At 34.5% G+C, this 57671-nt stretch carries 45 protein-coding genes, 4 pseudogenes, 1 riboswitch and 2 other annotated features (1 of these 52 running past the window's edge); of the genes and pseudogenes, 7 read left to right on the forward strand and 42 right to left on the reverse strand.

All coding sequences use genetic code 11. The features are described from left to right. The 10 genes from EVI01_RS02940 to EVI01_RS02985 form a co-directional block, all read right to left on the reverse strand. Positions 1 to 1142 (reverse strand): collagen-binding domain-containing protein (locus EVI01_RS02940; RefSeq protein WP_146811530.1); only part of this gene is annotated, 1142 nt, incomplete at its 3' end. 433 nt (positions 1143 to 1575) lie between these two features. Next, positions 1576 to 2139: a GNAT family N-acetyltransferase gene (locus EVI01_RS02945; RefSeq protein WP_010751586.1), complete on the reverse strand. Its 564-nt coding sequence runs from the start codon at positions 2137 to 2139 to the stop codon at positions 1576 to 1578. Positions 2140 to 2178: 39 nt separating this feature from the next. After that, a complete protein-coding gene (locus tag EVI01_RS02950) occupies positions 2179 to 2358 on the reverse strand; it encodes a hypothetical protein (protein ID WP_010751587.1) in 180 nt (59 codons plus the stop codon). Positions 2359 to 2437: 79 nt separating this feature from the next. Then, positions 2438 to 2956: a hypothetical protein gene (locus tag EVI01_RS02955; protein WP_010751588.1), complete on the reverse strand. Its 519-nt coding sequence runs from the start codon at positions 2954 to 2956 to the stop codon at positions 2438 to 2440. 96 nt (positions 2957 to 3052) lie between these two features. Further along, a complete protein-coding gene (gene gloA2, locus EVI01_RS02960) occupies positions 3053 to 3433 on the reverse strand; it encodes an SMU1112c/YaeR family gloxylase I-like metalloprotein (protein WP_010751589.1) in 381 nt (126 codons plus the stop codon). 274 nt (positions 3434 to 3707) lie between these two features. Then, positions 3708 to 4988: a hypothetical protein gene (locus EVI01_RS02965; protein ID WP_010751590.1), complete on the reverse strand. Its 1281-nt coding sequence runs from the start codon at positions 4986 to 4988 to the stop codon at positions 3708 to 3710. An 83-nt stretch (positions 4989 to 5071) separates the two neighbouring features. Further along, positions 5072 to 5716, reverse strand: coding sequence for a pyroglutamyl-peptidase I (gene pcp / locus EVI01_RS02970; protein ID WP_010751591.1), 645 nt, complete (start codon positions 5714 to 5716; stop codon positions 5072 to 5074). Between the two features lie 56 nt (positions 5717 to 5772). Beyond that, the gene (locus EVI01_RS02975) at positions 5773 to 6717 is read right to left on the reverse strand and encodes a DUF979 domain-containing protein (protein ID WP_010751592.1); all 945 of its coding nucleotides are present in this window, start codon (positions 6715 to 6717) and stop codon (positions 5773 to 5775) included. A gap of 1 nt (position 6718) precedes the next feature. Continuing rightward, positions 6719 to 7405 carry a DUF969 domain-containing protein gene (locus EVI01_RS02980; protein ID WP_010751593.1) on the reverse strand — a complete coding sequence of 229 codons (687 nt, stop codon included), beginning with the start codon at positions 7403 to 7405 and terminating at the stop codon, positions 6719 to 6721. Between the two features lie 806 nt (positions 7406 to 8211). Further along, entirely contained in the window at positions 8212 to 9636 is a 1425-nt protein-coding gene (locus EVI01_RS02985) for a basic amino acid/polyamine antiporter (protein WP_010751594.1), read from the reverse strand. Between the two features lie 208 nt (positions 9637 to 9844). On the opposite strand from EVI01_RS02985, the gene nrdI reads away from it, so the two are divergent. Then, on the forward strand, positions 9845 to 10294 hold the full coding sequence (nrdI, locus tag EVI01_RS02990) for a class Ib ribonucleoside-diphosphate reductase assembly flavoprotein NrdI (RefSeq protein ID WP_010751595.1): 450 nt from the start codon (positions 9845 to 9847) through the stop codon (positions 10292 to 10294). A gap of 325 nt (positions 10295 to 10619) precedes the next feature. On the opposite strand, the gene EVI01_RS02995 is transcribed toward nrdI, so the two are convergent. Beyond that, positions 10620 to 11267: a hypothetical protein gene (locus EVI01_RS02995; RefSeq protein ID WP_010751596.1), complete on the reverse strand. Its 648-nt coding sequence runs from the start codon at positions 11265 to 11267 to the stop codon at positions 10620 to 10622. A 193-nt stretch (positions 11268 to 11460) separates the two neighbouring features. On the opposite strand from EVI01_RS02995, the gene EVI01_RS03000 reads away from it, so the two are divergent. Beyond that, positions 11461 to 11874 (forward strand): hypothetical protein, encoded by a 414-nt coding sequence (locus EVI01_RS03000; RefSeq protein ID WP_010751597.1) that lies wholly within the window; start codon positions 11461 to 11463, stop codon positions 11872 to 11874. A gap of 306 nt (positions 11875 to 12180) precedes the next feature. On the opposite strand, the pseudogene EVI01_RS03005 reads toward EVI01_RS03000, so the two are convergent. The 12 genes and pseudogenes from EVI01_RS03005 to EVI01_RS03060 all read right to left on the reverse strand — a co-directional run bounded on the left by EVI01_RS03005 (position 12181) and on the right by EVI01_RS03060 (position 27933). Then, positions 12181 to 14169 (reverse strand): annotated as a pseudogene (locus tag EVI01_RS03005) (glucose PTS transporter subunit IIA). Positions 14170 to 14181: 12 nt separating this feature from the next. Beyond that, entirely contained in the window at positions 14182 to 15078 is an 897-nt protein-coding gene (murQ, locus tag EVI01_RS03010) for an N-acetylmuramic acid 6-phosphate etherase (protein WP_010751600.1), read from the reverse strand. After that, positions 15065 to 16141, reverse strand: a complete 1077-nt coding sequence (locus EVI01_RS03015) for a DUF871 domain-containing protein (RefSeq protein WP_010751601.1) — start codon at positions 16139 to 16141, stop codon at positions 15065 to 15067. The genes murQ and EVI01_RS03015 overlap by 14 nt, the downstream gene beginning before the upstream one ends. 515 nt (positions 16142 to 16656) lie before the next feature. Beyond that, the gene (locus tag EVI01_RS03020; RefSeq protein WP_146811521.1) at positions 16657 to 17214 is read right to left on the reverse strand and encodes a histidine phosphatase family protein; all 558 of its coding nucleotides are present in this window, start codon (positions 17212 to 17214) and stop codon (positions 16657 to 16659) included. Between the two features lie 86 nt (positions 17215 to 17300). Next, the gene (locus EVI01_RS03025) at positions 17301 to 18797 is read right to left on the reverse strand and encodes an Lsa family ABC-F type ribosomal protection protein (protein ID WP_010751603.1); all 1497 of its coding nucleotides are present in this window, start codon (positions 18795 to 18797) and stop codon (positions 17301 to 17303) included. A gap of 237 nt (positions 18798 to 19034) precedes the next feature. Beyond that, a complete protein-coding gene (locus tag EVI01_RS03030) occupies positions 19035 to 20156 on the reverse strand; it encodes a glycerate kinase family protein (protein ID WP_010751604.1) in 1122 nt (373 codons plus the stop codon). 246 nt (positions 20157 to 20402) lie between these two features. Further along, positions 20403 to 21827, reverse strand: coding sequence for a hypothetical protein (locus EVI01_RS03035; RefSeq protein ID WP_010751605.1), 1425 nt, complete (start codon positions 21825 to 21827; stop codon positions 20403 to 20405). A gap of 290 nt (positions 21828 to 22117) precedes the next feature. Continuing rightward, positions 22118 to 23044, reverse strand: a complete 927-nt coding sequence (gene glsA, locus EVI01_RS03040) for a glutaminase A (RefSeq protein ID WP_010751606.1) — start codon at positions 23042 to 23044, stop codon at positions 22118 to 22120. A 15-nt stretch (positions 23045 to 23059) separates the two neighbouring features. Beyond that, positions 23060 to 24493, reverse strand: a pseudogene (locus EVI01_RS03045) (amino acid permease). Positions 24494 to 24518: 25 nt separating this feature from the next. Continuing rightward, positions 24519 to 25725 (reverse strand): annotated as a pseudogene (locus EVI01_RS03050) (ammonium transporter). 476 nt (positions 25726 to 26201) lie between these two features. Beyond that, positions 26202 to 26795: a YczE/YyaS/YitT family protein gene (locus EVI01_RS03055; RefSeq protein ID WP_010751612.1), complete on the reverse strand. Its 594-nt coding sequence runs from the start codon at positions 26793 to 26795 to the stop codon at positions 26202 to 26204. A 254-nt stretch (positions 26796 to 27049) separates the two neighbouring features. Further along, a pseudogene (locus EVI01_RS03060) lies at positions 27050 to 27933 on the reverse strand (WaaS/CpsH family glycosyltransferase). 334 nt (positions 27934 to 28267) lie between these two features. Here EVI01_RS03060 and EVI01_RS03065 point away from each other — a divergent pair. Beyond that, complete coding sequence (locus tag EVI01_RS03065) at positions 28268 to 29605, forward strand: amino acid permease (protein WP_010751615.1); 1338 nt, start codon at positions 28268 to 28270, stop codon at positions 29603 to 29605. A gap of 145 nt (positions 29606 to 29750) precedes the next feature. Next, positions 29751 to 30194 carry a DUF305 domain-containing protein gene (locus EVI01_RS03070; RefSeq protein WP_010751616.1) on the forward strand — a complete coding sequence of 148 codons (444 nt, stop codon included), beginning with the start codon at positions 29751 to 29753 and terminating at the stop codon, positions 30192 to 30194. A 64-nt stretch (positions 30195 to 30258) separates the two neighbouring features. Here EVI01_RS03070 and nhaC read toward each other — a convergent pair whose 3' ends face one another. From nhaC to EVI01_RS03100, 6 genes are all read right to left on the reverse strand, one after another. Next, positions 30259 to 31674 (reverse strand): Na+/H+ antiporter NhaC, encoded by a 1416-nt coding sequence (gene nhaC / locus EVI01_RS03075; RefSeq protein WP_010751617.1) that lies wholly within the window; start codon positions 31672 to 31674, stop codon positions 30259 to 30261. A 379-nt stretch (positions 31675 to 32053) separates the two neighbouring features. Then, positions 32054 to 33289, reverse strand: a complete 1236-nt coding sequence (locus tag EVI01_RS03080; protein ID WP_010751618.1) for a M20 family metallopeptidase — start codon at positions 33287 to 33289, stop codon at positions 32054 to 32056. Between the two features lie 21 nt (positions 33290 to 33310). Continuing rightward, positions 33311 to 34153 (reverse strand): MetQ/NlpA family ABC transporter substrate-binding protein, encoded by an 843-nt coding sequence (locus tag EVI01_RS03085; RefSeq protein ID WP_010751619.1) that lies wholly within the window; start codon positions 34151 to 34153, stop codon positions 33311 to 33313. A gap of 14 nt (positions 34154 to 34167) precedes the next feature. Next, entirely contained in the window at positions 34168 to 34848 is a 681-nt protein-coding gene (locus tag EVI01_RS03090; RefSeq protein WP_010751620.1) for a methionine ABC transporter permease, read from the reverse strand. A gap of 1 nt (position 34849) precedes the next feature. Further along, positions 34850 to 35923 (reverse strand): methionine ABC transporter ATP-binding protein, encoded by a 1074-nt coding sequence (locus EVI01_RS03095; RefSeq protein WP_010751621.1) that lies wholly within the window; start codon positions 35921 to 35923, stop codon positions 34850 to 34852. 61 nt (positions 35924 to 35984) lie between these two features. After that, positions 35985 to 36222: a binding site (T-box leader), on the reverse strand. Positions 36223 to 36261: 39 nt separating this feature from the next. Next, positions 36262 to 36496, reverse strand: a binding site (T-box leader). A gap of 71 nt (positions 36497 to 36567) precedes the next feature. Beyond that, positions 36568 to 37245, reverse strand: a complete 678-nt coding sequence (locus EVI01_RS03100) for an HAD family hydrolase (RefSeq protein WP_010751622.1) — start codon at positions 37243 to 37245, stop codon at positions 36568 to 36570. Positions 37246 to 37659: 414 nt separating this feature from the next. On the opposite strand from EVI01_RS03100, the gene EVI01_RS03105 reads away from it, so the two are divergent. Continuing rightward, positions 37660 to 38280, forward strand: coding sequence for a peptidoglycan recognition protein family protein (locus EVI01_RS03105; RefSeq protein ID WP_010751623.1), 621 nt, complete (start codon positions 37660 to 37662; stop codon positions 38278 to 38280). 388 nt (positions 38281 to 38668) lie between these two features. On the opposite strand, the gene mgtA is transcribed toward EVI01_RS03105, so the two are convergent. Next, complete coding sequence (gene mgtA, locus EVI01_RS03110) at positions 38669 to 41317, reverse strand: magnesium-translocating P-type ATPase (RefSeq protein WP_010751624.1); 2649 nt, start codon at positions 41315 to 41317, stop codon at positions 38669 to 38671. Between the two features lie 345 nt (positions 41318 to 41662). Beyond that, positions 41663 to 41837, reverse strand: a riboswitch (M-box (ykoK) riboswitch). Positions 41838 to 42059: 222 nt separating this feature from the next. Here mgtA and ndk point away from each other — a divergent pair. Further along, a complete protein-coding gene (ndk, locus tag EVI01_RS03115) occupies positions 42060 to 42506 on the forward strand; it encodes a nucleoside-diphosphate kinase (RefSeq protein ID WP_010751626.1) in 447 nt (148 codons plus the stop codon). A 376-nt stretch (positions 42507 to 42882) separates the two neighbouring features. Here the strand turns inward: ndk and EVI01_RS03120 are convergent, their stop codons facing one another. Further along, positions 42883 to 43749, reverse strand: coding sequence for a helix-turn-helix domain-containing protein (locus EVI01_RS03120; protein ID WP_025480674.1), 867 nt, complete (start codon positions 43747 to 43749; stop codon positions 42883 to 42885). Between the two features lie 493 nt (positions 43750 to 44242). Further along, positions 44243 to 46330, reverse strand: coding sequence for an LTA synthase family protein (locus EVI01_RS03125; RefSeq protein WP_010751628.1), 2088 nt, complete (start codon positions 46328 to 46330; stop codon positions 44243 to 44245). Positions 46331 to 46827: 497 nt separating this feature from the next. Here EVI01_RS03125 and EVI01_RS03130 point away from each other — a divergent pair, with 497 nt between their 5' ends. After that, the gene (locus tag EVI01_RS03130; protein ID WP_244150171.1) at positions 46828 to 47082 is read left to right on the forward strand and encodes a hypothetical protein; all 255 of its coding nucleotides are present in this window, start codon (positions 46828 to 46830) and stop codon (positions 47080 to 47082) included. A gap of 442 nt (positions 47083 to 47524) precedes the next feature. Here the strand turns inward: EVI01_RS03130 and EVI01_RS03135 are convergent, their stop codons facing one another. From EVI01_RS03135 to EVI01_RS03185, 10 genes are all read right to left on the reverse strand, one after another. Next, the gene (locus EVI01_RS03135) at positions 47525 to 47869 is read right to left on the reverse strand and encodes a hypothetical protein (protein ID WP_010751630.1); all 345 of its coding nucleotides are present in this window, start codon (positions 47867 to 47869) and stop codon (positions 47525 to 47527) included. Next, positions 47859 to 49190: a Y-family DNA polymerase gene (locus EVI01_RS03140; RefSeq protein WP_010751631.1), complete on the reverse strand. Its 1332-nt coding sequence runs from the start codon at positions 49188 to 49190 to the stop codon at positions 47859 to 47861. Before EVI01_RS03140 ends, EVI01_RS03135 begins: the two co-directional genes overlap by 11 nt. Positions 49191 to 49516: 326 nt before the next feature. After that, positions 49517 to 50281, reverse strand: coding sequence for a Fic family protein (locus tag EVI01_RS03145; protein ID WP_010751632.1), 765 nt, complete (start codon positions 50279 to 50281; stop codon positions 49517 to 49519). Between the two features lie 216 nt (positions 50282 to 50497). Then, the gene (locus EVI01_RS03155) at positions 50498 to 51067 is read right to left on the reverse strand and encodes a hypothetical protein (protein WP_010751633.1); all 570 of its coding nucleotides are present in this window, start codon (positions 51065 to 51067) and stop codon (positions 50498 to 50500) included. A gap of 322 nt (positions 51068 to 51389) precedes the next feature. Further along, on the reverse strand, positions 51390 to 52940 hold the full coding sequence (locus tag EVI01_RS03160) for a bifunctional metallophosphatase/5'-nucleotidase (RefSeq protein WP_010751634.1): 1551 nt from the start codon (positions 52938 to 52940) through the stop codon (positions 51390 to 51392). A 75-nt stretch (positions 52941 to 53015) separates the two neighbouring features. Next, positions 53016 to 54296 carry an ABC transporter substrate-binding protein gene (locus EVI01_RS03165; RefSeq protein WP_010751635.1) on the reverse strand — a complete coding sequence of 427 codons (1281 nt, stop codon included), beginning with the start codon at positions 54294 to 54296 and terminating at the stop codon, positions 53016 to 53018. Positions 54297 to 54322: 26 nt separating this feature from the next. Next, the gene (locus tag EVI01_RS03170) at positions 54323 to 55624 is read right to left on the reverse strand and encodes an MBL fold metallo-hydrolase (RefSeq protein WP_010751636.1); all 1302 of its coding nucleotides are present in this window, start codon (positions 55622 to 55624) and stop codon (positions 54323 to 54325) included. Then, positions 55608 to 56426, reverse strand: coding sequence for a carbohydrate ABC transporter permease (locus EVI01_RS03175; RefSeq protein WP_010751637.1), 819 nt, complete (start codon positions 56424 to 56426; stop codon positions 55608 to 55610). The genes EVI01_RS03170 and EVI01_RS03175 overlap by 17 nt, the downstream gene beginning before the upstream one ends. Further along, the gene (locus tag EVI01_RS03180; protein WP_010751638.1) at positions 56423 to 57310 is read right to left on the reverse strand and encodes a carbohydrate ABC transporter permease; all 888 of its coding nucleotides are present in this window, start codon (positions 57308 to 57310) and stop codon (positions 56423 to 56425) included. Before EVI01_RS03180 ends, EVI01_RS03175 begins: the two co-directional genes overlap by 4 nt. Beyond that, positions 57310 to 57671, reverse strand: the end of a protein-coding gene (locus EVI01_RS03185) for an ABC transporter ATP-binding protein (protein WP_010751639.1). The gene runs 709 nt beyond the window's last position; the window shows 362 of its 1071 coding nt (coding positions 710-1071); the start codon falls outside the window, past its right edge — the gene reads right to left on this strand; the stop codon is at positions 57310 to 57312. Before EVI01_RS03185 ends, EVI01_RS03180 begins: the two co-directional genes overlap by 1 nt.

Raw genomic sequence — 57671 nt, forward strand, 5'->3', positions numbered from 1 at the left:
GTGCTACTTTCACTTGTACTTGTGTCCGTACTACTTTCACTTGTTGTAGTATCCGTATTATTTCTGTCACTCGTGTCTGTATCTGTACTGCTTTCACTTGTTGTGGTGTCCGTACTGCTTTCACTTGTGTTGGTATCAGTACTGCTTTCACTTGTACTTGTGTCCGTGCTACTTTCACTTGTACTTGTGTCTGTACTACTTTCACTTGTACTTGTGTCCGTACTACTTTCACTTATTGTGGTGTCTGTGCTACTTTCACTTGTACTTGTGTCCGAATGATCAGGATCATCTATTGGAAAAATTTCATTGGGATCCCAACGATTAGTCGCTGCATTTAACGTAACATTTTTCCCGATAATTGTACCATCCATATTTTGATTAGCTGTCACATCTGCTTTTGGAGCAATGATCGTTCCTTGAAATGGTGCATTAACCGCTAAGTTAGTTAACGAATTTTCAAAATTCCAAGAAATATTCGCATCGGAAAAATCTTCTGTTTCATGGTTTGTTCGATCATTGTAGTGAATTTGTGATTGAATCGCAAAATCAGCGGGCGCATTCACTACATTTATCACGAGTACTTTATTTTCTGGATTTAAAATATTAAGCGGTGTATTCATTTCTAATACTGAAGCATCGACATTTATCGAAACAAAGTTTGATTCTCCCATTCCAGTCACATCGATCGTTCGATTGTTCATATCAGGAAAATCATTCGATGTATAAGTTTTTGCTGGATTAAGAGCCATCAAAGTGCCTGAAGCCGCCTCTAATTTAGCAAATTCTGCTTCAAAATCAATATAGACATTACCTGGGCGATCTTGATAAAGTTCTGAGGCAGATAAATGATCCACTCTTGAACCATTTACGACAGCACGATCATTTTCAATTCCTGTAGAAATAGAGGAACCGACAACAAATTTATTGATCCGATTATTATCTCCTGAAACAAAAGATGAACCAATCAATGAATCGGTCATTTGAACATAATTGATTTCTAATTGAAGATCTCCACTAATAACATCTGTCCCAAAATTATTTTTTGCATCTAACTCTTTTGTTGCAATATTTCCATCTGTATGTGCATTTACTGTCGTCTTTCCTTTTGAAAAGACATGAAATTGAGAAGCAATCCCTAGTATCCCATAATCTCCAGTTAAATCATCTTAAATACTACCAGGATCCTGAGGTGTGTAAGTTTCTGCTATTACAGGTGTAGAAGCAAATAGATTCAAAAACAATATACCAGTAGCAACTATTTTTCCCATTCTACTTTTTAACATTTTACATGTCCTTTCTTTACTCAAAACAAAATACAGTGGCGAGCGATAGGGCTCATTTTAATACGAATAAAAATCGGTGTCATTATAAAATAATAGAAAATGAGTGAAAATATTTTTCATAAAAAAATAAATTATAACAAATACCATTTAATAAAATAAGAATTTTACCGACATAAAGAGGATAAAAAAAGAGTGAAAATCCATGTTTTTCACTCAAATGGCTAACTAGATAACAATCATAATCATTTAAATATATTTATTAAAAAATAATAAGTTTATTCAAAAAAATAAATTAAATGTTTTTTTGCATATGGTCATAAGTATGATTGCTAATCTTTCTTTTCCCTACAACTTTAAACCCATGACGTTCGTATAGCTTCTTAGCTTTAGGATTTTTTTCATCCACACTCAGACCAATGATATTTCGGCCTTTTTTTTCTGCTAATTTTGGTAAAGCTGAAAGTAACTGAGAACCAATCCCTTGTCCTCTAAATTCTTTTGAGACTGAGATAGAATCTAAATACCATTCCTCTGGAAATGTTTCTTGATCAATAAACAACTGTTCTGTTTCCACAATTCCATGCTTTTTTAAAATCGCTTTTAAGGGTTGATCAATCATTGCTTCTTCTTCATCTGTATAGCCAAATGCTACCCCAGCTATTTTCCCATCAATTTCTTCCACTAATCCTCTCTTATAGCTGTAACGATAATCAGGATCGGTAATGGCCTCTTCTAAAATTTCAATTGTTTTTTCTTTTCCATATTTTTGTAAAAATGGTAATTCCATGTCATTTAAAATAACCACAATAAGAGGCGCAATTTCACCAGCATCCTCTTTTTTTGCAAAACGTATCATTTCTGTCTCTCCCTTTTAGCATTAAAAAATAAAGAAGTGTTATTTTAAATAATCTTCGATTTTTTGTGTAACAAAATAACCATGCGTAACAATCCGAGCTGCCTCTGATCTACAATAAGGACAAACAATTGGCATTTCTTTATCTGCATGTTCAACTACATTATTTACTTCTTCATAAGAAAATTTTTTCCCACAATTAGGACATATCATCTTTTCCATCTCAAACGCCTTCCTTTCTTTTTTACACATCTAGCTTACTCTTCTATTGAAAAAAAGAAAAACAATAACTATTGATCATCTAGGCATCAATCAGCAGGGTATGAGTTTCCTTGTCCTCTGATAGCTTAATTTCATAGTACAGTTTACCTTTTTTTGTTAACAGACTCCAACTTTTTGCCTTTACATTCTTTTGACCACACTGCTTTATTGCTTCTTTCATCGCTATTTGAGGAAGTTTTATCAGGCTTATTTGCCCAACGTTAAATGTTGGCTTGTTTTTATATTCTCTTTGTTTAAGTGAATGAATCGTTGTTTTACCTGTCGTCGGATTAATAGCAACTTCCTTATCAGCTCCTATAAACAAATATTCAAAAGTATTATTTGTGGGCGATTCTATGTGCTCTTGTGGGCTAAATTGGATCGTCTGGACTTCTGTTTGATTTGTTGCGTCTTTAAAGATTGTTCCAGCTTTTTTCAATGAAATTTGATATTCCTGTTCACTGATATCATCGTAACAAAATGTAGCATCCAGTAATCCCAAAATGGCAGTTAATCCCAATAATACAAGAATAGCTATTCCCAAAAAAATTTTTTTCATTTTTATCCATTCCCCCCTCTACTTTTTTTCAAGCATAACAAGATTTTTTTCGTTTAAAAATCGAATGAAAGAAAGAAAAGGTGACAATTTTGTTACTTATTCATGCAATTCTAAAGGTAACCCATCCGGATCAAAGAAAAACGTCATTTTTTTACCAGTGAAAGTGTCCACTCTGACAGGTTCCGTTTCAATCCCTTTTGAATGAAGTTCATCAATGACCGTTTCAATTTTTTCCACTTTAAACGCAAGATGTCTGAGTCCACATGCTTCAGGATAACTTGGACGCTTTGGTGAGTTTGCTATTCCAAAGATTTCTAGTTCTGCCTGCCCTAGCTTTAGATCTAATTTATAATCTCCTCGTTCTTTTCGATAATTTTCACGAATTACTTCAAATCCTAATTTATCAACATAAAATTCCCGAGATTTTTGATAATCTGAGACAATAATTGCTACATGGTGGACGATAGATAGATTCATGGGTGCGCTCCTTTTTTATATACTTATTTTTATAATAATAGTTTAACCTTTTATATAATAGCGCTATTTTTTATTTTTATATATAAAAAAATGGACAACATTCCATAACTATTGGATTGGTTCCCCATTTTTTTATTATTGCAATGTAAAGGTTTCTTATTTCAAGAAAACAAGTAAAAATATAGTAACATATACTATTTTAAATAGAAAGACTAAGAACATTTTGAAAATTAGTTCATCTGCAAATATTTTTTCATTTGCAGGTAGCACTCTTTCACAACAATCTTTTTAATAATTCCTTTGTTTCTGGTTTTTCGTTTTGTAAAAAATGTTCTAATTGTTGAAAATACAATAAAGCATATTGTTGCTCTTTCGTTAATGAATAATGATTGGCGGATAACTCTTCTATAATATTTGATACTTTCTGATTTTTTAAATCAATAGCAATTTGCTCCCATAAATCATCCGTTACCACTTTTTGATGTTTTTCTATCTTTTTATTTGCTTGTCTTTCTTTTCTCAAACTTTTTAAAAATCCATTTCTAATGACTCTAGGAATACTATCAAAAAAGCCTTCTGTAAAACCATAACGGCAATACTGTTGCCAAATAAAAAGACAAACTTTTACTTGGATAAACCGTTGACTCTGTGCATATTGTTCCATTTTTAATCGTTGTTCTTCATTTTGTTGTCGTTTTGTTGCTCGTAAAATTTGAATAAAAGTTTCAAAAAAAGCAAAAGATGGCTGTTCGCCACCTTCAATACCAATTGCTGACCAATCTTTACGTAAGTAAATATGGTAGTTGTTTAAAAACGTCTCGACATCTTTGATCAGTTCTTCTGAAAAATCTTCAAATAGTTCTTTTTTCCCACGAATCGTTTTTGTCTGTCCTTTTAATTTTTGTTCGATGCAATGAATCTCACTTATCAGAGCTTGATAGTCCGCCACATAGATAGGCATACTAGCTTCTCGAAATTCCACTACCCTTTTCGTTAGTTTTTCATCAGGAAAATAAGGGTCTTTTAACTTTCGATTTTGGTATAGCATGAAGCAATACTCTTGCCATAATTTTTCAGGAAAATCAATGTTTTGTTGCTTGAGCCAGAGCAACTCGTCTAATGCTAGATCAACTTTTGTCATTCCTTCATTGATTGATGTAGCTATTTTGGGACTGACATGCAAGTGCTCGGCAAAATGATTGATTCCTAAATGAAGTTTTTTCCCAGTGGTTGGTGATTGAACGATATATTGTACTTTTAACTCACGCCCGCAATCACAATATAATTTTTGTTGTCTGCGTTTCGTTCGAAAAAAAGGATTGATTTTAAAATCAGAAAAAAACCAATCAGTCGCAGCTAGATAATTTTCTTCGATGAATTGAGAATTGATTAAGTAGCGACGATGGCGATCGACTAATTGGCGTTGTTTTTTTGTTAGCTTTTCATAAATTTCCCAGCGCTGGCTACTTGTATATTGTTTAGAAATTTTAATAGGGTAGAGTTTATTGATTTCTTTAGGAAACCACTCTTCAAATACCCTTTGCCAATCATTCATCGTTCATCGTTCCTCTCCAAAAAGAATCGACTGGTAAGATTCTACCAGTCGATACAGTTGATCTCTTTTTCAACATTTTAAAATTAGTGAGTCGTGCCTGCATTACCTGAAATATCTTGTTCGTTTGTTACAGCCGCTTCTACTGCATAGGTTAAAGAAGCAGCAATATCATCCAATGACATAGATGGTGTGCCAACTGGGCGATCGATTACTTGATCTGGTGAAAATGGTACGTGGATGAACCCACCACGAATCGTAGGGAATTTTGTTTCAATCAAGTGAAGCAAGCGATACATAATGTCATTGCAGACAAATGTACCTGCTGTGTAAGAAATATAAGCTGGTAAGCCATGATCATGCACATTTTTTGTCATAGCTTTAATTGGTAATGAAGTGAAATAAGCTGCCGGTCCTTCTGGTTCTAATGCTGCATCAAAAGGTTGATTTCCTTCATTATCTTCAATTCTAGCTTCAGCTAAGTTGATGGCCACGCGTTCAAAAGAAACAGCTGAACGACCACCTGCTTGTCCAACACAGATGACGATTTCCGGTTGATGTTCTTCAATCGCTTCTTTAACAACTTGACTACTTTTAGCAAAAACTGTTGGGACTTCTACTTTAATAACTTGTGCACCTGCAATTTCATTAGGCATTTTTTTTACTGCTTCATAAGCTGGATTTACTTTATCTCCACCAAAAGGATCAAAGCCAGTTACTAGTACTTTCATCTTACATTCCTCCATTATTATCAAAAATGAATTAACTACTATTATAAAGTTATCTCTTACTTAAATAAAATCATATACACGATCTGGAATACAAGCATAAAAATTGCAATAAATAATTGATTCTTGATAACACCATACTTATCTTTCATTTCTAACATGGCTACAGGTACTACATTGAAATTCGCAGCCATTGGCGTTAATAACGTTCCACAAAAACCACATGTTAAGGCAACCATCCCTACTAATGCTGGGTTAGCACCATGACTAAATACAAATGGCGCACCAATACCGACAGTCATCACTGTAATAGCTGCGAAAGCATTTCCCATAATTACTGTGAAAATGACCATCCCTAATGCATAAATAATAATACCAATATTTACGTTACCTTCTGGCACGATTTGACCGACAGCATTAGAAATCACGTTTCCTACACCTGCACTAGTAAATACCGCTCCTAATGAAGCTAAAAGCATTGGTAACATACTTAAAGGACCAACTGTTCCTAACATGTCTGCTGCGTCATCAAGGAAAGTCGTTGGACGATTGTCTCGTGAAAAGACCATTAAGATAATCATCGCTGCAAATACACCAACACCCACTCCAACTAATGCACCTAACTTGGTAAACAATGCGAATAAAATAGCAAATACACCAATACTTAAAGCCGGAATGAAAATCTTCATGCCCAATTTATCAGACATTTTTTCCATATATTGTTTTGAAGGCAAGCGACTTTCACCTTTACTTACTTTTTTCGCAATAGCTGGAATTGTCATAGCAAAAATCAAAATACCACTAGCAATTGGTGGCATCCAACGCCCCCCAGCAATAACTATACCTAAAACCGTCCAAAAGAAGGCCGAGCCATAACGATGGGGATTCGTTTTATCATTGATATTTCTAATGCCAGTATAAATAAGGACTAACCCCATGATGATATATAATATTTCTAATAATTTATCTCCTAATAAAATTTCAGGATTTGTAAAAAAGCTCATGTTATTGCTCCTTTCCTGAGTAATATTTCTTGGCTATTTTCTTTTCTTTCAAATAGAAGTAAATACTTGAAACAATCAGCGCAATAAGTGCTACTGGAACTTCTACCAAAGCAAGTTGTCCTAACGTTACTTCATAGCCAAGATCTTTCAACGTTGATTGAACAAGTAACGCTCCTGCTCCACCTACGAATAAAACTTGTCCGAAGAACCAACAAATATTTTCCATTGCTGAAGACATACCTTTTAATTCTTCTTCATGTTGTGGATCAATTTCTAATCCTTTTGATTCGATCGTTCCTAAAGCCATTGGCATGATAATTGGTCGTACAAAGCCTGCTACTCCACCAAAACTAACATTGAAAGCAGCAAAAATCATACGAAAGACGCCATAGATGTCAATAATCATCCCAGCTGATACTTTCTTAAAGCGTTTGATAAGAGAAGCAGCTGATTCTTTTAACCCGTTACGTTCCAATGTTCCTGTTGCAAGCATAATGATAATAAAAATAGCCATTCCTCGATTATTCACAAAACTTGTTCCTAAAGTTTCAAGCATGCCAACAATGCCTAAACCGCCTGTTAAGGCAGTAACCACAAGCGCTACCATGACAATCAAAATAGAGTCTAATTTTAGTGCAAAACCGATAATTACGATCAATACACCTAAAAGACTAAGATAATTTTCCATTTGGTTTCCTCCCTAAAAATTACAAGATATTTTTTTATTATAAATCAAAATCCAATGAAAATATAGCTTAAATCCAATTTCTTCTTTCTATTTTTTTTAAATTCTGTTAATTTAAAATAAAAATAAAAAATTGAGTGTCTGTCAAATATATGTTTATTTTAAAAAAATCTTTCAGCTCTCTTATTTTTTGTCTCTTATTTTCTAAAAAAACGAATTATCAGCCATTATTGATTAAAAAAATGTGTTTATTTTTTTAGAAAAAGAGTGTTACAAACAAAAAAATAAATTTATTTCTGTTATTTTAATATAAGACGATTCTACTAATTTTTTGCATTTTTTTAGAATAAGTGGTAAATTTTTTCTATTCGCTAAATTTCTACGATGAAATTTCACTTTATATTTTAGTTTTATTTGTTAAAATAAATCATTCTATTTGTACAACTGTCAGAATAATTGTCCGTTTTTATTTTTCATCCAACGTAATTAAATATTTTTTCTAGAAATTTATCTTACGCCATTTAGATAGGAATCAGAACTGTTGATCCGGTTATCATAGTTTTTTCGCTTAACGATAAATCAACACTCCAAACGTTTCTTTCCGTTGTTTTATTGAAATAAAAATAATTCGTAGCCAGAGAGGTTTTTATTCTTGGTTTCCTTATCATGAGCATGACTGGGTTTGCATTTATATGACGTAAATAAAAAAAGAGCCAAACAAACTTTTCTACTATTGAATGTTTCAACTTCAACCAATAGTTTTTGTTTGGCTCTTTTTTATCCATTATTTATATTTAGCAACCGTCTTTTTAAATGCTTAAGATTCCAGTCGCAAATAAAATCAATGCCGTTAATCCTACAATTGTCACAGCATAGAGTAAAATTTTATCTAAATAAACATGTGGCACTGGTTTATTTTGTTCTTTCCTCGCCATTAAATAAAAGACAATACCTGGTAAGAATAAGACCAAAACTAGCATGACTTGATTAAATGCCACAACCAACATCGCCCATACTTGGAAGGCACTCGCCAAAAATCCGACAAAAAATTGAATCCATTCTTTTCTTTGATAAGAAAGTTTCATTTGATACAAGCCTAAAAACAGCCAAGTAAAGAAAATTGCTGCTGTCCCAAGTGTATAAGCAAAATTATACGCACTATCTGTGAATAATAAAGAAAGTAAAAAGATATTCGTACAAATTGTTGTTAAAACAATCGCAAATGTTGGCGCCCCATGTTTATTTACTTTTCCCCATCGTTTAGGTAACAAACCATCGTCTGCCATATTTCTCATGGTTTCAATCGGTAAGATCGTCCATGACAGCCAGACACCTACTAATGAGACAATCAAACCGCCATTGATTAGAACTGCCCCCCACTTACCAACCATCATTTCAAATACATATCCCATCGCTGGTTGTGTTTTGATTCCTTGTAATTCTGGCATCGTCATTGTTCCATTAGGCAACATAGAAACCAATACATAGATAATAATTAACCCAAAAATACCAAGTATGGTTGCCTTTCCGACATCGGATTTCTTCTTGGCCCGTGAACCAACAACAGAAGCCCCTTCAATACCGACAAACACCCATAGCATAACCATAATACAGCTTAATACCTGACTAGAAAACGGCACTGGCTGACCATTTGTGTTCAATATAATGTCGCTAGAAAAATTATTTATAAATTGTTGAAGTGAAAAAGTACTAATCGCAACAACAATAAATAGAAACAAAGGTACCAGCTTACAAATCGTCACAATGGCATTGACATAACTTGCGTTTTCAACACCACGATTGACTAGCCAAGCGTATCCCCATAAAAATAAAGTACTCATAATAATTGAGGCAACATTTTGTCCCCCATCAAAAACAGGAAAAAAGTACCCTAAAGCACTCATTAATAGCGTAGCAAATGCCACATTTCCTAACCAACAAGTGAGCCAATACCCCCAACCGCTGATAAATCCAGCAAACCGACCAAAGCCAGCTTCTGCATAGCTAAAAATCCCGCCTTTCAATTCTGGACGTTTTTTATTGATATTATTGATTGATAACGAGAGCATCAACATGGCCGTTCCGACAAGTATCCAACTAAAAATAGCTGGGCCGCCAGCCGATCCGGAGATGTCCGTCATAATACCAAATACGCCACCTCCAATCGCTGACCCAATAACCATGGCCGCTAGTGGAATCAACCCTATTCCTTTGCTCTGTTGCTCTGTATCCATTTAAGCATCCTCCAAAATAAACCGCTTTTACCAAAAGTATAACAAAACTTTTCTTGTTTTACTTTATTCATAAAAATTCTAATAGAAATATAATTGTACCTATTTTTTTCTAATTATACAAAAAATTTGCATATTCATTTAAATGGACTCTTTACCCAAAACGATCAAAAAAATGCTATACTAGTGTCTAAGGATTGGAGGAAAGGTGATGAACATTTTATATATATCAATTTCTGGAAATACCCGAGCTTTTGCCAAAAAAATTTCTGAATATGCAGAACAGCAACACAAAGAAAATTTACATTTACCAGAAGTGACATTAAAAGAAATTCACGAAAATAGTGACTTTGAAAAAGAAAGTGAACCTTTCTTCACTTTTGTACCCACTTATTTAGACGGAGGAAACGGACTAGATAACGGCGATACTGAAATTTTAACGGAAACCATGCGTGAGTATCTTGAATATGAAGACAATCATACTCTTTGTCTTGGCGTTGTAGGCAGTGGCAATAAAAATTTCAACCATCAATACTGCTTAACTGCAAAACAATATGCAAAACAATTTGGTTTTCCTTTTCTTGCTGACTATGAATTAAGAGGTACACCTGCAGATGTTGAGCGAGTGTATCAAAAATTAGTCGAAACAGCTAACCAATAATTTCTAAAAAATTCGATCAAAACATAGATCAGAGAGGAAACTTACCAACTAAGTTTCCTCTCTATTTTTTCTTTTTAGTTTTTAGAATCTTTCCATGAATTTCTTTAAAAATAGGTGACCTCAATGACGCTCAAAGAATTTGGTGACCTAGCCTCAAGGACTTATGTCTGAAAGCAATCGTCAAAGACTTCATTCGTTTTGTCAAGTCTATTAGCCGTTACTAGAAACATTGAAAAGCGAGCTATTGACGCATTTGAAGCCCATGCTCAAGAATAACGAGTTTCCTGACATCCATGAAAGACTTTAAAAAAACTAGCTTCCTATTTTAAAATCTCACATCTTTAGTTACAAATACATTTTTAACAAAATTACTAGTTACTGTTGAATTCATATTAACAGAACCCACTCCATTTAAACCTACACTTCCACCACCTGAAACACTTGTTGTAGCATGATTATATAAAGCTCCATTCAATGTATAATGAATACGGTTTGGATCAGGAAGCCCATACTGTAATGTTCCTGAAAATCCATATTTTGGATGATTAAATCCGGCATATACTATTTCTTTAATTGCTCTAAATCCACCACTTGCGGTTATTTTACAATAGAAGTAAGCTGTTCCTCCTTCAATACTGTGATTTATTTGGTGATCTTGCCAAGCAGCCCTTACTAAGACAAAACGCTCGTTATTTACTTGAAGTTTTAATCGTTCATTTCCATTAGAAATAGTTTGTTCAGCTTGTTCCTTTGAAATACCTAATTCATTGGAGATTGATTGAATCATTTCATCTCTTGACATTTCTATAGAAACAGTTATATTATCAGATTCCAAGCTAATTTCATTCGATAATTTTTCCGTTTTTTTCATCCCATTAGCATTGACATCGTTTGTTATCAAAACACTTAAAGATAGACAGCCCAAAAGAGACATACTCACTAAAATTGAAGAAACAATATTTTTTACTTTCATTTTAAACCTCCATTTATTAAGTTTTCCGAGTATACTCAAGCACATTGTAAACGTTAACTTAACAAAAAGAAAATAAAAAAGTATAATAGAAAAAAGAATAGTTAAAATTATTTTTAAGCTATTTTTACAATATTTTTAATATTAATTTTAAAACAAGGATCGAAAAAATATAAAAAAAAGAGAATTATTTATTGTGTTATTTTCAATGTTTTATTTATTATTATTAGGTGCTTGCAAGCAAAAGAGTAATCCTGTGGTTTCTTTAGAAAAAGTCGATAAAGTAGTTATTCTTGTTAAAGATGACGAAGGAAAAGAAAAAAATTGGAAAGCTACAGATCCCAATTTTTTAAAAACATTAATAGGAAACCTTAATGTTCTGTTTGATAAATCTGATAAAAATGCTCAACGTTATGATATGAAACTGACATCAAAGCAAAAAAGATTCAACTATCAAATAAAATTTTATAAAAATAATGATATTGTACAAGATATTCAGATTTCCCAAGTAAATAAGGTAACTATAGACAAAGAAAAATTCACGATTGGAAAAGAGAAAGAAAATGAACTAGATAGTTTGAAAAACCATTTATTACTTGTTGCTAAATAAAAAGGTGACCTCTGGGACACTCATCTATCAAAAATAAAATAAGCCTGCTTTTTCTTTTTTTACATATCATCAAAATCAGGCTTATTTTCCTATTCCAGACACTTTGTCTTCATGTATTTCTCCTGTTTTCTCCAATTGAGCCTTTACATACTCGAATACTGTTTACCATCAATTTTTCATCTTGCATGAATCGAACTGTTTCTCTTACAATTATTTTTCCCTCTTATTAATGGTAGAAAAGAGCCTGAGACAGCAGTTTGTCTCAGGCTCGAGTTTCCTCTATTCTTTATATGTTTTTACTTTCGTTCAATTTTTTGTCGCTTCAACAACCATAACCTTCGCTTTGGCTTTTGTCTCACCAGTTTTTTCTAAAACGAAATTTTTCACTTTTTCCATATTGGTAATTAAAACCATCATCGAAGTTTCTTTACCTGCAGCTTTGATCGCTTTTAAATCGACTTGAGCAACAAGTGTATCAGGTGTCACCAACTGACCTTCTGATACCTTTACCTCAAATGGTGCACCACCAAGATCAACTGTATTGATCCCCATATGCAGTAACACTTCTAAACCATTAGAGGTAGTGATGCCAATTGCATGTTTAGTAGGAAACACTGAACTGATCGTTCCACTTACTGGTGAATAGATCTGACCATTGATTGGTTCAACAAAGTAACCTTCTCCCATCATTTTTTGGGCAAATACGGGATCACTTGCCTTTTCAAGGGACTTAACTACCCCATCAGCTACAGCAGCTAATGAAATTTCACTTGTGCTGACTGCTCCTGTATTTTCCGTCATTGATGTCATTTCAGTTGCTGTTTCTTCAGCCAATTCTTCTTTAGCTAATTGTTCTTTAGGAATACCAAAGAAGAAAGTTGCTAGGAAACCACCTGCATAAGCAGTGAGTAACCCTAAGACATATCCTAACCATTTTCCATCTGAGATCAATGGGATCAAAGCAGCACCAGAAGGCCCGATCGCAATAGCACCTACATTTCCGATCATCCCAACAACAGCCCCACCAATACCACCACCGATACAAGCGGTAATAAACGGACGTCCTAATGGCAGTGTCACACCGTAGATCAATGGTTCACCGATTCCTAAGATTCCTACAGGTAATGCACCTTTGATCATTTCGGTCAATTCTTTATCTTTTTTACAACGAACCCACAATGCTAATGCTGCTCCAACTTGTCCGGCACCAGCCATCGCCAAAATAGGTAGTAACAACGTTTTTCCTGTTTCATCAATCATTTGGACATGGATCGGCGTTAAAATTTGGTGTAACCCAAACATCACCATCGGCAAGAAGAGTGTGCCTAATACAAATCCTGAGAAAGCACCACCAACACCTAACACCCAGTTGATTCCCCCAACCATACCATCAGAAATAAATCCAGCAAACGGCATAATGAAGAAAATTTCTATTAACCCAATTGCGATAAGTGATAACGTTGGTGTCACAATAATATCGATAGAATCTGGAATGATTTAATGCAGTTTTTTCTCTACAATTGATAATAACCAAACAGCAAAGATGACACCTAAAATTCCACCTTGACCAGCAGCAAGTGCTTCTCCAGTAAATAAATTTTTAAGTGGCGCTTCAGGGTTCATCCCTGTCAACATAACCACCGCACCAATTACCCCACCTAATGTAGGTGTCGCACCAAAAACTTGAGCAGCATTAATACCCGTATAGATCACCAAGTAACTGAACATGCCATTTTTCAAAATGTTCATAATGTCAATATATTGTTGCCAACTTGCTCCATCTAATGTCCCAGCTGTCACCAAGTTTGCTAATACAGCAGCAATCCCTGCAACAATACCGGTACCAACAAATGCTGGTATCATCGGAACAAAAATATTTGAAATATCTTTCAAAATGGATTTCATTTTAGATGGTTTTTGTTTGGATTTTTGAGCTGCTTTCATCGCCTGTGCACGCTCATTCACTAAGTCTTTCCCAGAAGAAGCAGAGTCCGTGCGCATAGTATTTCCAGAAGAAATTTTTTCTCCTAGTTTAACGCCAGCTTGAGCTACCATCGTTTGAGCCACTTTATTTACTTTTCCAGGTCCGATAATGACTTGAAGCTGTTCATCTTCAACCACACCTAATACGCCAGGTATCGCTTTCAATTTTGAAACGTCGACAAGAGCATCATTGATAATCTTCATTCGTACACGTGTCATGCAATGGACAATGCTTTCAACATTGTCCATCCCACCTACACTAGCATAAATTTGCGTTGCAAGTTCTTCTAAAGTTAATTCATTTTTAGCCATATGTCTTCCCCCTTATAAGGTTCCTTTTACAAATCCATTTGCTACTACTAATTTCTCTTTTGCCGTTTCCTTATCACTATCAGTTAAGATCATGACAATGGCCAATTTTACATTTTTATCAGCTTCATTAAAATATTTTTCAGCAGTTTGATAGTCAACATCTGTTGCTTGCATGATGATTCGTTTTGAGCGTTCAATAAGTTTTTCATTCGTTGGTTTCACGTCTACCATCAAATTGTTGAAGACTTTACCAATTCCAATCATACTAATCGTTGAAATCATGTTTAAAATTAATTTTTGAGCAGTACCAGATTTTAAACGAGTTGAACCAGTTAAAAACTCAGGTCCAGCATCTACTTCAATAGGAAAATCAGCGTGTTTACTGATCTCTGCATCCTTATTACAAGAGATCGTAGCTGTCGTTGCCCCAATTGTACGTGCATAATCAAGACCACCAATTACGTAAGGTGTCCGACCACTTGCCGCAATCCCTATGACCATATCTTTTTCAGTCAGCCCTAATTTTACTAAATCTTCTGTACCTAATTCCAGAGAATCTTCTGCACCTTCTACGGCAACTGTCATTGCTTCTTCGCCACCAGCAATTAACCCAATAACCATGTCTTGTTCTACACCAAATGTTGGAACACATTCAGCTGCATCTAACACACCTAGACGACCACTTGTTCCAGCACCCATATAAATCAAACGACCACCTTTTTGAAAGGAATCGATCGTACTTTTAATAACAGGCTCAATACTTTCAAGCTCTTTTGAAACTGCTTCAGCTACTTTTTGATCTTCTTGATTCATTAAATGGATGGCTTGGGTAAGGCTCATTTCATCTAAGCCAAATGTTTGTTGATTTCTTCTTTCAGTTGTTAAATTTTCTAAGTTAATTTGTTCCATTTTCTTTTCCTTCTTTTTCAATTATTTTAAAATTTACACCTGCTCGAATTTGTTCAAGTAGGGGCAAATCCTTTTGACTCACTTGTGCGACACGATTTACTTTTTCATTTGACGGTAAGTCTTTTTTGGTGATTTGAATTTCTCCCATGTAGCGAAGATATCGCTCATTGTCTAAGGTCACCGTCCCTTTTTTCCGTTCTTTGGTATTCCGTGGAGGCACTTGAGGAATTTTTCTAAAACGTGCATTCGCACTACGTATGACATCTCTTGCTTCATCTTGTCGATTCGTATGCGTACCTAAAACGTATTCATAAAATTGGGGATCAATTACTTTTGCATGTAATAAAATGGTCTGTTCTTTTCGGTACATAAAAAATTGTTGTTGTACTTTCTCTGAAAGCCCTCCATCACCAATATAAATAAGATCCGTTCCACAAGAAGACAAATCAAGTGCCGCCGCTAGTGGATGAACATTTCTGTGAATTTCTAATGTTGGTAAACCTTGATATAATGGTCCTCTTAAGTCTTCATCTCCAGCAACGAAGCCTTGAATCGTAAACCCCTGTTTTTTCAACCAAACATTTTTTTCTTTATACCAACTTCTATCAAGTCCGGTTTCAGGTCGTGGGTAATAGTTATGCCATGCTTCCAATTTAGAAAAATCTGCATTTTCTGCTTTAAGAGCCATAACATCTTGTTCAGTAATCGTGCTAGCATTTAAACTGATTTTCATCTGATGTGACCATTTCGCCATTTGTTTGATTGGAATATGGTAATCCATGCGTAACCCTGTGACCCCAATTTTTTTTAGTGGTTCCAAATCTTCAAGCGAAAAGCCCGCACGATTTAACGCATCTCCAGAAATATCAACCATTAATTCGAGTTGATTTTTTTTCGCACATTCCCCTAGCTCTCTTAATCGTTTTTTATAGGAAGAATGATCGTCTTCCGGAATATGCATTGAAGTGAACATACCGGTAAATCCATTTTTTGCCATCTTCTGAATATAAGTTTTCTTTGCCTCGGTTAATTCATCATTCATAAAGACTGAAAAACCAAACATCTTTCTCCCCCTTATGTATCCGTCTTCATTTCCATGTTCAGAGTATACCCTTTAAGAAATGAAATTTCAATAGTTTATTTAAAATATTTAAATTTTATTTCTTTAGATATTTTAGTTTCTAAGTAAACGAAATAACAGGACGCTTCCCATTTCCTCCCAAAAAACAGAAAAACATCCTTTTTACTATCTCCTTTCTGCATTTCAAAAAAAAGTATTTAGGACAAAAGTAAAAATCCCTTTTATCTTATGTTCAAAGGCTTTTTCATGCGACAATAAGCCCAAACAGAGGAAAAACATATGGAACTATTTTCAATTTTTCATTTTTAATTCTTGAATCAGAACATGATGTTCACCACCTCTTTTTTAAACGATAAAAAAAGAACTATTTCGAAAAATAAGCCAGAATTCTCAAAAATTTGAAAAAACAATTTTCGTGAATTCTGGCTTATTTATTGAGACTTAACTGTTTTTGTCCTCATTTTTTCAATACTTTTTTACCGCAGTCAAAAAATAATTTAGCGTTTTATTGAAAGCGAATCATTCAAAGAATCAAATACAACTAATTCCGTATTATCTACGAAAAAGTCAAAGAAAGTGGCATTAGGCATCGGATGGAAGTAAGCATTCATAATACGGATCAATGCATTATGACAGACAAGTAAATAGATATTTTCTTTATCTGCAAGGCATTCTTCAATTAGTGGCACAACGCGCGCGTAGACATCTAGTACCGACTCACCATTTGGAAAACGAATGGCAAATTCTTGACGTGCTTCTTGAAAAACCGTTTCATGACTTGGCATACCGTCATACTCTCCAAAATCCATTTCAACTAAACGTTCGTCCATTTCCATTGGTAGTTGTAGTTTATCAGCAACTGCTTGAGCTGTAACCTTCGCACGTTGTAATGGCGAATGAATAATTTTTGTTACAGTTATTTCTAATTGCGCTACTTTCTCAGCTAATATTTCCGCTTGTTTTTGCCCTTTTTCTGTTAAAGGAACATCTGCCCTTCCACAGACAAAACCTGACGCATTCCAAGTTGTTTCCCCATGTCTAGTTACATATAACATTTCATAACGCTCCTTTATTTCATCTGGCTCGATTGTAACACACACAACAAAACAAGTCGTGCGTTCCTTATTAACAAACTGTTTTTTTATTTCAAAGAAATTATTTGGTTGGCTATTTTTTCTAAAAAAGCTTGGTCATGATCAACAACCAACATCGCTGGTTTACAGGTTGAAATCAAATGCTCTAATTGAGCCTGATTGAATACATCTAAATAGTTCAACGGTTCATCCCAGACATACAGTTCTGCTTCTTGAGAAAGTGATTTCGCTAGTTCTACTTTTTTTCTTTGCCCCATACTCATCTGCTCAATCCGATTATGAAATACGTCCCTTTCCATCCCAAGTTTACGTAAATTATTTAAAAAGAGCGGGTAACTGACTTGATTTTTTTCTGCAAATTCAGCTAATGTTCCTCGATTATCTTCGTAATTTTGACGGACATAACTAATTGTTAATTGTGTTGATTTAACTATCTCTCCTTCTACCAGACCAGTAAATTCACCTAGAAGATATTGTAGAATAGAAGACTTTCCTATACCATTAGGACCCATTAAGGCAACACATTGCTCTTGTTCAATCGAAAAACTGATCGGAGAAAAAAGCATATCATCATACCCCAATTGCAAATTTTCAACTGACAGTAAGCGTTTATGATGTGTTTTTTTAACGTTCATAATCAAGGGGTCGATTGACTCAATATCCTTTAATAGTTTTTCTTTTTCTTCAATTTGTGTTTCCATTCGATGAACAATTGCTTTTGACCGTTTCATCGTGCGAGCAGCATCAGCACCTATTGCTCCCCGATTCACTCTGCGATTTTCTGTATCAATAAATCCTACTTTTCTTTTCGTTTTATCCCCTTCACGAGAATGAGACCATTCTGCTTTTTCTGCGGCTGTTTTCTTTAAGCGCATCACTTCTTTTTTGATTTTTTCATTTTGTGCTAGTTCAAATTCATTTTTTAATCGTTTTTGCTCTTCGTAAATGGAAAAATTCCCATGATAAAGTTCTAACTGACTCTTTTCAATTACTAACACATGATCCACCACTTCATCTATAAACCCTCGATCATGACTCACTACAATAAATCCTTGCTTTTTTTTCTTCAAGTAATTCGCTACTTGTTTTCTTCCTCTTATATCTAAATGATTGGTTGGTTCATCAATCAATGGAAAATGTTGCTCATCGGTAAATAACAAAGACAACAATACTTTTGTTTTTTCCCCACCTGACAATGTATTGTAAGGACGCCAGAGAATTTCTGGATCAGTTTCCATCAATTGTAGCTCTCTTTCAATTTTCCACAGTTCTACATTTGTTAGTGTAGTCAATACATCATAAGTCAGTCGTTCTTTTTCTCGTATTGTTTGCGGAAAATAACTGAATATTTGTTGATGAATGACCTGACCTTGATAGGGTAATTTATTTTGTAAAATGTTCAATAACGTTGTTTTTCCTCGGCCATTTCGTCCAATCAAACCTAATTTCCACTTTGTATCAAAATTTAACGTCGCTTGATCAAACAATGGCAGTACTTGATTTTCAAACCCAAAAGTTAAGTTTTTTATTTCTATTTTAGACATCTGTCATCCTCCTATAAAAAAGACCAGTCCTATTTTCAGAACTGGTCACCAAAGAAAGGATACAAAAGAGACCCTGTCATTGAAAACTTGCCAATTCTGAAAATCTGCACACTATTCCCTTGTTTATAGAAATAGCTTTTATGCAGCTTCCAATAATTGACTTAGTTTTTCAATGGAAAGATCCCTCACTTCGTTTTATTTGCCAATAGGTTAACACAACTTTTTTTGAACTGTCAACTAAGAATCATTATTTTCAAATAAATAACTGATATTACGTGCCATAAGCGTTACTTTTTCAAGTGTTTCTTCACGCTTCAGTGCTTCTTTCAATTCAATAGGTCCTAATTGAATGCTAAAGACGCTCGGTAGTACTTCTTCTAAGGCACCTAAATTTTTTTCTCGACTACCGCATAAAGCGATCACTTTTTTTTGATATTTTTGTGCAAGCCGAGCAACACCATAAGGGACTTTTCCATTGATCGTTTGCTGATCAATGCGACCCTCCCCTGTGATCACAAGGTCTGATTGCTTAATTGCCTTTTCTAAACCTATAAGTTTTGCCACTAATAAAAAACCAGAAGTTATTTTTCCACCTACAAGCGTTAATGCACCACCGATCCCACCCGCAGCTCCACTTCCAGGAATTTCATTTAAGTCTACTCCAACCTCTTGTTTCATTTGTTTGGCGACTTCGTTTGCTCGCTCGTCAAGAAAGTCTAATATTTTTTTTGTTCCACCTTTTTGCTTGCCATAGATATAGGCCGCTCCTTGCTCGTTGCTGTAAGGATTCATGACATCTGTTGCCACCAGTAGTTGCACTTTTTTAAACTTTTCCTTGCTTTGACCTAATTCGATTTTTTTCGTTGTAAGTAATGGGTTACCTTCTGTATACCCTTCCAGTTTTGCACCTAGTGATTGCAAAACACCTAATCCTCCATCAGAACAACCACTCCCGCCAAGTGTCACAATAATTTGATTTACTCCTTGTGATAGCGCATCCTTTAATAACTCTCCTAAACCAAAACTCGAAGCAGATCGAATCGTTTGATCTGTGGGTTGCTTTAAAAGATCAAGACCGATAACACTTGCTGATTCAATCACCGCGATCTGTTTTTCCTCATATGTCGTGAGTAAATATTTGCAACTTCTTTTACGAAAAAGTAAATCAACACCTTCAACTTCGCGCCATTTTCCACCTAATGCATGATAAATTGCATCTGCTGTTCCTTCGCCGCCATCTGCAATTGGGCAATTAATTTTCTGTCCATTTTTTAACGTCCAACCATTTAATACCGCTTGATTTAATTCAAATGATGTCGCACTTTGCTTGAATGAATCAATGGCCGCTAATATATTCATCTTCTCTCCCCCTCATTCTCACTTTTTATTCTAGTAAGACATGTTTCTTGTTTTTTTACAACTAAAATAAGCTGTAAAAATCGTTTCATTGAATAAAAACAGGAAATAATTCTCCCCACCTTTACTCGCTTTTTATCTTGTACTAATAAATATTTTATTTTCAATCAACTGAATATCTACGTAAAAATGGTCTAAAAAACATCAATGATGACCATTCACGTTTTTTAAACCATCTAATATTTTCAGTTAATCATTCATTTTAGGACTTGATGTTACCCGTTTGCCTAAGTGTAAATATTTATGATTTAAAGAGACCGGAATAATCTGGGTATTTTCGGTATCAAATCCACGTTGGTAAACGGCAATATCACATAAAATGATTCTTTTCGTAAAGTATAAGCATTCATCTGGTAATTCTTTCAAAGAATGATAAATCATTGGATTTAGTTCAGTACTTTCATTTATCTCAGATATAATTAGTTCCCGATAAAAAACCTGCTTGACGACACTTGGTGCGACGATAAAAATTTCAGTAGGTTGATCCTCATCTTGAACACTCATGGTTAAGAAGATACTTTTGACAAATTTTCGAATTAAATTATGGTTCCATCTGATAGTTAGTGCATATTCTTCTTGCCAAAGTCTTAAAATTTCTAAGAGGCTTTTATAAAGTTCTTTTTCTGCTGCTGTTAATAAATAGATGCGTTCGGGAAGAAATACTTGTCCATCGGCCCACGTCGTACGAATAAATTGTAAAAATGATTTTTTTAAAATAAAATCATTTTCACATTTTTTTCCAATTTTTTTGACAATCTTTTTGCTTAATTCATCAAAGCATGGGGTTTGTTCAATAAAACTAGTATAAACCACTTCAAAATCTTTTCTCAATAATTCCATATTTTCATTTGTATAATTACGTGTATTAAATAAAGAAAAAATATAGTAGACATCTTCTTGTTGTGCTAAAGCTTGACTTATTATATGAAACAAAGGTTTTGTTGCTGCAATTTTTTTATCTTCTTCACTAAAATAAATAGGATGGTCCTTTCTTCCTATCGCAATTTCAATTCCTCGTCTGATCAATGTCTTTTCTTCTTCGGAATATCTGCGTTTAAAAAAATGTGTTTCGATAAAATCAATTAATTCGTCACAAGCTTTTGCTATGTTTTGACTTTTATTCTCATAACCTTCCCAATTGATATATCTTACTAAAGCAAGTAACAGATTACGTACGTCAAATTCAGGAATAAGAATCTGTTTGTTTCTCAAATATGAATTTGCTTTAAAAAAATCTAGCACTGTTTTTTTGATTGTATACACTTTGCTTAAAGAGATAAACTCTAGATCCGATAATTCTGTGCTAGTAAATTGTCCTTTAAAATAATAACTTAAAAACTTTAAAAAATACGATTGTCCATACAAGAATTGTGTTAATTCTGATAATTCAATACCAGGTTTAAATATGATTCTACAAATGTGTTTTTCTCGTTCATATTTCTCTATACAATATTCTAAACACGCCGTAATACTTTCAAGATCGTGTAACACTGTAGGCATCGTTACACCTAACATTTTTGCAGAGTCTTCAATATCTATTTCTTGAAATTCAAATAACTGCTCACAAAGGTATACTTTTCTAGAAATATTCCGCTCAATGTAATTTTCTAACATGCCTTTTTTCGCTCCTCTAAATTTTTCTATAGCTCTATTTAAGCATATTATTTCAAATAGATTTTTTTTATTTCCTTATGAAAACAACGCTTACAAAAACAAAATAAAAAAACAAGAAGTTAGCTGGTTTTGCTAACTTCAAGTTGAGTAGATATCGTGCATAGCATTTGCGACAAGAAACTATGATTTTCTAAAATATGGGGAATTATTTCAAAAAATCATTTCTTCTTTGTCCAAAACTAACCGCTACTTTTATCACTTATCTAACATTAAAAGACTCTGTCACAACCTTATTCAAAGATATCAACATCAAGTTTTTCAACGACATCTTTTAATAATTGGATTCCGGCTGCACTGTTACCAAAAGGATCTAAGGCTGGACCAAACACACCCATACCATAACGATTAGGTACTGCTACCATCAATCCACCACCAACACCGCTTTTTGCTGGTACACCAACGTGAACAGAAAATTCTCCTGATTCATCATACAGCCCGGCAGTTGTCATTATCGATTTAACAATTGTCGCACTTTCTTCTGTAATGATCCGTTTATCATTCCATGGAGCTATACCTTTGTTGGCTAAAACGGCTCCTAATTTAGCTATACCTTTTGCTGTCACATTGACGGAACATTGTTTAAAATAAACAGCTAATATTTCTGAAACATCTCCGTTGATCATTTGATTTCCTTTCATATAGTAAGCTAAAGAACGATTAATATCACCAGTTTTAGATTCAGAATGATAGATTTCTTCATTCAATGTGATACCAGGATCATCACAAATTTCTTTCATAAAACTCAAAATTCGTTCAAATTTTTCTTCTGGATTTTTTCCGGCAATCAATGAAGTTGTTGCAATAGCACCTGCATTGACAAATGGATTCATTGGATGAGGACGATGATTTATTTCCATATTCATAATGGAATTAAAAGCAAATCCTGTTGGTTCCGTATTAACGGTTTGAAAGACTTTATCGATTCCATTGTCTTGAATGGCTAACAGCAAAACTGGTACTTTTGACATACTTTCGATGGCAAAACGTACTTGCGAATCTCCAGCTTCAATTAATTGTTTGCTTTTCAAGTCATAAATCGCCATTCCTAATTGCTCTGGATTGACTTGTGCTAAGGCAGGGATATAATCAGCTACATGTCCTGTTTGATAATAGTGAAAATTTTTCCCAATCAATTGTTCTAATTCTTTGACATCCATTTTATTAACCAGCTTTCAATTTTTATTCGTTACATGCTGAAATTTATGACGGCATGCATAAATCGTAAAAGGTATAACAGCAACCACAAGATAAGAAATAATCAAAATTGTTTCGTAAATACCGTGTTGCCCTGAAGCAATACTTGAAGGTGGAACAAATGAAATACAAAACGCAAAAAGTGAGGTTAATAAACCTAAACATGCAATAATCGTTTTGACAACTTTTCCACCAGGAACTTGGTAAGCTCTTTCTAATTGGTCATCTTGATAAACTAATTTTAGATATCCAATGAAAAACATAAAATACAACATTAAATAAATGACCACTGTTAATGACATTGCGGCAAGAAATGATAAATTATTGCCACCGCCACTTAGTGTAAAGACAGTCGCCCAAATTGAAGCCACGATCCCGTTAGCAATCATTAAATTTGCTGGCACTCCATAAGCATTTTCTTTAGCGAAATGTTCTGGCAATAACCCTTCTTCTGCCGCAACATGTAGCGCTTTTGAAGGTGAAGTAACCCAAGAAGCAATTTCTCCAATGACACCTAAACAAACTAAAATAGCTAGGATTTTCGCAATCCATGCAAGACTAGGATCAATGTGACGTAATAAGAACTCAAGTGATTGAATGACACCAGTGTTTAGTGACAATCCATGTTGAGGAACAGTCGTGGCTACAGTCAATCCGCCAAATGTATCCAAAATGATCGCTAAAATGACTAAGACAAACATTGCTAATGGGTAATTTTTTTTAGGATTCTCCATTTCATTGGCATGACTAGCAGACGTTTCGACACCCATATAAGCTAAAATAAATGAAACGAAAACAACTAATGTGGGTAATTTTGAAAAATCTGGAATGAGTGTTTTCATTGATAAAGTCGTTTATAATGGTGCACCTGAAGCTACGTAATGTATCCCTAAAGCGAATAACACCAAAGCTGGTAGCAAAATCCCAGCAATAAAACCGACGCGAGCAATCAATGAAGTATATTTGGTTCCTCTTAATTGGGAAATCAAAATGGCCCAAAAAATAATTAAAAGAATCGCTAACTTTAAAAACTTATTGTTTTGTATCGCAGAAATTCCTGTGGCATAAGACAACGCACCTGTCAGAAAATACAGCATCGTTAAATAACCGACTGTAATTTCAAACCATTGAAAAAAGATAGCAGCAAAACCAAATCTTTTTCCTAAAGTTCGGCTGACCCAAGTATACACGCCACCTTTTTCCCAACCTTTAACAGTGGCCATTTCAGCTGCACATAATGCGACTGGGATAAACCATAATAAACCACCTAATAATAAGAAAAATACTAAACTAAAGCCTGACGTCGCAAATGTTGGGTATTCATAAAGTGAAACCACCATTGAAATGGTCATAGCTAAAAAGCCAAAAAACGTTAATTTTTTTGCAGGAATTTTCGCTTTGCTTTCTTGCATGAAGCTTCCTCTTTTCTACTCATTTTTATTTTCCGAAGAAAGTGAAGTCTAATCCTTCTTCTTGTTCTTCTTTTGTTGTAGTGATGGTCGTCATGTGCATGATGACTTTTAAAATCCCTGCTGTTACAGCATAAGCATATAATGCAACCAAGCACACGCCGACAACTTGAACACCTAAAAGGAACCAACTTTGTGAATTTGACATCAAATGGGCGTTTGTGGCAAAAATGCCGATGAGAATGGTTCCAGTAAAACCACCCATTCCATGCACACCCCATACATCAAGCGCATCGTCCCAATTTTTTTGTTTCCGAAAAGCAACAGCGTATTGGCAAACGATGCCCGCAATGATACCAATGACCATTGCACTTTTTGGATGGATATAACCCGCACAAGGTGTGATCGTTGCAAGTCCTGCAACAGAACCTGTCAGTACATCAACAAAATCAAACCCATTTCCTTTGACTTTTGCTACCAACAACCAAGTGATCATGGCAAATGCTAATGCAATAAAAGTCGAACCAAAAGCATTGACTGCTTGATAATCCGCTCGAAGTGCCCCACCAGAATTAAACCCAAACCAGCCAAACCAAAGAAGTCCTGTGCCAATAGCGGCTGCCATCAGACTACTGTGTCCATTACGCTCAGATGATGGGATCTTTCTTTGTCCAAGTGTCAAAATACATGCCAAAGAACCAAATCCAGCAGTGGTATGGATAACTGCTCCACCAGCAAAATCACGGAATCCTAATTGAGCTAAAAATCCGCCACCCCAAATCCAATGACAAACAGGGAAATAGATAAGAAGATTCCAAAAAATCAAAAGCAATACATATCCTTTTAAATTTAGTCTCCCAGCAAATGCACCAGTCATCAATGGAACCGTGATGACAATAAACATTAGTTGATACAAGAAAAAAATTAAAAATGGAATCGTTGCTCCATGCAATAAGTTAGGAACATTTGACACATGATTCATGAAAAAAAAAGTCCGTTGGATGACCAATAAGTCCACCGATATCTCGACCAAATGCTAAACCAAAACCACCGAATATCCACATCAAAGTCGTAATTCCTACGGATAGAAAAGATTGTGCCATCATTGTTGTGATATTATTTTTACGGGCTAGACCGCCATAGAAAAATGCCAATCCAGGGGTCATCAAACAAACAAGTGCCGTACATAAAATCATAAACGCCGTATCTCCTGTATTAATAGATAAATTATTCAATTGTTCTCACCTCATTTCTACAGTTATGAGTATAGGAAATTTCAATACTTGATTTTTGCTTTTCTTTTTTCGTTTTCTTTTGTTAAACCATAAAATAGAAACAATCATTGTAAACACTAAATTTTTTAAGAAACCTTTACTTTACCTAGTATGTTTTCTTTTTTGTTTATAAATTTTTTTTATTGTTTTAGAAAAACGCTTTTTTAATCTTGTTTTTTTACTTTCACTATTCATTTTCTAAAAAAAAATAAAAATGATCTTTCTCGGTACTCCTCATTGAACGTTCTTTTTTCAAGTAAAAACAGACGATGATTTTTCTATCCATAAAATCCGATTCATTTTGTTCAATCAACCAAAACAAAAAAATAGCTAACTGCCTGAAAAAAGGCACGTTAACTATTTTTTCTTTCATTAATGACTAACTCACATAAAGTTTGTTCATTGATTTAGACGAACTATTTCCTTAGAGGAATCTACTATTTTCCATTTAAGCTTTTCATCGTCATCTCAAATATGGGACCAATTGCAAGCACACATAATAAAGTTCCAATTCCAATTGGCGCACCCAGTAATACACCTACAATTACCATCAGGGCATCTAACCCTATACGAATAAATTTCAAACTAATCCTTGTAAATTTAAAAATCAATTGAGTCAGCGCTTCCAAGGCTGCTGAGCCTTTATTCGAAGAAACATATAACCCCGCACCTATACCAAATAAAATAGGAGCCAAAATCACTGCAACAATGGAGTAACCTGCCATATTGACTGAGAGTTTGTTCAACCAAGGCTCTAAAAGACCAATCAGCAAACCAAGCCCAAATCCATTGATCAAGCTTCCAACTCCTAATTCTTTCCGATCAAAAATAGCAACAATTCCTAACACACAGGCATTAAAAATCAAGCTAGCCACCCAAAAAGGGATATCAAAAATCGTTAACATGCCGAGTAAAAAGACACTGATTGTATCTGCACCTTTATGGGCTGTGACCAATAACGTTACTGCTAAAGCAATCATGCTTGTTCCTAAAATCACTTGCATTAGTTTTTTTATTTGTATTTTTTCCATCTTTCCTCCACCAAATAAATTTCTTGGTTATTTGGCTCATTCGATCGTTCAAGTGTGCTATTCATTTCACTACACACGGCTTAAGCTTTCTTACTCACCAATACAAACCACCAGCGTTTATTTTACTATTTATTGAGGATGAATAGTGAACAACTATTACCTGTACTCCTGAAATAATTAATGAGAAAATCACTCAATTATCTGATATAATAAAAGTAATTTTATAAATATAAAAAAACAAACGTTTCTATTTTTTACTCTTCCCCACAATATTCATACCGTTCAAACACCCCTTTTTCCATCTCTAAAAATCTTTGAGCCCAATGACTTGCATCAAAAAAATCTAATAGCTCATTTTCTACTGCTTGATAAGGTGTATGAAGAAATGTAGATAATTCATCCAGTTCTCTTTCTTGTAGGAGAAACATATTTTTTGGATTATAAAAACGGTAACTCGTAATTGCTTCATTGCTTGTGACAAGTTTTTTCTCAAAGTAGATGGATTCAAATGTACGCAAGGTTACTCCTCTTTGTCCTGCTCTTAACAATTCTAAAATCCCTCGCGAATGTACTGTTAATTCTAAATATTCTGCATAGGAAAGATAATTTGGTTGGTCATTTCCACGTGAGGGCAAAATAAAATAATTTGTTTTAAGTCCTTGTTGTTCGAATTTTTTTTATAACTTTCCGCTTGTTCCTTACGACCATTATCAGTCGCTCCAAAAAATAAATCAGAAGTTATTTCTACATCTGGCATCTTCATATTTTTAGAGTAAAAAGAACTATTATGAAGAATCCCCAGTTCTTTGGCTTCCAGACGATCAAAATGATACACTTCATCAATTGCAGAATTATTTTGTGCTTGTTTAAGTAATTGAAAATGTTCTTCTTTAAAATGATTCCAGAAAAACAAAACCATTTTTGCTTTTGTATAAGAGCGAACACGTATAGCCATTTCCATTTCAAAACCGTAGTCTAAGAAAATAATCAATTCATATTCCTTTAATTTTGGATGAAAAAAAGTGAAATAAACAGGGTCTAATAAATCTCTTCCTGAAATAACATCAAACGTATTAATTGTAGGAAAAAAATACAAAGATTTATCTTTAGCAACTAGTAAAATAGGCAATTTTGCCATACGTATCTCCTCACTTTCCTATATACATTAAATATTCCCAGCGATAAAGTAAAATATAAGCTTTTTTTTATCATATCTTCTTTTTTAAGGAAAAGGCGAATAAAACGCTCGAATATTTGAGTTTCTTTTGAGGCTAAAAATATTCCGTTTACATATGGATTCCATGAAAATTTTATGATTTTTTCATTAAAGTAACGATTTTTATTTCCAGAATTGTTGAAATTGTCAGATAATTTGCTATGATAGAGCAAGTTATTTTTCTAAATTTATCTATTTATGTTTTGTTTGTCACATAGAGTAATGGAACATTTTATTCTGAGAAAAGAGGTTATTTATGGAAAAAACAGAAAACACTAAACTAAAAAAACAGCTAAGTTCCAGACATATTACGATGCTTGCACTCGGTGGTGCCATTGGTGCTGGACTATTTAAGGGAAGTGGAGAAGCGATTGGCATTGCAGGGCCTGCTGTCTTGGTTGCCTTCTTGATCGGTGGAGTAGTCTTATTTATTGTAATGAATGGTCTTGGAAAATTAGTGTTAGATGATGGGGATACACAGCATGGCTTATCTGGACTTGTCCGTCCTTTTTTAGGTGCACATTCGGCTGACTTTGTTGATTGGGTGTATTACTCATTATGGACGATTAATATTATTGCCGAAGCAGTTGCTGCTGCCTCCTTTTTACAACTATGGTTCCCAAATATTCCAGCTTGGATATTTGTATTAATTTTAGCAATTTTAACTACACTGATTAATTTATATTCGGTACGATTATTTGCTGAAACGGAATATTGGCTCGCATTTGCTAAAATTAGTGTAATTATTTTATTAATTATTTTTGGTGTGTACTTAGTTGGACATCAAATGTTCGATAACGGTGTCTTTCCAACACTTCAACATCTCACTGATAATGGCGGATTTGCTCCCCACGGTGTGAAAGGGATTATCAATTCTTTACTTGTCGTGATCTATTCTTATGGTGGATCAGAACTAATCGCTATCACTGTTAGTGAAGCAGACAACCCTAAAAAAGCGATTCCTAAAGCAATCAGAGGCGTCATGGGACGAATCATTTCGTTTTATATTATTCCGTTGTTTTTATTGTTAGTCATCTTTTCTTGGGATACACTGGCACATTCATCCGTTAGCCCATTTGTCATGGTTTTTGAAAAAATGAATATTCCGTTTGCTGCAGATATTGTGAACTTTGTGATTATTTTAGCGTTGTTTTCTTCTATTAATTCTGGTGTTTATGCTTCTTCTCGTCTTTTATACTTCCGTTTAAAAGACAAAAAAGGGGTTGCAAACAAATTAGCTGTTTTAAATAAACACCATGTCCCACAGCGATCCGTTTTATTTTGTGCGAGCATCTTATATCTTGGCGTAGTGCTGTCTTACTTTGTTGGAGATAAGTTATTTGGTTATCTAGCTGGTTCACTTTCTTATACCGTATTAGTTATTTGGATGATGATTAGTTCAGCAGCATTTATGTTAGCTTTAAAGAAAGGTTCTATTTTTGAGAAAAGCTTGAATTTTCTTGCTTTAGTCGTTTTAGGATTGATTATGATTGGTATTTTCTTTACCAATTCGATTGGTGTCACTATTTTGACTGCTTTACTTTACTTGATTATTTTCTTTAGCTATCGAAGAAAGAATGATATTTTTGCCTAAACAACGATGTTTTACTCATTTAGAAACTATTTGAAAATAGCCTGCAACGAAAAACAAGCAACTAAATTGTTTAAACAATTTAGTTGCTTGTTTTTTTATAAGCTGAGAAGATAAAGAGAGGAGAAAAATAAAAGGAGTTTTTTTAATGAAAAAGTATTGGAAATTTTTATTGATGATTGGTGTCTCTACGATAATTATGTTTGGTATGATGTATCTCAATGTTTACTCAATTGATCACATTTTCTTTAGTCGTACTCGTGTATTTATGGCTTTGATGATGGGAGCTGTGATGGCGATTATTATGCTATTATTTATGTGGAAGATGTATGAAAACAAAACATTGAACAAAATCATTCTAGGAATAAGCATCCTTGTATTTTCTGGCTCATTATTCATGGTACGCAGTCAAACAACTGTGAGCGACGTTGCTTGGATGAAAGCGATGATTCCTCATCATTCTATTGCGATTTTAACAAGTAAACGAGCAAATCTACAAGATCCCGAGGTCAAAAAATTAGCCAATGAAATTATTAAAGCACAAGAAAAAGAGATTAAACAAATGAAAAAATTGATTGAAGAACAAAAATAAAATAATAAATTTTATATAAAAAACGCTCAAAGCAAACTGCTTTGAGCGTTTTTTTCATAACTTTTTATTCTTGATTTGGTTGAAGTTCGAGGCCTTGTTTTTGGTTCTTTTCTTCTTTTGACACCCCTAATCCAGTAAAGGCACTCACCATTGAAAAAACTGGCGAGAACAAACTGAAAAAAACGAATGGCAGGTATGTTAATGTAGGGATGCCAAACGTACTAGCAACAAAACTGCCGGCAATTCCCCAAGGTATCAAGTAGTTAATTACTGTTCCTCCGTCTTCTAATGTTCTTCCTAAAACGGTGGGATCAAAACCAGCTTTTTTATAGGTTTCTTTAAAAGCATTTCCCGGTAAAATAACAGATAAAAACTGTTCACCAATAAATAAATTCACGCCGATACTTGTCAGTAAAGTCGTAAAAATTAATTTCGGTGTATTCGTCATTTTTTTCGAAACAACATCCATCACTGTTGAAATCAAGCCAAATTCAATCAGTAATCCGCCAAGTGAAAGCGTCAAAATAATCAAAGAAACCGTAGGCATCATGCTTTCAATTCCGCCACGACTAAGTAATGAATCGATTTGTTGGTTTCCTGTGTGGGCCACAAATCCAGATTCGATGACACGAGCCAATTCATTGAGAGAAGTCTTAGAATTTTGGATAAAAATCATACCAACAGCCACTGCGATATTTAACAAGATCGTTAGAATAGCGGGTACTTTTCTCCATGCACATAATAGCATCAATAAAAGTGGAAGAAATGACCAGACAGAAATGGTAAAATTCAATTCCAGTGTGGCGGTTACTTCTTGAATGGCACTTAAGCTAGCACCTTGATTCGTATGTCCCAACACTGCGAACAAAAAGAAAGAAACGACAAAGGCTGGAAGGGTCGACCACATCATATGTTTGATATGCTTGAACAGGTCCGCATCAACGATCGCTGCTGCTAGGTTAGTTGATTCTGATAAAGGTGACATTTTATCACCAAAAACAGCTCCTGAAACAATGGCTCCTACTACTAAAGCTGGATTTAAACCTAGCGTTGTACCAATACCAAAAAAAGCGATTCCGATAGTGGACATGACAGTAAATGCACTTCCTACTGCACTACCCACAATTGCACAAACGACAAAAACAGACGGAACAAACCATTTGATACTAATCAATTTGAAACCAACAACCATCAGCGTGGGGATAATTCCTGCTTGGATCCACACAGCAATTAATGCCCCTACTAAGATAAAAATAAATATAGGAATAATCCCAGGTTTTATACCATTTACAATCCCTTCATGTAACCATTCCGTTGGGTAATTTTTTACTACTGCGTAAAGCATGATCAGCCCAATCGCTGCTAAAATTGTAATATTTGGTGATAGTTTTAACCCTACCACACCTATTGCAATACTTGAAACAATGAGCAGTAATACGAATACTGCTTCTTTAAAACTAGGTTTTCCTTTTTTCTCCATATTTATTCTCCTTTTTTAGTTCATTAAAGTTCTAAAAAAAGATAGATATCGGATAACTCCGCCACAATTCATGATCATTTCCCCCTCTAGTTAAACAAAAAGACCTATTTTCAACTAAGGACGAATGACTCCGCGGTACCACCTTAATTAAAAACAGATCTGTTTTTCACTTTGATTTCACTATTTAATTTTTATTTTCTTTTCATGTAATTCGACATTTTGGCTTGATCGATTCGCAGCAACCATCGACTTTCTGAACAAAACACCTAAAATGCTACTGTGTGAAAAGTTAACTTTTATGAAGTTTAACGTTTGGATTATTTTTTGTCAATATAAAAGGGATTATTTTTTACTTTTACGATAAAAAAGATGGTCTTTCTTAAAATGTCGAACCTTTTAATTGGCTTTGTTCAAGCAGACGTTGATGTTCTTCTTTAATTTTTGTTAATAGTTCAGGTTGTTCAAAAAGGTCTAATGCTGTTGCTGCTAATAATTCTGTAGCAATCGCAATAGATGCCAGTCCTTTTGCACTTTTAGCAGCAGCTTTAAATTCCTCTGAATGACCAGCAATATACTCGTCTGAAATTGAGACAGTTGGTTGAATGGTCGGAATCACTTGGCTCACGTTCCCGACATCAGAAGAACCTAGACTTGTTTTTTGTTCCACGTCGATTTCATTTTCTGGAACCCCTGCCTCCTTTGCATGACTAAAAAATAGTTCATCAAAAGCCGGTGTAGAAATAACATTATCTACAGCATTTTGGAATAAACCAAATTCATAACTAGTTCCTGTACTTAGCGCCGCTCCTTTTACGATATTTTCAACCTTTTGATAGACTTCATTTAATGTTTGACGATTGCCTGCTCGTAAATAAAATCGTCCAGCTGCATATTCAGGAATAACATTTGCTGCCACACCACCGTCTGTAATAATTCCATGAATATTGACGTCTTTTGGTAACTGTAATCGTAAAGCATTGATTCCATTAAATACTTGAATGAGTGCTTCTAAAGCATTGACTCCTTTTTCTGGAGCTGCTGCAGCATGAGAAGCAACGCCATAAAATTTAATATCTACGGGATCATTCGCCAATGACTCTGTTGTTTTACCGTAACGATAAGCCGGATGGACACATAATGCAGCATCCACATCAGCAAAAAATCCTTCTCTAACAAAGCTTCCTTTTGCCGAACCATTTTCTCCGCCTTCTTCTCCTGGCGTCCCATATACTCTGATTTCACCACCAATTTCAGCAATTTTTTCTCTAATAATACTTGCAGCTAAAACTGAATAAGTGCCAAAAAGATTATGACCACAAGCATGCCCGATTCCTGGCAATGCATCAAATTCGGCTAAAAAGGCAATCACAGGTCCAGGTTTTGCCGATTGATAAGAAGCAGCAAATCCCGTCCGATGTCCAGCGACTTCTTTTTTCACTTCAAATCCTTCTTTTTCTAATTGTCGAACTAACGCTTCTGATGAATAAAATTCATAGTTGCTCACTTCTGGATGTTGATGAATATCTAAAGCAAGTGCTTGATATTCTGATAAACGTTCTTGGATCGCTTCTTTTAATAAATTTGATTGTTGCTTTTTAATGATTGATGTTGTCATAATTCATTCCTCCATGTATTTTTATTTGCGTCCAAACGTTTCCCATGCTGGAACACTTGAGCCTTTTGATGTTTTTTCAATGACTTTGGCTGTTTCTTCTGTTTGATAAGCATCGACAATTTTTTTATAAGTGCTATTGTCTTCATCTTCTTTTCTAGCAACAATAATATTGACATACGGGCGAGCACTGTCATCTACTGGTTCTAAGAAAATTGCATCTTTGGTCGGTGTAAAACCAGCATCGACTGCCACACCACTGTTAATAACAGAAAGATCCACATCATTTAACGCACGTGCTGTTTGAGAGGCATCTAATTCTGAAATAGCTAGTTTTTTACTATTTTCTGTAATATCAGAGACAGTCGGAGTTTGTCCTTTTGCTGGATCCACTTTGATCAATCCGGCAGTTTGTAAAAGCAATAATGCACGTCCTCCGTTTGTTACATCATTTGGTATAGCAACCTTTGCCCCCTCTTTTACTTCACTTATCTTTTTGATCTTATTAGAATAAATACCTAATGGCGCATTAACCGTGTTACCAATTGAGACTAAATCTGTCCCATGTTCTTTGTTGTAGTTATCCAAAAAGAATTGATGTTGAAAGGCATTTAAATCAATCGAACCGTCTGCCAAGGCTGCATTAGGTTGATTGTAATCAGTAAATTTAACATATTCTAAATCAATATTTTCTTTTTTTAGACGTGCTTTGACGTTATCCCAAACATCTGTGTCTTCACCAATAATACCTAATTTAACAGTTGTTTCTTTAGAAGTTGATTTTGTATCTGCTTTTCCTTGGCTGCACCCTGCCAACCAAACAATTGCTACTAATGCTACTACGGTCAATCGAATCACTTTTTTCATTTTTTCTCCTCCAATTAATGCGATATTTTTTTAATTAACAAGTTACTGACAAACTGGCTTAGAAATACTAAAGCCAAGATAAGTAATGTAGCGACAATGGTTACATCTGTTTGAAAACGATTATACCCTCTAGAAATAGCTAGATTACCTAATCCTCCTGCACCGACAGCACCTGCCATTGCAGTTAAACCAATCACATTGATAATCGTTAAAGCAGAAGCACGTACGATCCCAGGCAGACCTTCCAATAAATAAACACGAAAAACAATGCCGATTGGACTAGTTCCCATGGATTCAGCAGCTTCTATCACACCAGGATCTACTTCTAACAGAGCATTTTCAATTTGACGAGCAAAGAATGGCACGATGCCAAAAACTAAAGGAACCAATGCAGCTTTTGCACCAATCGTCGTTCCAACAAGAAAACGAGTAGTGAGTGCTAATAACGAAAGCAAAATAATAAATGGAATCGATCGTACAATATTGATGGATTTATCAAAAAACTCAAAGAATAAACGATTTTCTAATAATCCTTTTGGGCGAGTGACAACTAAAAGAACACCTAAAATAATTCCTAATGCACCGCCAATCAGTGCTGACCAAAATGTCATATATAGTGTTTGCTTCGTTGCTTCAATAAATTCATCTGGAATCAGATAAACATTTGGTAGATATTTTTCAATCCATACATTCATCTTAAACGCCTCCTTCAATTAGTTTTATTGCATCTTGTGATTCGTGTTTTTGCAAGATATTAACTCTCACGCCTAAGCGTTTCAAATAATCTAATGCTTTTTGTTTCTGAATCGTTTCACCAGCTAAAGTCACGATCAAACTACCAAGAGGCGTTTCTTGCAACCATTCGACATTACCGTAAAGAATATTCGCTGTTACTTGGTATTTGCTATATAACTGAGCAATCAGTGGTTCATTTGTTTGAGTACCGACATAACTTAATTCAATTAACCATTTATTCGCCAGTTGGTCAGCAAATACTTCATGTTCTTGGATTTTTTCCAATGCCTGATCCAAATGTGTGGCCGTACGTATAAAGTCCTTTGTTAATTCTTCTTTTGGATGACTGAATATCTGGACACTACTGCCATTTTCAATAATTCTGCCATTTTCCATCACTGCCACTTTATTACAAATTTCTTTTACTACTTGCATTTCATGAGTAATTAAAACAATGGTTAGCCCTAATTGCCGATTCAATTTTTTGAGTAATTTTAAAATTTGTTGAGTTGTTTTTGGATCTAGCGCACTTGTCGCCTCATCACACAGCAATACTTTAGGTTCATTGGCTAATGCTCGAGCAATTGCTACCCGTTGTTTTTGCCCACCAGATAATTGACTAGGATAGGACGAAGTTTTTTCTTCCAGACCTACTAATTCCAGCAATTCATTTACTTTTTGACGACGTTCCTGTTTCGATTTTCCTGTATACTTTAGGGAAAAATCGACGTTGTCAAAAATCGTACGGTTTTCCATCAGATTAAAATGTTGAAAAATCATACCAATGGATTTACGTTCTTTTCTCAATTCTTTTGGTGATAGTTTTCCTAGATTGGTCTGATGAATGATGACTTCACCTTCTGTTGGTTTTTGTAAGAAATTCATTACACGAACCAACGTACTTTTTCCTGCACCAGAATATCCCACAATGCCATAAATATCACCTTTGGCAATCGATAAATTTACTTCTTCTACTGCGCGGATTACCTTTTCTTTCTGATAAAAATGGACACTGATATTTTGCAACTCAATCATTGAATCTCCTCCTTGTTTTATAATAAAAAAGGCATCCTCAAGAAAATGATTCACTCACTTTCTTGAGGACGCCTTTTTGCGTGTTACCACCTCATCTTTAAGTAACGTTCACACGTTACTCCTCTTCAAGTACAAACATACTCTAGCAAGATATCGGTCGCAACCGTCACCGCCTTACAAATTGCTTGGGGTGAAATGCTCAGTAGCCATTTTCCAAATGTTCCTCTTTGCTTCTTCTCAGCTTTCGAAGCTCTCTGTTAAAAGATTTCCAATTGTACTTACTACGTCATTGCAAAAAATATTAAAAAAAAATCCTTTTACCAACACAAAAATGTTAGTAAAAGGACGATAAATCGTGGTACCACCTTTATTCGGAAGTTTCCTTCCCTCTATCCAACGTCTCAACTAAGAGAGATTGGGGTTCTTTTTAACGGTTGAACGAAACCGAATTTGCCTACGTATCGACAAATTATCCTCCAAGGCCATTTTCAACTTTGCACACTTAACTCTTTCCACCAATCAGAGTCTCTCTAAAAAGTCTTTCAAGTTTACTTTCCTTATCAATGAATGTTGCTATTTAGCTGTTAAAAACAATTTACCTTACCGTCTTTTAAAAGTCAAGCATGAAATTTTAAAAAATGTTGTTACGATTCATCCAATGTTGTTTTATCAAGTAAATCAATAACAATTCGTAAATCTTTTCCTTCAGCGATTAAGTTCAAATGCTCTTTTTCTTTTGCGGTATAGTTTCGTTCAAAACTTGTATCTGGAATCAAAACAACACCCATTCCAGCTCGTGAAGCAGAAGTGGCCCCTACGAGAGAATCTTCCACTGCAAATGCTTCTAAAGCGGTTAGTTTGGTTCTTTCTAATGCGGTTAAGTAAGGACATGGCGATGGTTTGTTTTCCGCTACTTCATCGCCAAAAGTCATTGTATCAAAATAGGGTATCAACTCGAATTGCTTCAAGATATCAGTGGCTCTTTTCGTAACAGTAGTAGTAGCCAAACCAATTTTTAATTTTCGTTTTTTTAATTCCACTAAAACTTCTTTGGCATAAGGTTTTAATTGGATAGCGCCACTGTGTAATTGTTGATAAAAATATTCTTCTCGTTTTGCTCGAACTTCTTGCACTTTTTCTGGACTTCCTGCTGCTTGGACTAAAATATCAAAGCTTTGCTTCCAGTTTTTCCCACCCCAAGCGTCAACGATTTCTTTAGGTATTTCTAAGTCATATTGTTTAAATCCCCATAACCAGCCATCACGATACGTCTTTTCCGTATCGACTAATAGACCGTCTAAATCAAATATTGCACCTTTCATTCTTTCACTATTCCTTTCAGAAAACAATATCATTAGTTTAGCATGTTTCATTGATAATTGCATACAGTGTGAAATATTTTTTGGTAAAGTGCATGAATGCATATCAAAATACTAAAGTATAAAAAACTGAATGAAAGAAAGTCTCTCAATAGATAAAAAAGCGACACTAGCATGTGATTGATCTACTGATAGATATCTGAACGACCTATTTTCTTTGCCTCTAGCAATTTGTGTATCTTATTTTTCAAAATATAGAAAAGTAAAAATTGAACTTTACACTTTTTGTTATTTTGCTACAATAAATAAAATCAATGACAATTATAGAAAAGTTGTTGGCTCTGATTCAGATAAGTGATATAACATCAAAGCCAAAAGTCAATTTGAATTTATTAAATCTTTTTAGGAGGTAGTGGAATGAAACCAGTAATTAGTCCCTTAGCAACACCTTACCAGTTCGAAAAATTTTTTAATGAAGGGGAAACAAGATGGAATGACCGCGGTGGTGCTAAAATAAAAACTATTGTTATCCATCATATGGCTATGACTGATTTTGATGCAGTTCCTGAAGTATGGAGAGAACGAGAAGCCTCAGCTCATTATGGTATTGGACCAAATGGAGAAATTAGAGCTTATGTAGGTGAAGAAAAACGTGCATGGCACGCTAAACAAGCCAATGCTGATTCTATAGGGATTGAAATATGTAATATTTCTAAAGAACCAAACTGGGGAGTAAGTGATAAATCAATTGATGCACTCGTTCGCTTAATAGGTGATATATCTAAACGATATGGAATAAAAATGGAAATCATCGGTCATCAATTTGCTAGAGGAAATACTCCAGAAATGACTGAATGCCCTGGACCGACACTAACACGTAGACTTCCAGAAATTAGAAAAAAAGTGGAAGTAATATTGGGGCATCATTTTTCAGAAATTAGTAAGAATGTGAAAGAGCAAGCAGCTCAAGTTAATTCACAAAGAAATAGTATGGGAATGCTTGATAAAAAGATGGATCCAATGATGAAAAATAAGTAAAGATCGTACGTTCTTAGATACTTTCATACTGATGAAATACCTTGTCAATACATAACAAACACGAAGGAACATTTTTATTCTACTTTAGGCCTATATCCGAATAAACAGCGATAAAAAGGAACTCCTTAAAAAAGAAGAAGAAATTCACAAAAATTTGAAGAACACTAAGTAAATAACAATCAAGGACAAACGCTTGATGTTGTGTTTCTTGTCAAATTTTGTAAATTTCTTCTTGGTGTTCCTGCGCGTACTCGTCACAATTGCTCACTTGGTTATTGGCTAGAATTTTAAAACGTGAAGTGCATTGTGATTCGCTGTTGAAACGTATCTACATGGTTTGCAGGAACTAAACACTATCTGTATTTTTATCTATTCTTATTGATGGTTCTTACAATAATTCACCAAATTTTCTAACATAGAAGTTTTTGACCATGGTTACTAATGCTAAATAAGCTAGGATGGTGACAACTAACCAAATCCAGTACTCTCCTGGTAATGGCATTAATCCTAATTCTGCACCAAAACCTGTAAATGGCAAGACTGAACCGACAGCAATACCTAAGGTTGTAATGATAAACATCGCAAAGGTAGCATTACTTTGAATAAATGGAATTTTTGGCGTACGTAGTGCATGTAGGACTAATGTTTGTGACCACAAAGATTCCACAAACCATCCAGCATGGAATAAAGCAATAAACATGATCTTTTGTTGTGCATCTAGTGTATGGTAGCTTCCTCCCACTACTGCTGGACAAATCACAAAATACATCAATAGGTAAGTGGTAATATCAAAAATTGAACTTGTTGGTCCAAAGTAAACCATGAATTTTCCAATACTTGATGCATCCCACTTTTTAGGTTCATCAAGGTATTCGTTATCCATTTTATCCCATGGAAGTGAAATACAAGAAACATCATAAATCAAATTTAAGAATAAAATTTGGAGCGGCAACATTGGTAAAAATGGTAAAAAGGTACTGGCAACTAATACGGAGAACATATTTCCAAAGTTTGAACTTGCGGTTGCTTTGATGTATTTCATAATGTTCCCGAACGTTTCACGACCAGATAAAAGCCCTCTTTCCAAAATCATTAAGTCTTTTTCAAGTAAAATGACATCGGCAGATTCTTTGGCGATATCTACTGCTGTATCGACAGAAATACCAATATCTGCTACTTTCATTGCTGGCGCATCATTGATTCCATCACCTAAAAAGCCTACCGTATGTCCATTTTGTCGCAAAGCTGTTGTTAAACGAGCTTTTTGCTGAGGATTTAATTTAACAAATACTTCATGATCTTCAGCAACTTGTGCTAGTTCACGATCATCCATTTCCGAAATTTTTTCTCCCGTAATCAATTCATTGATTTCTAAGCCGACTTGACGACAAACCGAGCGCGTCACTAATTCATTATCACCAGTTAATACTTTTACAGCTACACCATGATCTTTCAAAGCTTTCAGCGCTTGTTTTGTTGTTTCTTTTGGTGGATCAAGGAAAGCAAGATAGCCAATAAGAACCATGTCTGATTCATCTTTTACTGAAAACTCACCCACGACACTTGGGTTTGTTTTTTGAGACACACCAATTACACGCAGGCCATCTTCATTTAAAGCTCTTACTTTTGCAAGTACTGACTCTCTTCTTTCATTTGTTAAAGGACTGACAGTTCCTTCAATGTCAATATAATTAGAGATGCTAAGCATTTCTTCGATTGCACCTTTTGTGATCATTTGCGTTTTACCAGCAGTATCTTCGACCACGACACTCATACGACGACGTTCAAAATCAAAAGGAATTTCATCAACTTTACGGTAATTGATTTTATCCGTTGATAAAGATTGTTTGGCTTCATCAATAATCGCTACATCTAATAGATTTTTTAGGCCTGTTTGATAGTAACTATTTAAATAAGCATGACGTAGCACACGCTCATCTTCTTTTCCTGTACAGTCCATATGGTATTCTAAAATAATTTTATCTTGCGTCAGTGTACCGGTTTTGTCTGTACACAATACATCAATTGCTCCAAAGTTTTGGATTGCATTTAAGTTTTTGATCACCGTGCCTTTTTTCGCCATCACGCTCGCACCTTTAACTAAGTTCGTAGTAACGATCATTGGCAACATTTCAGGTGTTAACCCAACTGCTACGGATAGACCAAATAAGAACGCTTCTAACCAATCACCTTTAGTGAAACCGTTGATAACAATCACTGTTGGCGCCATCAGAGCCATAAATTTGATTAACAACATCGATGTTTTGTGGATACCAATTTCAAAATTGGATTTAATTGGCTTTTCAGATAATGTTTGAGCAACATGTCCAAATAAAGTCTGATTTCCAACCGATACGATGATTCCTTCAGCACTTCCGCTGATGACATTGCTTCCCATAAAAGCTAGATTTTCATAACTGGTTTCACTAAGAGAATCATCTTCATAGACAATCGCTTGTTTTTCAACAGGATAGCTTTCACCAGTTAATGCGGCTTGAGAAATAAATAAATCTTTTGATGTCAACAACCGCATGTCTGCTGGAATCATGTCCCCAGCCGATAAACGAACAAGGTCTCCACAAACAATTTCTTCCATCGGAATTTCTGTATAATTGCCATTACGCTTAACTGCTGCTGTTACTTTCACTAAAGATTTTAATTTCTCCGCTGCTTGATTCGAACGAACGGATTGAATCAACGTCATTGTTCCGCTGACAATAACCATCGTAAAGATAATGATCGCACCAAAAAGGTCTTTTTCTTCTGGGGCTGCTAATAGATATTCTGTAATAAATGAAATCACACCTAATGCAATTAAAACAAGGGTAAAAGGTGTAATATAAGCTTTTAAAACTTCTACAATAAAAGGTGTTTTCTTTCCATAAGAAATGGAATTTTCACCGTATTTTTCTCTTGCTTCTTTAATTTGTTCTTCTTCCATACCATTATCTGTTGAATGAAGAAAGTTCAATAATTCTTGTTTCGTTTTCCCTGCAAATGCAGCATAAACTTTTTGTGTATCTCTCTTTTTTTCCATCTGACTTCTCTCCTTTATCCTAGTAAAAAAGATTAACCATTTTTACTTAGGAATCATTTCATTATTCGATTGCTGGAGAAAAAGCTGTAATAAAAGGGGCTGAAAAAAGATAGATAATAGCTCCTACCAGCAATTTCTCTCGTATTCTTTTTTTCGCAGGACTGTCATCCATTTGTTCTCATCTCCTTTATTTTGTAATGGATTTTTCGTTTTTTCGCTTTTCGTATCACCGTTAACTTCCCAACAAAACCACCTCCTACATTTTTGGAACATTCGGTTTGTAAAGGCAAAAAAGACCTTTCGTCAAAGTTCAGCGAAAGGTCGAAAAAGCACATTAAAAAAGCTTCTTTGATCTCATCGTTGAGTTTTGACACTGTACAACGTAAAAAGCAATAACTTGCTTTTAGCTACCTTATGAAAAGCCTTGTCTCGACAATTCCTGTTCTACCCATTGGCGTCTCTCGACGTTTTTGGGCAGTAGCCTATGTTTGTATAGGAGCCTCACCTAACAAATCCTATTTAGTTTTCCTTCGTAAATATAACAACTTATCAAGCGCTTGTCAAACTAATTTTTCACTTTTTTCAAACAATTGTGACAAATAATTATTCTGCCAAATACAATCGAATCGCATAATAAAAAAAGTAAAACTGTTCCTTCATTTTTTAATCTTTTACTTTTGTTTGTACGTTTCACTAGACACCAGTATAATAAAAGTATAACAAAAGAATAGGGGTGTTTAATGTGGAACGTACGCTAGTCATTATTAAGCCAGATGGCGTCAGACGACATCTTGTTGGACGTATTATCCAACGATTCGAAGAAAAAGGCTTAGCCATTACTGAGATGAAATTTGGTACCATGTCAAAAGAATTAGCACAAGAACACTATCATCATTTAAGCGGTCGTAGTTTTTTTGATGAACTGATTGATTATATGACCTCAGGACCTGTTGTCTATCTTGTTTTAGCGGGAGAGGATGTTATCGACATCGTTCGTAAAATGGTGGGTGCCACAAAAGCTGTTGATGCAGCTCCTGGAACCATTCGTGGCGATCACGCACTGCCTGGAACCGAAAATATTATTCACGCTTCAGATTCACGAGATGCTGCTACTAATGAAATTCAACGTTTTTTTCCAATAGTTGATTCTAAAAAGAAAAAAAATGAAGTAAATCACCCAGCTCTTTAAATGTTCATCATTTAAACTTGATATTCTTGAAACAGAATCTGCTGATGTATTTGTCTCTTTACTCACAGAAGAGAGTTTTTCTAAATAATCTTAACACTTTTTTGCTAGTGTCAACGAATCCTTTATCTGTGTCGATTACTTGATCTCATACCTGCAACAAATGCCACAATAAAAAACCGATTCTTCTACCCGATTGAAGATACGAGTATTTTCATCTAAAGAATAGGCATAAAAAATTGTCTGACTATTTCAATCCTTTTTTAGTAGAAAAGAAGAACAAAATAAAACGAAACATGATTAGTGGAACAAAAATGACTCGTTCTTTAATTGTTCTTCTTTCTTACTTTTTTTGCGTATTTATTTAACGTTTTTAGGTTTATTCTTTTACTTTTGCTACTTCTAATAGCTTTTCTTCTAGTACTTTACGCTCTTTTTTCCCTAATGTATATTCGATCACCGTGAACAATGTATTCGTCTCTTCCTGCATGGGTTCTCCTAAAGCTTGGGCAATTAACCTTTTGTAATATTCAGTCATCAGAGTTTCATAAATGATCGTTGATTTTTCTTTATGTGCTAGACTACGGTACATGTCCATATTAATACTGCGAGCTTTTTTAAACCTTTTTTTATCAATATAATAAAGCGTTAAATTTATTAAAAAAGTAAATAAATATTTTTCTTTGAAAGCATCTGACATTTGACGCATTCTTTTTTTGATTTTCAAATAATTGTTATCAATAAATGAATCGCTAAAAATATAAGGATATCTAGAAAGGATTTCTAGTTCAAAACGGCCATATTCCCTTACCTGCATAAAATATTCTTCAATCGTACGACATTCGTAGCGTAAAAATTCAAGTTGTAATTCTAATTTCTCACTGGTTTTCCAAAACATCTGTAAATTGAGTATGAGGTAATATAAATCAGATGTTTTTTTAAATTGCTTGCGGTTATTGGCTATTTCTTTATAGGGATCAAAGTTCTCTTCTTCTATTTTATTTAATAAATGCCGACTTTTTTTTGCTTTTTTAGGCTCTTCGATTTGATTGCGTAACCATTCGTACTCCGCTAAAGAAATATTTAATCGCTCTAAGAAAGCTTTCAGTGTAAAAAAAGAAATTTTCTTGACTGAATGGTTTTCAATCGCCACGAGTGATGTTTTTGAACAAATACCTGCTGCTAATTGTGTTTGAGTCAACTTTCGATTGATTCGAAGTTGTTTTATTAATTTGCCATCATACATAATTTTTTCGTTGTCAAAACTATAAAATGTGCTATCCATAAATTGATGCTCAAACTATCTGAACTCTTCAATATTCGCAGATGATTCATGTGAAAACGACCGTGTGACCATTTTTTATTCTCTTCCTTTTCTCCATGAATCCACAAAAGAACATTGTATATTCTATTTATTTGAACATGATTGTTCATTTATAGATAATTTTTTTGACAAACTTTTCCCTCCTTGTAACTACTATTTTTATCGTGTTTTTTTATGTTCTTTCTCTCAATACCCTGTTTTGTTCCCTTTCATTTTTATTCTTACCTTCATTGAATTTAACCATTTTTTACATGAATCGCCGTTTTTTATTCTCTTCGTTCTGCTGTTTCGATGTAAAAAATTTGTTTCATTCACTAATTACATACGCTAAAATACAAAAATTTATGAGTAATACAAAAAAACTTCTAAAAAGTTCATTCGTTTCAACTTTTTAGAAGTTTTTTGGCAATGATTCTTATTTTGTCAGATCATCGGATGGATAAAGATTAGTAGTCGTTTTATTCCCATTTCTAGAATAAACACTTGTTGACTTGTTTCCTTTTTGTTGTTCAATCGCTTCATTTTTTTCTGCTTCATTTTTTTCTGCTTCATTTTTATAGTTATATTTTTTAGGATCAATGGTCTGGAATCCTTCTGGCACATAAAAACGTAATAAATTTTCTTGGTTTAATTTATCTGATAAGCTTAAAACATTTTTTACTTGTTCTTGCTCTTTCTCTATTTCTTTTTGAATACCGGCCGTTTTTGGATCAATGATTTCCCCCGTTTGATTACTATAAGTCTTGCCATTTAAAACAGTATAATCAGGTGTCACAAAATTTCCGTTTCTAAATGCGACTACCTGATCATGCTGATCAGAGAGCAGGTCGGTCCCAAAATAAATGTAGTTTTTATCATCAATTCCTACTAAATGAAGTAACGTAGGTAAAACATCAATTTCACCACCATACGTATGCTTAATCTCCCCTTTTGTATATCCAGGAATATGAAACATCAGTGGAACTCTTTGTAATTGTGCATTATCATAAGCATCCCAAGTATCAGCATCCTTTCCTAGCGCTGTAGCAAGGTCTTTATTATCCGTATTTGATATACCAAAATGATCGCCATAAATGACAAACATTGAGTTTTGATAAATGCCAGATTTTTTCAAATACGTAAAAAATTGTTCCAATGATTGATCCAGATAATGAGCGGTACGAACATAATCATCTACAGTACTATTACCTGTATTTAAAGATGGAAAATCAAAATTCTTATCATCTGTATAATAGGGTGTATGGTTCGTTACAGAAAGGAACTTGGTATAGAATGGTTGTTGCAAATGTTCGAGGTATTGCGCCGATTCTCTAAACAAATCTTTATCTAAAATACCATAGCCTAATGTCTCATCTGTGCGCTTAAAATAAGAGCGATCAAAGAAATTATCGTAACCTAAATTTTTATAGACGTGATCTCGATTCCAAAAGCTGGCCACATTCCCATGGAACACTGCACTCGTGTATCCTTGTTGTTGTGAAAGAATCGCAGGAGCCGCTTGAAACACATTATCAGAGCCAAGTTCCGTAAACAATGAACCTTGTGGCAATCCAAACGTTCCTGTTTCTAACATATTCTCAGCGTCACTTGTTTTACCTTGACCCACTTCATGGAAAAAATTGTCAAAACTAATGGTTGATTGATTTTTATAAATGCTATTCAAAAATGGCGTAACTTCTTGGCCATCTACTTTCATGTTAATTAGAAATTGTTGAAAACTTTCTAAATGAAGAACGATAATATTTTTCCCTTTCGCTAGTCCAAATGTTTCAGGATTAGGTGTTGCATAGTGCTTTTTCGTATAAGCTAATACGTCATCAATTCCGTTGCTACTTGCATGGGCACGTACACTATTTGTCATGCCTGTTTTGATGGCATCATAGATCGTATACGCATCAATCCCAAGATATTTGACAATATAAGAACGGTCAAAAGTTCGTTGCAACAATTGCGGACGGTTTGCCTCACTAAGTGCTAAATTACCTGAAAAAATGAGTGCTGCTAGACAAGAAACCGCCATTGCAATGGGCTTAGAAACCGCTGGGCTATTTATAGGAATCTTTTTCACAAGCAACCAAATCAGTAAACCAATAAATACTAAAATATCTAACCAATATAAAACATCATGTGGCTTCATTAATGAAAATGAGCTTCCAGATAAACCTTGAGAAACTTTTGAAAAACCTAAAACAGATTTTATTGTAATAAAATCGGTAAATTCTCGATAAAAAATAATATTTAAATAGAGCAAAAGCGTATTTAAAATATCTATAAATAAAAGAAGAAACAATGCAGGCTTTATTTTTTTTACATATAAAGCTAATCCAAAAAACAACAGGGTTGTTGCAATTGGATTGATCCACAAAATAAAATATTGGATACTTCCTTCTACTCCTAATGAAAAATCAACATAATAGGCAAAAATGGTTTTCAGCCAAAAGAAAAAGCTGGCGGTCAATACAATAAACAATCGATTTTGGCACAATTTTTTCAAATGTGTCACTCTTATCACTTCTCTCTTCATTTTTGTACATTTTGCTCTTCAAAAATGAAAATTCTCTAAAAAAATGGTTATTTTAAGATTTTTTTTAGAATTAACCTGAGCAATCTGCATATATGATAAAAGAAAAAGAAAACTCAGATTGAAGGAAAAAAAGGACTCTCCCCGTTTTACTCCTTTTTTTCTTATCGCTAGTTTAAGCAGTTGAGATTTTAGCCACTTCTAACTTTCAATAAAAAAATAGTAAAATTCTGTATTTCGTTCGTGCTTTTAAGACCACCCAACCAATTGAATTACGATTATGAAACCAAAACAACTTTTCATGATACGCAACAACTAACACTTGTTGCGTATAGTAAAATGAATAGAGATTCATAGTCATGTGGTTTAAACATGCGCTTTGTATGTTTTAACATTTTTTGCAAACGTTATCAAAAAAAGAAAGTAAAGATTGTATGAAAAGAAAAATTGTGTTAACCCTAAGTATTTTGAGTTTAGGCGTGTTTTTGAGCAGTCCCCAGTTCGCAGATACTGCTGTAAACGAATCAGGACATTCTCATGAAGAGACGGTTTTAACAAATGAAAGAGTGTCCGCTGAAACATTTCATACAAACAAACGTGGGATGGGATATTACTGGAAATGTCATACTTGTGGCTATAATAGTGCCTGGCATTTATTAGCAAGTACGGCTGTTTCAGCTGCAAATAAACATGCCCAGCAGAAAAATCACGTAACGTCAGTGTTTCCTAATTGAGCGATTGAATAAAAAGTGGTCAGCTTCAAGAACCAAATATAGAACCCTTTTAGCAATCACTTATTGTCGTTCAATGTTTTTCATGCAACAAACAAGTTTTTCAAAGATTATTATTAAAATTTTGGTGAAATTTCGTTATAACTTTTAAAGAAGGCCTTAGAGTCCCCATTCTCTAAGGTCTATCTAGAGAGCTCATTGCCCTTATCATTATTTTAACAACTGTAGAGATGTATTATGATCAACTAAGATCACATAATAGTCCCCTAATTGATATCTCACTACAACAAATATCTCGCTATTTAGCTTAATAACATCCATTCCATGAATAATAGTTTTTGTGCCTGTAGGAAATCAAAAGAAATCATTTTGTTTCGATTGTATTTTTTGTTTCCCGGAGTTTATATGGTTTACAAGAAAATTTTAACACTATAAATCATATGATTCATAGTTGGCTCCATTTTTTTGTTTCGTAAAAAGTAATGTTTCTGATTTCATCATAGTGGACTTTTTGTCTATCTATATAGATACCTAGTTCATCACACCCACTAATTTTGCCAACGATATCATCAGGATAACTGCCCTCCATATCTCGTTCTTCTTTTTGAATCGATACAAGTTGATTCTTGATTATAGCAATATTTAATACCGCTGAAATTTCTTCAGGTGTCATTTGTTCTTTTGCTCTATTATGATTGCCTCTTTGCGCCTTTGCTTGATCAATTTTTTCTGTATGGTCGGATAAATAAAAACCCGTCCATTTCAATCGTCCTCGATCTTCAGACTCCATCGTCCATCATTCCTCCATTGCCACCTGCATGCCCACCGACTAACTTGCTTCGTTTGATGCTTCGTGCTCCATCTAATAATGATGAAGCATGTACAATGGACGTGAAGCCATATTTTTGTCGGATTAGGTCGATGATCTTGTCTAAGTTTTCTTTATCAATTTGTTTTTGTGGTTCACTGAATAAATCCAACTGCAATGAATCTGTATAAAAAAGTTTGCTATAAGTCACGCCAACGTGTCGAACCTCTTGTCCTTCATAATACTTATTGAATAAATAGAGACAGTAATTTTGTAATTCTTTGGTATTATTCGTGACTGGTACTTTCATCTGGTGTGAAAAACCTGGTCTTGTTTCTAAAATAGACGTTCCTATCGATAAATGGACACAACCAGTTTTACAATTGTGTTGACGTATACGAATCGCAACTTGTTCCGCCATTTCTTTGATTACCAGTTCGATTTGATCTTTTCTAGTATAGTCATTCGGAAGCACTTGCGAATTACCGTAAGACTTCTCTTTGGTTGGTTCTGGTGGGATCGCTATATCCGTTCGGTCAATACCATTCGCATGAAAATATAATTGAAGCCCTATCACCCCTAATTGACTTTTGAGTGCATAAGGATCCCAATTGGCTAAGTCTTTGATACTCATAATTCCCTTGTGATTGAGACGTTTTTTCATATGCGAACCAATTCCCCAAAAATCTGTCATTTCAGAAATATTCCAGACTTTCTCTGGAACACTTTGATACGTCCATTCAGCAATAAACTCTTCATTATTCTTTGCTTCATTATCTAAAGCGAGTTTAGCCAACAGCGGATTATCGCCAATTCCGATAGCAGCCACTAACCCCGTTTCTTTTTGAACTTGCTCCTTGATTAATTTGGCTAACTGTCTACGCCGTTCACTACGTGTTTTTGCCTTAGTAAAAAGATTTAATGATTTCGTTACTTTAAGAATTGATTCATCAATCGAGTAGATTAATAAATCTTCATCTGCGACATATTTTCTAAAAACATTGTTCACTTCAAGATTTCGCTGAATGTAAAGATTCATCCTTGGTGAGACAATGTATAATTCCTTAGGATACGGTTGTGGCAAATCTCTTGGTCGACTCACATTTGTAATGTTATATTTCTTCTTTGCTGTAGGCGAAGAAGCTAAAATTAATCCACCTCCTGTATGATCTGCTTGACTCATCACAACTAAAGGCGTTGTTAATGGATCAAGGTTTCTTTCGATACACTCAACACTCGCATAAAATGACTTAATATCAATTAGAAAATAATCATTTATCGGTTCTTTTGAGTAATCAAGCATGTTTCTCCCCCATTCCAAAACCATTATACAAACATATGTTCTTTTTTGTAAAGAAAAAAATAATAATGGTCTTTTTATAAAGCAATCATTCAGCTAAATCAGCTCATCATCATAAAAAAGAGCATCAGCCGTTCACTGACACTCTTAGTATTCAAAATATAATTTTATTTTTTCTTGTATAAAACGTAATCTGCTTTCTCTGATTTATCTATTGTTTCTAGCAGGGTGAACAACTGTTACGCACATGGAGCGCCAAAATATAGAAAGGTACGTCTTTCCCGTATCAAGCCACACTCTCTTTTAAAATCTAATAACCTGCTTTTTTATCAGTCCCTAATATTTCCCTTAAATTTAAAGCGCTCCAAAAATTCTTTGTACATGTCCTGTTCCATGCCGATTGTATCCAACAGAAAGCCTTTGTTGTCGTTCCAAGCATTAAGACCACGATAGTAGAAATCCCTATGAACATCTTTTAATACGAAAGGAACAATATTATGTTTCAAACATTCTTTAAACATCAGTAGTCGTCCTGTTCGTCCGTTTCCATCTGCAAATGGGTGAATACGTTCGAATTTAACATGAAAATCTATGATTTTTTCGAGAGTCATTGGTGAAGCATCTTGATATTCATCCATCAACTTTTTTAATTTGGGAGCAACCTCTTCAGGTGAAGCCGTCTCAATTTCTGTATAACCAATACCTATAATATTTTCAATAACCTTGAACTCTCCTACAGGCTTTAAAGGATTATCTTCATCTGAAGTCCCCTTCTTTAGAATGCCTTGAATGGTTTTAATAAGCTTCAATGTAAGTGGCTTATCATAGTTATCTAAAATGTAATCAAACCCTTTGAAATGATTTTCAGCTTCTTTGATATCATCTATTTTAGTCGCTTCTCCGTTATCAGCTGGTGGAACTAAATTATTTTCAAATATTAAAGCTGTTTGTTTTTCAGATAGCCGTGATCCTTCAATTTTATTGGAATTATATGCCATCTCAACTTGCGTAATATGATAAATACTTCCATGTATATTCCCTTTTTTCTCTAATTGAAGGCGTGTGACTAAATCTAATTTCTCAATGTCCACCACTACGGATCCCTCCTGTTCCTTGGATCGTCAATTTTTTAATAAAGCTTCAGTCATCGTTTTAGAAAAATTGATTCCCTCGTTTGTAGCACGTACATTTAACCAATGTGGAATCTTAATTGTTTTTTTATCTAATCTTTAATTTTTTAAATAATCGCTAAGTTCCACTGAAATGAATATCGAAAATTCAATTTTTGAATCATAGGACGAAAAACTTGATTACTTGTTCGTTGCGTCTTGTATGGTATCTGTTGTTTTTGTTGAACCAGCCATCTCAGGTTGATCCTCCGTCATCGTGTCAGAGTGTTCTTTGACTTCTTTCACTTCTTTATTCATTTTTATCCATTCTTTTAGTCGTGTGTCTACGACTTCGCTATTTACTTTATCAGAATAGCTGGTTATTACTTTTCCATTTTTTAATCGTGCTAATTTTTCTTTATCATGTGTTAAAAGTAAAACAGTTAAATTTTTATCGTTGAATTGATATTGTCTAAGTGAAATGGCACTCAAGACATCGTCGATATTGATAAATTGATTACTTTCCTTTTCTTTTGGCAAATAAATCTCTAATTCTCCCTTATCGTAGTTGGCTACTAATCGGTAGTCCTCCCACCAATAAGTCGAAAATTCTTTTTTAAATTTATCTACTGATTGTTTACTTGCAATGATTTTTTCTGATTCTAGTTCCGCAATATCCGCCGACATCTTTCCTGAACCAATTGCTGAGAAAATAAGCAATAAGAAAAAACCAACTAACCAAAAGAGAAGAAAAGGCCGTTTTTTTCTCATACCTTCCTTCACTCCTATTCAATTTTGCCTATTCCATTATATACAAAAAATGAAGAATAAAGACAGAAAAGTTATTAAATAATTTTCATTATTTTTATTTAATAAAAAAACCTCATCAAATAAGTGCTTGAAAGGAGAAGTAGATTCAAGATATAATTCTTACTAAAATAATTTTTGTCATCGATTGGCTAGCAGGAAAAAGATAATAATCATTAATTAACCTATAGAATTATTTTGAAAAAATAAGTTCAGCACACGAATATAGGCTTTATAACGCACAAATAATGAATAATCTTTATCTTTTTTCCTGGCCACTCTCTTTTTATTTGATTACTTGAAAATTATGATTAACCTTCGCTTTAATCGTTTGATGTTTTCGTAAATAGTCAGCAATTAATTCTGTCATATCAATTGGTATTTCTCGAATAATTTTCTCTGCTGAAAACATTTGATAATTTCCTCCACCAACTGCTCGATACTGATTCATGACCACTTCCAACTCTTCCTCAGGTTGGATCTTTTTTCCTTCTTTTTCTAGCTTCGTAATCCTTTGTCCTACAGGCATACTCAAGTCAATCAAATAGTTAATCCCTTCATACATATCATAGTTATAATATTGGGGTTTAGGTTCAATAAAGGCTTTATTAAAAACGATCTCCTCTGATTCTACAGCAAGATAATTTGCTGTTTGCTCTAACGCATCTCTTAAATCCTGACCCGTGATTTTAAGGACAGCCAATGTATTCGGATAAACATAATTGGTAATAATTTCACGCATGGTGATTTGTTCACCAAAGCCTTTTCCTTCATTATTGAATAAAGCTGTCCCGGAAATCTTGGTCTGACTAGCCTCCATCTGCACACGATTAATAAACTCAATGTAAGGATGTTCTAAGACACGTGCCTGCATTGGATCTGTGATTTGCATATTTCCATGGACTTTACCAACTGTTTGATCAAGCCATGTTTCTAGTTCAGCTTCTGTCTTTTTCACTAAATCTAACGTTTCCTTATCCGTTTTTACATTCTGCATGGAAACCAATTCTGCTTGCCCATCAGAAACACGATATCCCTTTTCAGTTTGTTGAAGCGTCAAAGTGATTTTCCCTAAATATTCTCCTCGATAACCTGGTTGTATCACAGGAATACCTTGCCATTTGGTGGCAATCACTCGGTGCTGATGTCCCGTAATAAATGCATCTATTCCAGCTACTTCCTCTAAAAGTTGATATCCTTCATTTTCACCAGTCAATGCTTCTGTCGGATTGCTGGTCTCTAAATCTCGCTCAAAACCACCATGGTAGGCAACGACCACAATATCAGCCAATTCTCGAAGTTTAGGTACATAGTACTTCGCTGTTTCAACTGCGGAGACAAATTGTAACCCTTTAATTGTTTCAGGTTGTTCCCAGTGTGGGATATATTGCGTTGTTAACCCTAAAATTGCCACTTTGATGCCTTGTTTTTCACTTATCACATAGGGTTTACCAAAATAAGGCTTCCCTTCTTTATCCAGAATATTCGCAGAAAGTACTGGGTGGTGATAGCTTGCAATTGCTGTTTTTAAATAGGATAATCCATAGTTAAATTCATGATTTCCTAAGACACTTGCATCTATTGTTAAATGATTTAACACATTTGTTAATTCTGTTACGCTATGCTTTTGACTTTTTGCTAAATAATAGCTGTATGGAGAACCTTGAATAAAGTCGCCATTATCAATAACAAATACTGGGTCAACATTTTCTCGCCGTATTTCCTTGATTTTATTGGCAAGTTTCGCATAGCCATAAGGTTGCTCTTGATCGGTGGCATAATTTGTTGGAAAAATATAACCATGAACATCACTTGTTGCTACTAATGTTATCTTCATATTTTATCCCCTATCTCATTCATCAAACATTTAGGACTAAAGCATTCAAGCTAAAGTCCTAAAATCATCCTTATTTTATTGATTCCATGCATCTTGTAATTGCGTTACCGAGTTTTTGATTAATTTATCGGTGTCTTGATTTGTATTTGACAAGATATTTTCCATAATCGAACGCACTTCATTATAAGCAGGATCAGCATTTTCCACTACTGGTATGGAAAATAAGTCTGAAGTTGCTGCTTCTAAATGTTCTGGAACTTTTGTCTCTGTTGAATTTTTGTATTCATCACTTTCAAGAACAGATTCAACAACTGGCATGTAACCTGTCATATTTGCCCAGTAAAGTTGATTTTCTGGTTGTGCTAAAAATTTCATGTATTCAAAAGCTGCTGTACGTTGTTTTCCACTTGCACTACTGAACATGTAAATATCTGTTCCTTGTTGTAAATTGATTTTTTCTGGACGTGGAGCAACGTCGTATTCAAATTTTCCTTCTGTATCTTTCTTTACATAGCCTTCTCCAGCAATTGATCCAATAAACATCGCGACTTGTTCATTTGCAAAAGGACCAGATAAGTATTTATCAGAACCTGCCATTCGGAAGTAGCCGTCTCTGACCCCATCTGCATAATAGTTGATCACTTCTTGTGATTCTTTGCTATCAAATGACAATTTTTGATCAAAATTAATCCCTTTATTTTTCATCCCAATCGCATAATAGTTGTTTAAAGAATCAAATCCTGCACCAACTACTTTTCCATCTGATTTTTCAAAAATCGTTTTTGAAGCTGTCTTTAATTCATCCAACGTCGTAGGAACTTCTACACCATATTTTTTTAGTAAATCAGCATTATAAAAGAGCATTTCGGTCGACTTATTGAAGGGAATTCCATACTGTTTACCATCGATCTTCGCCCCATCTAATAGTGCACTGCGAATCTCTTCTTGATCGTTCCAACCAATTGTTTCATTCTTGATATATGGGTCTAAATCAACCAACATCTCATCTTGCGCTGCACTCCACAGCCATCCGGGATAAGCTTGGGTAATTGTTGGCAAATCTTTTGGTGAAGGCAAAGTCGAATTGATTTTTGCTTGTAGGTCAGAATATTGAGATTGATTTTGTAATTCTACTTTGATCGTAGGATTTTCTTTCATAAAATCATTCGTTAATTTGGTCAACGCTTCTTCTTGCGCACCATTCATCGCATGCCAGAAATTGATGGTTGTATCTTCTTTTAATTCTGTGACAATTTCTGAGCTTGAACTATCCACTTTATCATTCTTTCCACAAGCACTTAAAGCCAATACTGCCGCTGTAGCCAAAAACACTGAAGCCCATTTTTTCATCATCATTTTATTTTTTACGCTCCTTTTTCTCTTCATAAAATAATTTGATCGCCACGTTTTGGTAAAATTCTTTCCCCATAAGGATTTTCTAACTTTTCAGGTTTTAACGTATGAATTGGAACGAGCAATTTCGGTTGTATCTTATCAATAATTGTTCCTAAATCTTCTGGAAAGGCATGACCAGAAAGAGACAACCGAACAAATTCAATTTGCTTTTCTTCTAAAAGCTGTAAGAAGACAGCATACTGTGGATCAAAATCGCCTAATGGTTGTGCATCACTATGAATATATAAACCTCCTCCTTGTAAATTTTCTATATTATCAACAACTTGCCAAACAAAATTAGTTCGGTCGTTGCGTAAAACCTCATAGGAATATTCTAGTTCTGGTTGAAGAATAGGAAGAACTGGATTTTTTGGTAAGTAGTAATAAGGAACATCTATTCCTAAAACTTCTTTCATCAAAGCAGCCATATTTGCTTCTAAAACCAGCGTTCTTGGCGAATGTTTGACCAACATTTCAAAGCGTTTCACATTTGCTGGATAACCATTAAATGTTATTTGACGCTTGGGGTGTTGTTTCACTAATTGACAAAAAGCCTCTACTAATTCTTTTTCTGACGTTACTTTTATTTGATTGTCTTCTTGCTGTTTCTCAGGAAAACTAATGCTAACACCTTCCATCATCAGTAAATCAGCATGAAAAGCCTTTTTACAAAAATTTTCCGTTAACTGGCGATCATAACCATGAAGTCTCAAATCTCCTGTATAAGCAATCGTATGCTCAGGTGTATGAATCAACAAAGCAGCAGCACCATAGGCATCATGATCAACTGGAATAATCTCTACCTTAATTTCTCCTACTTGGACTGTATCAAATGGTTCAAGTCCAATCATTTCTCGCACAAATCCCTTCTTCTCAAAGGGGGACGAAATTAAGAAATCCCCATTTTTGTGAAGGGAATGCAAGATTTTTTTTGTGTCATCTAATATGTATAAAGGAATCGCTGGATCAAGGTAATTGATCATTTTCGAATGGTCTAAGTGTGCATGAGACAGAAAAACCGCCGTATGTTGAACTTTTTTCGTTGTTTCTTCTTGAATTAGATCGTTAGTATTACTCAAACGTTTATCGTAAATACCATTCAAATGAGGAATTAACCGATGATCCAATAACGTTCTTAAAGATTCGTCTACTAAATCTAATTCGGGGCGATACTCTGTTCCAAAATCAAAAAAAACATGGGCATCGCGATAAGCAACTTCAATAATCGTTCCGCCAATCGTTAAAATCCCGCTGTGGAAAGTGATCACTGTTTTATCCTTTGATACCATTCTTTGCCACTCCTCGTATAATTTCTTTTCTAAACACTAAATAAATAATCAAAATAGGAAGAACCGTTAGCGTGGCTGCGGCCATTTGTAAATGAACATCACTCCCACTTTCAGATGTAAACGCAGCTAATCCATTATTTAACAATCGATATTTTTTCTCATTCGTTACAAGCAATGGCCACAAAAATGAATTCCAACTTGAAATAAATGTTAAGATTCCTACAGTTACTAGGGCAGGTTTAGACATAGGCACTAAAATTTTCCAAATATATTCTAAATCGCTAGCTCCATCAATTTTGGCTGCTTTATAAAAAGTACTAGAAATACTCTTCAAATAACCGTTTAAATAGTAAATGTAAAAAATACTTGTTAAAAAAGGAATGATCAATGCACTATAACTATTCAGTAACCCCATACGTGAAATCGTATTGTAATTTGTAAATATAATTGATTCATAAGGTACCATCAATAAAGAGATCATGACACCGATAATGAACTTTTTAAAACGAAATTCTAGGCTTGTTAATGCAAATGCAGCTAAAACAGAAGTAATCACGGTAGCGATCGTCGTCACTAATGAAACGAAGACAGTATTCAAGAAATAGCGTAAAAATGGCGCTTTTTCAAATACTTGAACGTAATTCTCCCACCGAAAAGATTCTGGAATAAACGTTGGCGGAATACTCGTTGCTTCACTGTAAGTCATCAACCCAGCTAAAATCATATAAATAAATGGGAAGAGCGTAATCACTCCTAAAATACCGATAAAAATCAATGAAAGCACTGTCATAAGTTTCTTCATCCTCTTCTCCCCACTTTCTTCAACAATTGATTTTGAATAAAGGTGATCAATAAAATGACAAAGAATAAAATAACAGTTGCAGCCATTGCAATTCCCGGTCTACCAGCAATATGAAATTTATCATAAATATAAAATACTGCGGTTGTGGCACTCTTGGCGATTCCCGGTTGACCACCAAACAACGCATAGACTTGTGTATAAACTTTAAAAGCACCAATAAGATTGACTGTCAATAAAAAGGTGATGGTTGGCACAAGTTGTGGAAAGGTGATTCTACTGAAGATTTCCCAAGCATCCGCTCCGAACATCCGAGCAATTTTATAATGTTCTTCATCAATATTTCTTAATCCTGCCAGTAAAATAATGATGTTAAAAGCTAAACTCGTCCAAACACCAAAAATGATCAATGTCGTCATACTCATTGAGACATTATCTAACCAATTGATTGATTCAAATCCAAAAAAATTCAAGAAATAATTGACGATCCCGTAAGACCCATTAAAAAAATAACGAAAAACAATCCCAATGGCGATCGTACTAGTTACATAAGGCATGAAAAATATAGTTTCAAAGAAAGTTTTGTGTTTTACTTTTTCAAAAATCACCCAAGCAATCCCCAATGAAAGAAGTAACGAAATAGGGACAACCGTAAAAGCAAACAGTGCTGTGTTCCGTAAAGCTTTCATAAACACTGGATCCGATAGCACACGTTGATAATTTTCAATTCCCGCAAATTGCTGATTAATCAAAGAACCTTTTTGAAAACTCATGGCTAAAGAACGAAATAATGGGTAAATACTGAATAAAACAATAATGACCAAAGACGGCAATAAAAAGAACCAAGCTTTTGGTTGATTTTCTGGATGGTATGCTTTTTTTAACATCAGTACACACGCTCCCCTTTGTCATCAAAGATAAACATCTTTTTATATTGAAAATCAAATGAGAATACTGCACCTTCTTCCATCATTTCTTCAATAGCAACAATGGATTTCAAGCGTTTAGAAGCAAGCATAAAGTTTAAAATTTGTTCACGCCCGATTAATTCAATACCAGAAATTTTTGCTTCAAATAGCCCCTGGTTAGTAGGAAAAACATCTTCTGGACGGATTCCTAATACATAGTGACCGTCAGCTAACGATTTTTTTAATCTGGTTGTATCAAGTGTTGATAGCGGAAATTCAAATTCAGAATGAATGATCTTCCCGTTTACGACTTCAATCGGCAATGTATTTATAATGGGAT

It is taken from the genome of Enterococcus villorum (genome assembly GCF_007990225.1).
Classification (GTDB): domain Bacteria; phylum Bacillota; class Bacilli; order Lactobacillales; family Enterococcaceae; genus Enterococcus_B; species Enterococcus_B villorum.

What these genes read in the sequence shown, in the direction of transcription:
- EVI01_RS02945 (WP_010751586.1), bottom strand. Translation starts at nt 2,139, where the DNA reads ATGATACGTTTTGCAAAAAAAGAGGATGCTGGTGAAATTGCGCCTCTT.
- EVI01_RS02950 (WP_010751587.1), bottom strand. Translation starts at nt 2,358, where the DNA reads ATGGAAAAGATGATATGTCCTAATTGTGGGAAAAAATTTTCTTATGAA.
- EVI01_RS02955 (WP_010751588.1), bottom strand. Translation starts at nt 2,956, where the DNA reads ATGAAAAAAATTTTTTTGGGAATAGCTATTCTTGTATTATTGGGATTA.
- gloA2 (WP_010751589.1), bottom strand. Translation starts at nt 3,433, where the DNA reads ATGAATCTATCTATCGTCCACCATGTAGCAATTATTGTCTCAGATTAT.
- EVI01_RS02965 (WP_010751590.1), bottom strand. Translation starts at nt 4,988, where the DNA reads ATGAATGATTGGCAAAGGGTATTTGAAGAGTGGTTTCCTAAAGAAATC.
- pcp (WP_010751591.1), bottom strand. Translation starts at nt 5,716, where the DNA reads ATGAAAGTACTAGTAACTGGCTTTGATCCTTTTGGTGGAGATAAAGTA.
- EVI01_RS02975 (WP_010751592.1), bottom strand. Translation starts at nt 6,717, where the DNA reads ATGAGCTTTTTTACAAATCCTGAAATTTTATTAGGAGATAAATTATTA.
- EVI01_RS02980 (WP_010751593.1), bottom strand. Translation starts at nt 7,405, where the DNA reads ATGGAAAATTATCTTAGTCTTTTAGGTGTATTGATCGTAATTATCGGT.
- EVI01_RS02985 (WP_010751594.1), bottom strand. Translation starts at nt 9,636, where the DNA reads ATGGATACAGAGCAACAGAGCAAAGGAATAGGGTTGATTCCACTAGCG.
- nrdI (WP_010751595.1), top strand. Translation starts at nt 9,845, where the DNA reads ATGAACATTTTATATATATCAATTTCTGGAAATACCCGAGCTTTTGCC.
- EVI01_RS02995 (WP_010751596.1), bottom strand. Translation starts at nt 11,267, where the DNA reads ATGAAAGTAAAAAATATTGTTTCTTCAATTTTAGTGAGTATGTCTCTT.
- murQ (WP_010751600.1), bottom strand. Translation starts at nt 15,078, where the DNA reads ATGGAACAAATTAACTTAGAAAATTTAACAACTGAAAGAAGAAATCAA.
- EVI01_RS03015 (WP_010751601.1), bottom strand. Translation starts at nt 16,141, where the DNA reads ATGTTTGGTTTTTCAGTCTTTATGAATGATGAATTAACCGAGGCAAAG.
- EVI01_RS03020 (WP_146811521.1), bottom strand. Translation starts at nt 17,214, where the DNA reads ATGTTATATGTAACTAGACATGGGGAAACAACTTGGAATGCGTCAGGT.
- EVI01_RS03025 (WP_010751603.1), bottom strand. Translation starts at nt 18,797, where the DNA reads ATGTCTAAAATAGAAATAAAAAACTTAACTTTTGGGTTTGAAAATCAA.
- EVI01_RS03030 (WP_010751604.1), bottom strand. Translation starts at nt 20,156, where the DNA reads ATGAATATATTAGCGGCCATTGATTCATTCAAGCAAAGTGCGACATCA.
- EVI01_RS03035 (WP_010751605.1), bottom strand. Translation starts at nt 21,827, where the DNA reads ATGTTAGAAAATTACATTGAGCGGAATATTTCTAGAAAAGTATACCTT.
- glsA (WP_010751606.1), bottom strand. Translation starts at nt 23,044, where the DNA reads ATGGATGTCAAAGAATTAGAACAATTGATTGGGAAAAATTTTCACTAT.
- EVI01_RS03055 (WP_010751612.1), bottom strand. Translation starts at nt 26,795, where the DNA reads ATGGAAAAAATACAAATAAAAAAACTAATGCAAGTGATTTTAGGAACA.
- EVI01_RS03065 (WP_010751615.1), top strand. Translation starts at nt 28,268, where the DNA reads ATGGAAAAAACAGAAAACACTAAACTAAAAAAACAGCTAAGTTCCAGA.
- EVI01_RS03070 (WP_010751616.1), top strand. Translation starts at nt 29,751, where the DNA reads ATGAAAAAGTATTGGAAATTTTTATTGATGATTGGTGTCTCTACGATA.
- nhaC (WP_010751617.1), bottom strand. Translation starts at nt 31,674, where the DNA reads ATGGAGAAAAAAGGAAAACCTAGTTTTAAAGAAGCAGTATTCGTATTA.
- EVI01_RS03080 (WP_010751618.1), bottom strand. Translation starts at nt 33,289, where the DNA reads ATGACAACATCAATCATTAAAAAGCAACAATCAAATTTATTAAAAGAA.
- EVI01_RS03085 (WP_010751619.1), bottom strand. Translation starts at nt 34,153, where the DNA reads ATGAAAAAAGTGATTCGATTGACCGTAGTAGCATTAGTAGCAATTGTT.
- EVI01_RS03090 (WP_010751620.1), bottom strand. Translation starts at nt 34,848, where the DNA reads ATGAATGTATGGATTGAAAAATATCTACCAAATGTTTATCTGATTCCA.
- EVI01_RS03095 (WP_010751621.1), bottom strand. Translation starts at nt 35,923, where the DNA reads ATGATTGAGTTGCAAAATATCAGTGTCCATTTTTATCAGAAAGAAAAG.
- EVI01_RS03100 (WP_010751622.1), bottom strand. Translation starts at nt 37,245, where the DNA reads ATGAAAGGTGCAATATTTGATTTAGACGGTCTATTAGTCGATACGGAA.
- EVI01_RS03105 (WP_010751623.1), top strand. Translation starts at nt 37,660, where the DNA reads ATGAAACCAGTAATTAGTCCCTTAGCAACACCTTACCAGTTCGAAAAA.
- mgtA (WP_010751624.1), bottom strand. Translation starts at nt 41,317, where the DNA reads ATGGAAAAAAAGAGAGATACACAAAAAGTTTATGCTGCATTTGCAGGG.
- EVI01_RS03120 (WP_025480674.1), bottom strand. Translation starts at nt 43,749, where the DNA reads ATGTATGATGGCAAATTAATAAAACAACTTCGAATCAATCGAAAGTTG.
- EVI01_RS03135 (WP_010751630.1), bottom strand. Translation starts at nt 47,869, where the DNA reads ATGGAGTCTGAAGATCGAGGACGATTGAAATGGACGGGTTTTTATTTA.
- EVI01_RS03140 (WP_010751631.1), bottom strand. Translation starts at nt 49,190, where the DNA reads ATGCTTGATTACTCAAAAGAACCGATAAATGATTATTTTCTAATTGAT.
- EVI01_RS03155 (WP_010751633.1), bottom strand. Translation starts at nt 51,067, where the DNA reads ATGAGAAAAAAACGGCCTTTTCTTCTCTTTTGGTTAGTTGGTTTTTTC.
- EVI01_RS03160 (WP_010751634.1), bottom strand. Translation starts at nt 52,940, where the DNA reads ATGAAGATAACATTAGTAGCAACAAGTGATGTTCATGGTTATATTTTT.
- EVI01_RS03165 (WP_010751635.1), bottom strand. Translation starts at nt 54,296, where the DNA reads ATGATGATGAAAAAATGGGCTTCAGTGTTTTTGGCTACAGCGGCAGTA.
- EVI01_RS03170 (WP_010751636.1), bottom strand. Translation starts at nt 55,624, where the DNA reads ATGGTATCAAAGGATAAAACAGTGATCACTTTCCACAGCGGGATTTTA.
- EVI01_RS03175 (WP_010751637.1), bottom strand. Translation starts at nt 56,426, where the DNA reads ATGAAGAAACTTATGACAGTGCTTTCATTGATTTTTATCGGTATTTTA.
- EVI01_RS03180 (WP_010751638.1), bottom strand. Translation starts at nt 57,310, where the DNA reads ATGTTAAAAAAAGCATACCATCCAGAAAATCAACCAAAAGCTTGGTTC.